Annotated in this window: 50 protein-coding genes and 1 pseudogene (2 of these 51 running past the window's edge); 26 read left to right on the top strand and 25 right to left on the bottom strand. The window is 55.1% G+C overall.

The annotated features are described in order from the left end of the window. The 3 genes from HDF15_RS16005 to HDF15_RS15995 all read right to left on the bottom strand — a co-directional run. Nucleotides 1–40 carry the beginning of a J domain-containing protein gene (locus HDF15_RS16005; protein ID WP_184257289.1) on the bottom strand. It extends 542 nt beyond the left edge of the window, so only the first 40 of its 582 coding nucleotides appear in the window; its start codon is at nucleotides 38–40; the stop codon falls past the left edge of the window. A gap of 48 nt (nucleotides 41–88) precedes the next feature. After that, on the bottom strand, nucleotides 89–319 hold the full coding sequence (locus tag HDF15_RS16000) for a hypothetical protein (RefSeq protein WP_184257288.1): 231 nt from the start codon (nucleotides 317–319) through the stop codon (nucleotides 89–91). Nucleotides 320–1278: 959 nt separating this feature from the next. Next, entirely contained in the window at nucleotides 1279–3114 is a 1836-nt protein-coding gene (locus HDF15_RS15995; protein ID WP_184257286.1) for a restriction endonuclease, read from the bottom strand. Nucleotides 3115–3987: 873 nt separating this feature from the next. Here HDF15_RS15995 and HDF15_RS15990 point away from each other — a divergent pair. Continuing rightward, nucleotides 3988–4689, top strand: a complete 702-nt coding sequence (locus tag HDF15_RS15990; RefSeq protein WP_184257284.1) for a hypothetical protein — start codon at nucleotides 3988–3990, stop codon at nucleotides 4687–4689. 261 nt (nucleotides 4690–4950) lie between these two features. Here the strand turns inward: HDF15_RS15990 and HDF15_RS15985 are convergent, their stop codons facing one another. Further along, nucleotides 4951–5976, bottom strand: coding sequence for an aldo/keto reductase (locus HDF15_RS15985; RefSeq protein WP_184257282.1), 1026 nt, complete (start codon nucleotides 5974–5976; stop codon nucleotides 4951–4953). Nucleotides 5977–6046: 70 nt separating this feature from the next. Then, complete coding sequence (locus tag HDF15_RS15980) at nucleotides 6047–6802, bottom strand: SDR family NAD(P)-dependent oxidoreductase (protein WP_184257280.1); 756 nt, start codon at nucleotides 6800–6802, stop codon at nucleotides 6047–6049. A 97-nt stretch (nucleotides 6803–6899) separates the two neighbouring features. Between HDF15_RS15980 and HDF15_RS15975 the strand changes: the two genes are divergently transcribed. Continuing rightward, entirely contained in the window at nucleotides 6900–7508 is a 609-nt protein-coding gene (locus tag HDF15_RS15975; RefSeq protein WP_221314458.1) for a TetR/AcrR family transcriptional regulator, read from the top strand. A gap of 207 nt (nucleotides 7509–7715) precedes the next feature. Here HDF15_RS15975 and ltrA read toward each other — a convergent pair whose 3' ends face one another. Further along, nucleotides 7716–9149 (bottom strand): group II intron reverse transcriptase/maturase, encoded by a 1434-nt coding sequence (gene ltrA, locus HDF15_RS15970; RefSeq protein ID WP_260331119.1) that lies wholly within the window; start codon nucleotides 9147–9149, stop codon nucleotides 7716–7718. 665 nt (nucleotides 9150–9814) lie between these two features. Then, nucleotides 9815–10597: an AraC family transcriptional regulator gene (locus HDF15_RS15965; protein ID WP_221314457.1), complete on the bottom strand. Its 783-nt coding sequence runs from the start codon at nucleotides 10595–10597 to the stop codon at nucleotides 9815–9817. Nucleotides 10598–10699: 102 nt separating this feature from the next. Between HDF15_RS15965 and HDF15_RS15960 the strand changes: the two genes are divergently transcribed. Next, entirely contained in the window at nucleotides 10700–11470 is a 771-nt protein-coding gene (locus HDF15_RS15960; RefSeq protein WP_184257276.1) for an SDR family NAD(P)-dependent oxidoreductase, read from the top strand. 217 nt (nucleotides 11471–11687) lie between these two features. Here the strand turns inward: HDF15_RS15960 and HDF15_RS25555 are convergent. Beyond that, a pseudogene (locus HDF15_RS25555) lies at nucleotides 11688–11825 on the bottom strand (SDR family oxidoreductase); the annotation flags it as partial. A 185-nt stretch (nucleotides 11826–12010) separates the two neighbouring features. Between HDF15_RS25555 and HDF15_RS15950 the strand changes: the two are divergent. The 6 genes from HDF15_RS15950 to HDF15_RS15925 all read left to right on the top strand — a co-directional run bounded on the left by HDF15_RS15950 (nucleotide 12011) and on the right by HDF15_RS15925 (nucleotide 17810). Next, nucleotides 12011–12622 carry an HAD family phosphatase gene (locus tag HDF15_RS15950; protein WP_184257272.1) on the top strand — a complete coding sequence of 204 codons (612 nt, stop codon included), beginning with the start codon at nucleotides 12011–12013 and terminating at the stop codon, nucleotides 12620–12622. 328 nt (nucleotides 12623–12950) lie between these two features. Continuing rightward, on the top strand, nucleotides 12951–13460 hold the full coding sequence (locus tag HDF15_RS15945) for a hypothetical protein (protein WP_184257270.1): 510 nt from the start codon (nucleotides 12951–12953) through the stop codon (nucleotides 13458–13460). Nucleotides 13461–13594: 134 nt separating this feature from the next. Next, on the top strand, nucleotides 13595–14734 hold the full coding sequence (locus HDF15_RS15940; RefSeq protein ID WP_184257268.1) for a TDT family transporter: 1140 nt from the start codon (nucleotides 13595–13597) through the stop codon (nucleotides 14732–14734). Between the two features lie 68 nt (nucleotides 14735–14802). Beyond that, nucleotides 14803–15777 carry an MBL fold metallo-hydrolase gene (locus HDF15_RS15935; protein ID WP_184257266.1) on the top strand — a complete coding sequence of 325 codons (975 nt, stop codon included), beginning with the start codon at nucleotides 14803–14805 and terminating at the stop codon, nucleotides 15775–15777. Nucleotides 15778–16108: 331 nt separating this feature from the next. Beyond that, nucleotides 16109–17362: a hypothetical protein gene (locus HDF15_RS15930; protein ID WP_184257264.1), complete on the top strand. Its 1254-nt coding sequence runs from the start codon at nucleotides 16109–16111 to the stop codon at nucleotides 17360–17362. Continuing rightward, nucleotides 17349–17810 carry a RidA family protein gene (locus HDF15_RS15925; RefSeq protein WP_184257262.1) on the top strand — a complete coding sequence of 154 codons (462 nt, stop codon included), beginning with the start codon at nucleotides 17349–17351 and terminating at the stop codon, nucleotides 17808–17810. Before HDF15_RS15930 ends, HDF15_RS15925 begins: the two co-directional genes overlap by 14 nt. Before the next feature lie 309 nt (nucleotides 17811–18119). Here HDF15_RS15925 and HDF15_RS15920 read toward each other — a convergent pair whose 3' ends face one another. Then, the gene (locus tag HDF15_RS15920) at nucleotides 18120–18863 is read right to left on the bottom strand and encodes a DUF2490 domain-containing protein (protein WP_184257260.1); all 744 of its coding nucleotides are present in this window, start codon (nucleotides 18861–18863) and stop codon (nucleotides 18120–18122) included. Nucleotides 18864–18889: 26 nt separating this feature from the next. Continuing rightward, nucleotides 18890–20479, bottom strand: coding sequence for an MBL fold metallo-hydrolase (locus HDF15_RS25550; RefSeq protein ID WP_221314455.1), 1590 nt, complete (start codon nucleotides 20477–20479; stop codon nucleotides 18890–18892). 162 nt (nucleotides 20480–20641) lie between these two features. Here HDF15_RS25550 and HDF15_RS15910 point away from each other — a divergent pair, with 162 nt between their 5' ends. Continuing rightward, nucleotides 20642–21550, top strand: a complete 909-nt coding sequence (locus HDF15_RS15910) for a LysR family transcriptional regulator (protein ID WP_184257258.1) — start codon at nucleotides 20642–20644, stop codon at nucleotides 21548–21550. 17 nt (nucleotides 21551–21567) lie between these two features. On the opposite strand, the gene fabF is transcribed toward HDF15_RS15910, so the two are convergent. Then, entirely contained in the window at nucleotides 21568–22833 is a 1266-nt protein-coding gene (gene fabF, locus HDF15_RS15905; RefSeq protein ID WP_184257256.1) for a beta-ketoacyl-ACP synthase II, read from the bottom strand. A gap of 51 nt (nucleotides 22834–22884) precedes the next feature. Here fabF and HDF15_RS15900 point away from each other — a divergent pair, with 51 nt between their 5' ends. Continuing rightward, on the top strand, nucleotides 22885–23061 hold the full coding sequence (locus tag HDF15_RS15900) for a hypothetical protein (protein WP_184257254.1): 177 nt from the start codon (nucleotides 22885–22887) through the stop codon (nucleotides 23059–23061). Nucleotides 23062–23224: 163 nt separating this feature from the next. Here HDF15_RS15900 and HDF15_RS15895 read toward each other — a convergent pair whose 3' ends face one another. Next, nucleotides 23225–23935, bottom strand: a complete 711-nt coding sequence (locus tag HDF15_RS15895; RefSeq protein WP_221314454.1) for a hypothetical protein — start codon at nucleotides 23933–23935, stop codon at nucleotides 23225–23227. 664 nt (nucleotides 23936–24599) lie between these two features. Here HDF15_RS15895 and HDF15_RS15890 point away from each other — a divergent pair. Together HDF15_RS15890 and HDF15_RS15880 are read left to right on the top strand one after the other, a co-directional pair. Next, nucleotides 24600–25022, top strand: a complete 423-nt coding sequence (locus HDF15_RS15890) for an energy transducer TonB (RefSeq protein ID WP_184257249.1) — start codon at nucleotides 24600–24602, stop codon at nucleotides 25020–25022. Nucleotides 25023–26372: 1350 nt separating this feature from the next. Continuing rightward, the gene (locus tag HDF15_RS15880; RefSeq protein WP_184257245.1) at nucleotides 26373–26963 is read left to right on the top strand and encodes an NADPH-dependent F420 reductase; all 591 of its coding nucleotides are present in this window, start codon (nucleotides 26373–26375) and stop codon (nucleotides 26961–26963) included. A 27-nt stretch (nucleotides 26964–26990) separates the two neighbouring features. On the opposite strand, the gene HDF15_RS15875 is transcribed toward HDF15_RS15880, so the two are convergent. The 6 genes from HDF15_RS15875 to HDF15_RS15850 all read right to left on the bottom strand — a co-directional run bounded on the left by HDF15_RS15875 (nucleotide 26991) and on the right by HDF15_RS15850 (nucleotide 31762). Further along, the gene (locus HDF15_RS15875; protein WP_184257243.1) at nucleotides 26991–27641 is read right to left on the bottom strand and encodes an RNA polymerase sigma factor; all 651 of its coding nucleotides are present in this window, start codon (nucleotides 27639–27641) and stop codon (nucleotides 26991–26993) included. A gap of 514 nt (nucleotides 27642–28155) precedes the next feature. Beyond that, nucleotides 28156–28833, bottom strand: coding sequence for a hypothetical protein (locus HDF15_RS15870; RefSeq protein ID WP_184257241.1), 678 nt, complete (start codon nucleotides 28831–28833; stop codon nucleotides 28156–28158). 11 nt (nucleotides 28834–28844) lie between these two features. Beyond that, entirely contained in the window at nucleotides 28845–29711 is an 867-nt protein-coding gene (locus HDF15_RS15865) for an alpha/beta hydrolase (RefSeq protein ID WP_184257239.1), read from the bottom strand. Nucleotides 29712–29766: 55 nt separating this feature from the next. Beyond that, nucleotides 29767–30498 (bottom strand): hypothetical protein, encoded by a 732-nt coding sequence (locus tag HDF15_RS15860; protein WP_184257237.1) that lies wholly within the window; start codon nucleotides 30496–30498, stop codon nucleotides 29767–29769. A 40-nt stretch (nucleotides 30499–30538) separates the two neighbouring features. Further along, nucleotides 30539–30826, bottom strand: coding sequence for a hypothetical protein (locus HDF15_RS15855; protein WP_221314453.1), 288 nt, complete (start codon nucleotides 30824–30826; stop codon nucleotides 30539–30541). 39 nt (nucleotides 30827–30865) lie between these two features. Beyond that, a complete protein-coding gene (locus HDF15_RS15850; protein ID WP_184257234.1) occupies nucleotides 30866–31762 on the bottom strand; it encodes an NmrA family NAD(P)-binding protein in 897 nt (298 codons plus the stop codon). A gap of 169 nt (nucleotides 31763–31931) precedes the next feature. Here HDF15_RS15850 and HDF15_RS15845 point away from each other — a divergent pair, with 169 nt between their 5' ends. Then, nucleotides 31932–32873, top strand: a complete 942-nt coding sequence (locus HDF15_RS15845; protein WP_184257232.1) for a GlxA family transcriptional regulator — start codon at nucleotides 31932–31934, stop codon at nucleotides 32871–32873. Nucleotides 32874–33013: 140 nt separating this feature from the next. Here HDF15_RS15845 and HDF15_RS15840 read toward each other — a convergent pair whose 3' ends face one another. From HDF15_RS15840 to HDF15_RS15830, 3 genes are all read right to left on the bottom strand, one after another. Continuing rightward, on the bottom strand, nucleotides 33014–34597 hold the full coding sequence (locus HDF15_RS15840; RefSeq protein ID WP_184257230.1) for a ParB/RepB/Spo0J family partition protein: 1584 nt from the start codon (nucleotides 34595–34597) through the stop codon (nucleotides 33014–33016). Between the two features lie 82 nt (nucleotides 34598–34679). Then, nucleotides 34680–35093, bottom strand: a complete 414-nt coding sequence (locus tag HDF15_RS15835) for a DUF6908 domain-containing protein (RefSeq protein WP_184257228.1) — start codon at nucleotides 35091–35093, stop codon at nucleotides 34680–34682. Next, the gene (locus HDF15_RS15830) at nucleotides 35090–36001 is read right to left on the bottom strand and encodes an ArdC family protein (RefSeq protein WP_184257226.1); all 912 of its coding nucleotides are present in this window, start codon (nucleotides 35999–36001) and stop codon (nucleotides 35090–35092) included. The genes HDF15_RS15835 and HDF15_RS15830 overlap by 4 nt, the downstream gene beginning before the upstream one ends. A 408-nt stretch (nucleotides 36002–36409) precedes the next feature. On the opposite strand from HDF15_RS15830, the gene HDF15_RS15825 reads away from it, so the two are divergent. Genes HDF15_RS15825 through HDF15_RS15815 form a run of 3 tightly spaced genes read left to right on the top strand, consistent with a single transcriptional unit; the run spans nucleotide 36410 to nucleotide 40280 of the window. After that, complete coding sequence (locus HDF15_RS15825; protein ID WP_184257224.1) at nucleotides 36410–37933, top strand: toll/interleukin-1 receptor domain-containing protein; 1524 nt, start codon at nucleotides 36410–36412, stop codon at nucleotides 37931–37933. 31 nt (nucleotides 37934–37964) lie between these two features. Continuing rightward, the gene (locus HDF15_RS15820; RefSeq protein ID WP_184257222.1) at nucleotides 37965–39437 is read left to right on the top strand and encodes a hypothetical protein; all 1473 of its coding nucleotides are present in this window, start codon (nucleotides 37965–37967) and stop codon (nucleotides 39435–39437) included. 36 nt (nucleotides 39438–39473) lie between these two features. Further along, complete coding sequence (locus HDF15_RS15815) at nucleotides 39474–40280, top strand: RES family NAD+ phosphorylase (protein ID WP_184257221.1); 807 nt, start codon at nucleotides 39474–39476, stop codon at nucleotides 40278–40280. A gap of 88 nt (nucleotides 40281–40368) precedes the next feature. Here HDF15_RS15815 and HDF15_RS15810 read toward each other — a convergent pair whose 3' ends face one another. The 3 genes from HDF15_RS15810 to ligD are packed head-to-tail and all read right to left on the bottom strand — an operon-like array spanning nucleotide 40369 to nucleotide 43487. After that, nucleotides 40369–41466: a restriction endonuclease gene (locus HDF15_RS15810; protein WP_184257219.1), complete on the bottom strand. Its 1098-nt coding sequence runs from the start codon at nucleotides 41464–41466 to the stop codon at nucleotides 40369–40371. Between the two features lie 35 nt (nucleotides 41467–41501). Continuing rightward, nucleotides 41502–42461 (bottom strand): SOS response-associated peptidase family protein, encoded by a 960-nt coding sequence (locus HDF15_RS15805; protein ID WP_184257217.1) that lies wholly within the window; start codon nucleotides 42459–42461, stop codon nucleotides 41502–41504. Nucleotides 42462–42515: 54 nt separating this feature from the next. Further along, nucleotides 42516–43487 carry a non-homologous end-joining DNA ligase gene (gene ligD / locus HDF15_RS15800; RefSeq protein WP_184257215.1) on the bottom strand — a complete coding sequence of 324 codons (972 nt, stop codon included), beginning with the start codon at nucleotides 43485–43487 and terminating at the stop codon, nucleotides 42516–42518. Between the two features lie 269 nt (nucleotides 43488–43756). On the opposite strand from ligD, the gene HDF15_RS15795 reads away from it, so the two are divergent. The 4 genes from HDF15_RS15795 to HDF15_RS15780 are packed head-to-tail and all read left to right on the top strand — an operon-like array spanning nucleotide 43757 to nucleotide 49796. Next, nucleotides 43757–44788 carry a recombinase RecA gene (locus tag HDF15_RS15795; protein ID WP_184257213.1) on the top strand — a complete coding sequence of 344 codons (1032 nt, stop codon included), beginning with the start codon at nucleotides 43757–43759 and terminating at the stop codon, nucleotides 44786–44788. Continuing rightward, on the top strand, nucleotides 44785–46296 hold the full coding sequence (locus HDF15_RS15790; protein WP_184257211.1) for a DNA polymerase Y family protein: 1512 nt from the start codon (nucleotides 44785–44787) through the stop codon (nucleotides 46294–46296). The genes HDF15_RS15795 and HDF15_RS15790 overlap by 4 nt, the downstream gene beginning before the upstream one ends. After that, nucleotides 46289–49516 (top strand): DNA polymerase III subunit alpha, encoded by a 3228-nt coding sequence (locus tag HDF15_RS15785; RefSeq protein ID WP_184257209.1) that lies wholly within the window; start codon nucleotides 46289–46291, stop codon nucleotides 49514–49516. The genes HDF15_RS15790 and HDF15_RS15785 overlap by 8 nt, the downstream gene beginning before the upstream one ends. Further along, on the top strand, nucleotides 49503–49796 hold the full coding sequence (locus HDF15_RS15780; protein WP_184257208.1) for a hypothetical protein: 294 nt from the start codon (nucleotides 49503–49505) through the stop codon (nucleotides 49794–49796). Before HDF15_RS15785 ends, HDF15_RS15780 begins: the two co-directional genes overlap by 14 nt. 98 nt (nucleotides 49797–49894) lie before the next feature. On the opposite strand, the gene HDF15_RS15775 is transcribed toward HDF15_RS15780, so the two are convergent. Then, nucleotides 49895–50947: a TOPRIM nucleotidyl transferase/hydrolase domain-containing protein gene (locus HDF15_RS15775; protein ID WP_184257206.1), complete on the bottom strand. Its 1053-nt coding sequence runs from the start codon at nucleotides 50945–50947 to the stop codon at nucleotides 49895–49897. Nucleotides 50948–51129: 182 nt separating this feature from the next. Between HDF15_RS15775 and HDF15_RS15770 the strand changes: the two genes are divergently transcribed. From HDF15_RS15770 to HDF15_RS15750, 5 genes are all read left to right on the top strand, one after another. Then, nucleotides 51130–52929: an AAA family ATPase gene (locus HDF15_RS15770; protein ID WP_184257204.1), complete on the top strand. Its 1800-nt coding sequence runs from the start codon at nucleotides 51130–51132 to the stop codon at nucleotides 52927–52929. Continuing rightward, on the top strand, nucleotides 52926–54683 hold the full coding sequence (locus tag HDF15_RS15765; protein ID WP_184257202.1) for a UvrD-helicase domain-containing protein: 1758 nt from the start codon (nucleotides 52926–52928) through the stop codon (nucleotides 54681–54683). Before HDF15_RS15770 ends, HDF15_RS15765 begins: the two co-directional genes overlap by 4 nt. 85 nt (nucleotides 54684–54768) lie before the next feature. Continuing rightward, nucleotides 54769–55368, top strand: a complete 600-nt coding sequence (locus HDF15_RS15760) for a DUF6988 family protein (RefSeq protein ID WP_221314452.1) — start codon at nucleotides 54769–54771, stop codon at nucleotides 55366–55368. A 207-nt stretch (nucleotides 55369–55575) separates the two neighbouring features. Further along, entirely contained in the window at nucleotides 55576–56478 is a 903-nt protein-coding gene (locus HDF15_RS15755; RefSeq protein WP_184257198.1) for a YiiX/YebB-like N1pC/P60 family cysteine hydrolase, read from the top strand. A 583-nt stretch (nucleotides 56479–57061) separates the two neighbouring features. Beyond that, on the top strand, nucleotides 57062–57671 hold the 5' portion of the coding sequence (locus HDF15_RS15750) for an ABC-three component system protein (RefSeq protein WP_184257196.1). The gene runs 590 nt beyond the window's last position; only the first 610 of its 1200 coding nucleotides appear in the window; the start codon lies at nucleotides 57062–57064; its stop codon lies beyond the right edge, outside the window.

The raw sequence follows: 57671 nt of genomic DNA, 5'->3' as shown, positions 1-57671 counted from the left end.
CGGGCATAATGCCCGTCAGTTCCGCAGTCAATTCTGCCATAGGGCCGAACGCGCTGGCATCAACTAGCCTGTAATCCCAGCCACCTTCCTATGCTACGGCGATGGCTGAGTCGGCAGCGATCTGAGTCGTCCCCTTCACGAGCAGATTTCCGATCAAACTAATATCAATTTGACGGATGGCAGCACCTGAGTCGTCATTTAACTCATCCCCAGCTCCTCCATTATTCAAATCCGGCCACTCTAGATCATTCCAATCATCGAGATTCTCCCCACGAAGACCCGCTCTCCACGCCCTGATAACCTGGCCAAGCCAAGACATGATCAAACTCCAATCCGTATCCGTAATTAAGGTTGGTGACCCGATGTGGTTGGAGAGTTCTGCCCATCGAGACACTGTCCCGTGGAGTCAAGCATCAGCAGTCAAAAGGTGAATTCGTCGAGTTCACCTGCCAGCATACTAGGGAGGCTATAAGGTGTTGCTTCCCTACATTATGACTCATCTTGCCGCCGCCTTCTTCCCAGCGACATAAGCCAATTGATAAAAATAAGCGACTTGATTTAGGGTTGCTGCTGGGTAGGTGCCTGGTCGCGATGGCACCGACGGAGACGTTCCTCGGACCGATTTATAGCCGTCAATATATCCTTTTTTCCAAGCATCGTTACAGTCTTTTGACGTCGTTGACATAAAGAGTTCCTCATCCTATTCGGCACAATGATAATGGATCAGCTTCAAGCTAAACGGTTCCACGACCTTCGACGTGAAAAAACCTCTGTATTCGGTGTAGCCTTTGGCGTTGCCGCCGTGGTTGCGACCGCTCTGGCCGACACGCCCAAAAGCTGGCCAGCGCATTCGGTCATCGGAGACTCATTACGCGCTATTTGCGTAACCAAGATGGGCCGCCACCCCACCCGCGGCATTGAAGGATCGTCTGGCGACGACGAATAGCATGGTCTAAAGGTCGCGGAATTTTCTGGGGGTTTGGGCTTACATCCCTTCTCGACTGGCAACAGGTTTGCGTAACGGAGCCTAAGCGTACGATTTTTGACGTTTAGTGTTGTGACCCAAGATGGTCCTAATTGACTTTCGGGGTTTTAGTCAAAAGCACCCAACTTCTAACTTGAAACGGTCGGCGGCAAGTCCTCCGGGCTCTCCAAGCATGGCCTTCTCGCAGGCGATACGGTTGGTGTAGTGATCTTTCTAACGCTGGTGATGCTGTATCACCCGGGGTATAGGGAAAGCAGCAAAGGCAGCTGACGCAGCATCCCCAGGGCGAAAGATCATAGATCAGTCTGTTCAGCTTTCATGCGTCGCGCTTCGGCGAGATCGACGCGAAACTGATAGCCGTGCTTTTGCAAGAGCCCGAGGAGTTGAGCCCCATCCAAGAGGGTGATCGGTTCATTGTTCGCGAAGGTATATGCATCTGCTCCGTAGGTGCTAGTTGTGACGAGAATGCCACGTGACGCACCCTCCTTGCGGACGACGGCGCAAAGGTCGCGAACTGCGCTCACGTCCACTGTGTTGGTATAGCGCTTTGCTTGGATGATGTACTTCCCGCCGTGGATTGGGTCAGGATTGAAAACTATAGCGTCCACCCCTCGGTCTCTGCTCGTTTGGGTAATCTTCACTTCAGTGCCACGCCCGGAAAATTCCTTCTCGAATAACTCGCGAATCAGGTGTTCGAAGTCTTGCCAGTCCATCGCAGCAAGGTTGGTGTTCGTTCCGAGGGATTCCAACACGTCTCTGGCGGCCACGAAGCGAGAATCAGTTCGTTTCATATTGAGGGCCGGTTCGATGGGAATAATCTCGATCAGCTTTCCTGCTGATTTACCTTTCAGCGCCTGAAAGGCAGCCAAGGGATCGATTCTGTTTAGGTTCAGGGAAGCGATCTGCTCCCGCTCGACAAGGAGAGTTGCCGTGTATGCTCTCGTGTCGAGACCGGTATGTGGGTGGTGGAAACTGACCCAGCCATTCAAAGCCAAGAGCTGGACGACGCTGCTATCAGCATTTCGGAATATCTCGAAAGCTGCTCTGAGCATGATCGCTGGATGAAACTGTGGGATGAATTCACCACATTCTTTCTGATTAAGAGGCTTTGCAACAAGGCCAATCCTCTGTTCAACGAACTTTGCTGGTGGCCTATGAACTATGTTCGGCAGCTCAATTTCGACAATGAGAATGTGTTGCACTTCGTCATAATCGGCTTGCCACACCCGCGGCATTGATACCGGCCATTCGATGGAGCCAACAATGTAATCTAGTCGATCTATTACTTGCTGTTTCTGTCCTGCACGAAAGCCGTTGAGGACCTCGCGCAGGCGAGTGTTCTCTGCGATGCACTCATCCTTGTATGCCCGAGCCGCGTCTTGGAACTTTGCCATCTCTTCTTTTTCGAAAGCGATAGATGAATCACGATATTGTGTCCACTGTTGTCTTTCTTTAGCGTTCCACGCCGCCACAGAGTTGGCAAGCTTCTCGTATCTAAAGAGCAATAATCGACGTTTCTCGTTGTAGCGCTCGACTTCTCCGCGCTCATTGCCAAAGAAGCGATCCAGATCTTTCTCGCGGATGTTTTTCGAGCTTGCCTCAAATATGGCGAATTCCATTCGTATTTCGGAAATGGTGAACGTTTCCAACTCGAGACAGTGCGAGGAGGACGGAGGCTGCCACGGATACGAACAGTCGCTTCCCAACATCCTATTTTCTTTCTCGTGCCACGGTTCAGCGTTCGGGCGAAGGATCAAAGCAAGCTCCCGAACGTTCATCTCGGTCGATTGTGCATTCTGCGTCGGGGCAGCGAAGGCTTTGAAGGGCACCTTTTGCCACGTTGGCCGATGCGCCACCCATTTCGAGGTGTTCCGTCGTGCTGCGAACGCGGCCTCGAGCTGGGTGATCGTCTGGTCAGTGCGTTCCAGTTCTGCGGGGAGATTTATCCGAACGAAAGCTCTAAGACGTTCTTTCTTCTTGAGGAAGCGAGTCGCATTGGCTCTGGTTAGAGATTCGGTGATCTCTTTGTGAGTAGCTTGAGTTGCCTCCACTATGGCTTTTGCGACCGCGTAGATGATCCATCCAGCGACGCCAAGCACAACCAGTATTAGGACTAGTTCCTCGGGCATGACGTGATCTTACCCTTCAAACTACTAGGGGAGGGCGGGCTGTTGTGGCTGGTGCTCTAACCCGAGCTGCGGAAGATGGTCCTGGAGTTGGTGGTCTCTCCCCACACCCGCCGAAACTACACGAAGGCCTTCGACGACCTGTTTGCCCTTTCGGCCGGTCGCGGCCACTGACCGGATCACTCCTGACGGAGTACCGGGCGACCATGGCCGGCTTTCCGCCTCAACGATGAACGTCCGCCTCTCCAGTATCCGAAAGATGGTCTGGGAGGCTCGGGGCCGAGGAGGCAGAGAACCTAACCGGGGCTCCCAACATCGCGCAGAAGGGGACCCCTCTTTCGTCCTGAAGGATACGGTCGGGGAGATGTACTTCTGCAATTTGCGATGCTTCTGTGTCTGGGCGGTGGGGCTTGCTACAAGGCCGAACATATCTGAAGAAGTTAAAACGAATGCGTATTCTCTGACCACTCCATCGGGTGAACAACATCAGTTCACCGGGGTTGTAGAGGTGGCGAGGTGGGCGACAGACGCTTTTGAACAAAGAGATATCGTGAGCGAAAAGACATAGCGGGAAAAGCGGTCAAGGGGAAAAACCAAAGAGGTTTGTCCTCTTGCGCCCATACTGCAGGGGCCACTCTACGGCGGTCTCCCCTGGAGTCGGCGGATCTCTATATTACCGGTGTAGTCATGCTGGGCAATCTACGTTCTGGCACAGTGGTCTCTAAGTGCCAATAGGAGAGCGCGGCAACCTGTTCGCGCACGGCGGATACTCAGATGCACACTGGATCATCCAGCCAAGGTCTGAGTCGTCCACCAAACTTATACGGAATGCAGTAGCGAGTCTCACGGGACAAAGCATATGATTCACTATTCCTAATGCACACTCTGGACAACCATTGGATACGCCTGTTCGCGTGGTTTATCAAAGACGGGGCTTCCCGTGCCACATTCTGCCTCGTCGTCATCACAGCCTGGTACGCATACCTGACGGCACGTATGGCAAAGGCGATGGCCAATCAGACCCGCGCCATTGTGCAGCCCATATTGACTATCGAAATAGCGGTTGATTCATTCTTTCCGACGGGACGGTTTGAGATAAAAAACGTCGGGACTCAACCGTTCATCATTCTCGACATACGGTTGGAATGCCATATCGAATCAGTAGTGACTGACGATGACTTCCTAATGTACGAAAGGCACATACTTCCGCCTGACGAGTCGATTGCATTTCGTTTCGATTTACGAGAGCGATACGAAGCAAAAGGCTTTCGTGTGTATGCGGAAGGGGGAGTCGTGGCCAATGTCACCGTCGTGGTGGCGGACCTGAGTGAACAGACCATCCAGACGTACCGGAACTTCACCCATTGGAAAACCTTACGAATGGACAAGGGACTTCCGTGGAGGGTCCGGAGAAAGAATTGGATTGCTCCCTGGAAGCAGTGGTATTGGCGCATTCGGTACAAGGTCAAACCGCCAGTGCTTACGATTCCTGAAACTCCAAAACCCAATACTCAATCATCGGCATCGGTAAAAGAAAAATCCGGTCCGCCAGATAACGATTCTACCGACGCGCAATGAAATTGGCGGAAGCATCCGTCGCGGGTGTAGCGAAGATAAAAGCAAGCTAAGGGCCGTTTCCAGTCTCGCGGCCGTCTTGCTCATTGGCTATCGAAGAGCCTTACTTGCTGGCTAGTGATTGGCGTGGCATTGACGAGCCGTGCTTTCATCTTGTTTGCCGCCATGATGCGCAAGAGGTGAACGTGTGGTCTTTTGGATGGTGCGAGATACTCTTCGTAGTCGCGAGGTTCTAAGAAAGTTGTCATACGATCGTGAATCGGGTCAAACTGCAACCCGATCTGGACGACGCCGTAAACTCGCCTGAGTTACTGCGGGCGGAGTGTAGAGTGCGCCCATCGGCCCCGCGTCGGTCCCCGGCGCAACGACCTCGTCGATCCTATCCAGGATTTCGTCGCTAAGCGCAACTTCGGCACCGGCGAGCAGATCGTCCAGCTGTTGCATCGTGCGTGGACCGAGAATCGCCGATGTTACACCGGGGTGAGCCATCACAAACGCCATCGCCATATGCGTCAACGAAATCCCGGCTCCCTCGGCGATGGGGATGAGGCGTTCGACCGCCTCCAGATTGCGCTCGTCGGACATCTGTTTGGGAAAGACTTTGACGCGCAGGCTCTCCGGCAGAGAGTGCCCCTTGCGGTAGCGCCCGGTGAGCATACCCTTCGCCAGCGGGCTCCAGACCAGCGCGCCCATCCCATACTTCTCGCAGATGGGCAGAACCTCCTGTTCGATACTGCGGTTGAGGATCGAATAAGGTGGCTGCTCGGTTCGGAAGCGAGCCAGGCCACGGTGCTCCGCCACCCATTGCGCCTCCACGATCTCGGAAGCAGGAAACGTCGATGACCCGATGGCGAGCACCTTGCCCGCGCGCATCAGGTCCGTGAGCACCGACAACGTCTCCTCGATGTCGGTATCGGGAGAGGGCCGGTGGATCTGGTAAAGATCGATGTGGTCGGTCTGAAGACGGCGCAACGACGCCTCCACGGCCTGTGTGATCCAACGGCGCGAATTGCCCTGCTGATTTGGATCCTCTCCCATTGCGCCGTTCACCTTAGTGGCCAGCACGATATTTTGGCGACGACCCTTGAGCGCCTTGCCGACGATCTCCTCCGACTCTCCGTTGCTGTATCGATCGGCGGTGTCGACGAAGTTAATGCCGAAATCTAAGGCCTTGTGGATGATACGAATGCAGTCGTCGTGATCGGAGTTGGCGATGCCGCCGAACATCATCGCTCCTAAGCAATATGGGCTGACCTTGATGCCTGTTCGGCCTAGCGTGCGGTATTTCACGGCAGTTTCCTTTCTTCTCTCGCTGTGCGGCCGAAGCGGCCTTTGATGGTTCCATGGACGGAATTTCTATTTACCAGGGGATCGTTTCACCTTCCCAGCGCGTGAAGGTTCCGGTGGGACCATCCGGTCCGAGCAGCGCGACCCGCACTACCTCGCGCGAGCCGTCCTCAAGTGTCTCTAGCCCGGCATAGCCATTGAGATTCGTTTTCGTGAAGCCTGGGGATACAAGGTTGACCTTGATCCCGCTGCCTTCCAGTTCGATCATTATGGCTAGCGTGATGGCGTTCAAAGCTGTCTTCGAGGCCGCATAGCCCGGGCTGTACATCTTGCGATATTGGAAATCCGACTTCGCATTCGTAGTCAGTGAACCTACGCCGCTGGAGACATTGACGATATGTGCGTGCGCGGATTCCCGCAGGAGTGGCAACATGGCTTGATACACGGCAAGCGCACCGAAGACGTTCGTCTCCCAGATGGCGCGGACCTCGTCCAGAGAAATCTTGCTTGCACGGGTGAGTTTGGAAAACTCCTCGAGCGAGCGGTCGCCCCTGCTTGTGTTCGAGATAGCTGCGTTGTTGACAAGCAGATCAAGGCGGCCAAACTCCGTGCGGACACGCTCGGCCGCAGCACGGATCGAAGCCTGATCGGTGACATCGATCTGCAGCGCGATCGCACCGTTGCCGATCTCTTTCGCGGCAGCTTCGCCGCGCTCCAGATTGCGCGACCCGACATAAACCATCACACCATTGGCGGCGAGTTCCTTCGCAACCTGGAATCCGACTCCCTGATTGGCCCCAGTCACGAGAGCTATACGTTGATTCGACACTTTGTATCCTCCTTGGGACTGTCCTGTTATCCTTAAAGAGCAACGGAACAATGTTCCGATATTACCGGAACATTGTTCCGCAAGCAAGGGAAGCATCTTGAAAACAGCGTCTACCCGCGCGCCGAAGAAGAGCACAACAACGAAGCTGCCGCCGGTGCGTGCGCATGCCAAGCAAAACCTCGCAGCTCTTCTCAGTGCTGCAGCCGAGGTGTTCGCGACGTCCGGCGTGGATGCTCCTGTGCGCGAGATTGCGGAGCGAGCGGGCGTTGGTTTAGGAACCGTGTATCGCCATTTTCCGCAACGCTCCGACCTTATCGTGGCGGTCATGCAGTCGCATGTGGAAGCATGCGCGGACGCAGCCGCGGTGTTCGCAGGCGAATATGAGCCGGAGGAAGCGCTGGCCCGCTGGCTCCACCGCTTGATGGATTTTGTTGGGGCAAAGCGTGGCCTGGCGGCTGCACTGCACTCGGGCGATCCCGCCTACGCAGCCCTGCCTGGGTACGTGATGGAACGTCTGGGCGGTGCACTTCGTGAGTTGCTCGACGGTGCCATCGCCGTTAAGGCTGTCCGCAGCGATATTGACGCAGAGGAACTCTTATGGACGGTGGCTACGATGTGCCGCGGACCCTATGGAGAAAAACCCACTTATGCGGGCAAGATGGTCGATGTCCTGATCGACGGACTGCGTTACGGTGCGAATCCCTAGGAACAGCTCACTTCCAAGGCGGCAGAGTTTTAGTTCCACCACTTGCCGCCTTGTTGGGAGTACCGCGCTCGATAACCACTCAAATGAGAGAACAGGCCGAGTCGTCTTTCCGGAGGTATTTGTCCTCGAAAAGGTCGCGGTAGGGACGATCATTACTGATCGCCCCCCGCACAGATCCGCACGAGCGCTTATTAGCGCATGCGGCTCCTATCTCGGATTGGCGGCGAAGCGGTCAAGGGGCCAAGGATGCATCACGCGAGGTGTAGGAAGCCATTGTGCGGCCAGCTTGAGGCGACGGACCCAGGCGTACCGGTGTCGTTGACTACGTCGCTTCAGCGCTTGCCCCCAGTAGCGGAGCACGCGTTCCCGGAACAGCCCGAGGCTATCGAGATTTCCGGGCACAGCGTAGTAGTTGAAGTACCCCTGTACAACTGACCTGAGCCACGCGCCGGTCTGAGGCACGGGATCATGCATGCGCATCCTGAGTTGCTGCTTGATCTCCTGCAGCTTCTTTCGCATGCGCTTGCGGATCGTCATGCGCCGCACGGCATAAGACCCGTTCCCGTTCTTCCCGCTGATATGCGTGAAACCAAGGAAGTCGAAGGTCTCCGGCTTGCCTTCTCCTCTTCGTTTCCGGTTCTGTTCGGCATACCGCCCGAACTCTATCCGGCGCGTCTTTTCCGGATGCAGCTCCAGTCTGAACTTCCCCAGCCGTTCTTCCAAGTCCTTGCGAAAACGGTCTGCGTCCGTATCCCACTGGAAGCCAAGGACGATGTCGTCCGCATAGCGGAGAACGATCACCTCGCCTCGCGCACACTTCTTGCGCCAGACGTCCACCCAGAGATCGAACACATAGTGGAGATAGATGTTGGCAAGGAGTGGTGAGATCACCGACCCCTGCGGAGTACCTGTCTCCGTATCCGACCATTTCCCGTCCTCCATCGCCCCGGCCTTGAGCCATTTCTGGATCAGGCGCAGGAGGCGTCGGTCGGCGACGCGATGCTCGACGAACTTGATCATCCACGCTTTATCGAGGTTATCGAAGAAGCCCTGGATGTCGGCATCAAGTACGTAGTTCACCTTCCTTTTCACGAGTGCGTAAGACAGCGCATCCAGCGCTTTATGCTGACTGCGCCCCGGACGAAAACCATACGAGAAGCCAAGGAAGTCCTCCTCATAGATGTTATTGAGGATGGTGACTATCGCGTGCTGGACGATCTTGTCTTCCAGTGCGGCGATCCCGAGCGGACGCTTCCGTCCGTCGCCTTTCTCGATGTAAACCCTTCTCGATGGAAGTGCCCGATACGCACCGCGATGCACCCGGCTGTGCAGATCGGCGAGCCGACCCTCCAGCCCGGTTTCATACTCCTGCCACGTCATTCCATCTACGCCGGGTGCAGCCTTGCGCTTCAGAGAACCGAAGCTGCTCCTTAGCAGATCGATTGTGACGTGGTGGAGCAGAGCGGTGAACTTCCTCTTCTTGTGTTCCCTTGCTGCTTTCCGCACACCCGCCAGCCCCTGTGACACGCAAGCCCCGCTCTGTGTCGGGCGCGTGCTGGACTGATGGGTGTTCTCCTTGATCAGCGGCCTTCCCTCCTCACTCTCCGCCATCGACTGCTCGATTTTGTTCGAATGATTCATAGGTACTATGCCGCTGTCCGACTCCTCGGGGACGTTCATGCGGATATTGCGGCCTAAGCCTTCACCCGCCGTCCTGCTGGTTGGCAGCAGGCGTCTCCGAGGTCTCCCGGTTCTCGTGCATGAAGCTTCCAGGCGTGTCTGGGGTCTACGACTACGCAGGACCGGACAGGAACTCGCGATATCGCTCCCGCCCGTGTTGCCTTCCGCCAATGCAAAAGCGTCAGCGTCCTGATTGCATCTTTTCGGAGCTCAATACCCAGCCCACCTGTACCCCTGTTTACGCTTCGCCGCACACCTCGCGGTGTGCAACGCAAAACTCGAGGCCGAGCGGTTCGCTACTCCTTTCTCGTGGGACTCTTTCATTCCCTGCTTCATGCCGGTTTATCCCGGCGCACCGCATCGTCGATTTGGCGTTTGTCGAGAAGGCGAGTCGACGTGCCGTTTGGTCTGGCATCACCCGAAGACAGATGACAAGAGCAGCGTCCATCGGGAACTGCCCTTCGCTGTTAGAAGGATTCGCTCACAAATTCAGCCAACGCACGTACGTCACGGCGTGGCGGGCGGCCATACATCCGCGCATACTCGCGGCTGAACTGTGGAGCACTTTCGTAGCCTATTTCTGTTGCGACTGTCTCAACGTTTGAACTGTTTTCGAGCATGAGCCGTCAAGCCGCCAGCAGGCGTAGCTCCTTTTGATATTGCAGAGGACTCATCCCTGTTGTCGCTTTGAAGTGACGATGGAAGGTTGCAGAACTGATACAAGCGATGGAAGCCAGTTCATCGACCCGCACCGCTTCCGCAAAGCGTGTCTTCAGTTCGTGAATCGCGGCGATCAATCTGTTCTCGCGGCTGGATGCTACGACTGTGTGTAGGAGCTGTCCTCCGCCAGAGCCCGTTAGCAGCCAATAGAGCGGCTCGCGGTACAGCCTAGGATAGAGCAGCGGGATGGCTGTCGGCGTCTCAAGCATACGCATCGCTCTGCTTAGGCAATCCAACGCCTCTGCGCTGAGATCGACGACGCAGACACCCGCAGGCGAGGCCGACGAAGCATGTGTCTGGCTCTTCGGCTGCGATGACATCTGCTCTACAAGTTCATGCAAAACAGCCAGATCGAGAACAAGGACGAAACCTAAAAAGGGGTCGCCGGGGTTTGCCTGAGAGACAGCGCCGCGTGACGGCATTTCAACGGTGACAACCATTGCCTGTCCGGCGTTGTACACATAGCGAACGTCGCCAAAAGTGGCCCACATGCTCCCTTGTATCGCGACGCAAAGAGCAGGCTGGAAGAGCCGGTAGCTGGGAAGCTTCGGCTGATCGGAACGAAGGACCACGAAGCCCTCGATGGCGGTCGGGTAGGGGTTCGTCGTTGCGCACGATTCCGTGTAGCGGCCCAGCGCCTGCGCCAGGTTGTCGAGACTTTGCGCTCTCCTGTTCTTCGTGGCACCCATGGAAGATCAGTGTACGTGAGAGGAATAGGCAAGAAATTGCGAAACCAGGCCATTCCGCATCGCTCTTCGGCGGCTTAGTTTGGAAGAGGATCAGGAGGAACCATGTCACTGGATCAACAAGGAAAGATTGCTATCGTCACTGGAGGAAGCCGAGGCATCGGTCGCAGCACCGTGGAAAGTCTCGCACGGGGCGGAGTGAACGTGATCTTTACGTATCACAGTCATCGCGAGGACGCGGATGCGGTCATTGCTGCAGCTAAGTCTTTTGGCGTGCAGGCATTTGCGCTGCATCTCGATACCAGCAAAGTCAGCGAGTTCGAGGCTTTCGCTGAAAGCGTGCGCGGCGTGCTCGCCGAAATAGGGGCGGAGCGCTTCGACTACCTGGTCAACAACGCGGGCAACAATCATCGCAACATGCCCTTGGAGAGTGTCACCGAAGAAGAGATGGATAGCATCTACACCGTCCATTTCAAGGGCGTGTTGTTTCTGACGCAGACGCTGCTGCCTCTAATGAAAGATGGTGGCCGGATTGTCAATATTTCGACCACCCGCACTCGCCTTTCGAGTCGTGGAGGAGCTGCGTACGCCTCGATGAAGGGAGCCATCGACGTTCTTTCGCGACACATGGCGACCGAACTAGGCCCGCGCCGCATCACGGTCAATGTCGTCGCACCCGGTGCAGTTGCAACGGACTTTAGCGGCGGCATCGTGCGCGACAACCCCGAGGTAAACAAGCTAGTCGCCAATCATACGGCTCTAGGTCGTGTGGCTGGCCCGGACGACATTGGACCAGCAATCGCTGCGTTACTGTCTGACGATAACGGCTGGGTCAATGGGCAGCGCATAGAGGTGAACGGTGGCGTGAAGATGTAGCGTCTCCGCAGCGCTACGGTCCGGTAGAACCTTCATGAAGGCCGGATCGAAATGATCGGTAACGGGAACTCAGCCTGGATTACAGATCCAGATCTCGACTGGTAAGAGCAGGCCAATGCACACACGGATGTCGACGATCTACGGATAAGCGCATTATTGCTGACGTCTGTGGTAAGAGAATGGGTGCGTCCAAAGCCGCGACGCACCCACCAACACATTAGATCTGGGCGGCTCCGCCATCTACAGATATTCCCGCTCCAGCGATGTAGCTTGCATCTTTCGAGGCTAGGAAAGCTAAAGCCTTGGCAATCTCCTCGGGCTGGGCGAGACGACCCAAAGGGACTTGGGCCACTAGAGCGCCGTGCACTCCCGCTTTGAGATCCTCGGGCACGAGATCATTCCCACACACCTTTCACAGACGAGAGCAAGGCATCCAAACTACAAGCCCATTCCAAACCGTTATCAAGGCATGTTTAATATTTCATAACTTCCATTGCGTAATATTTTCTTCAACTGGTGTATTCCATATATATGGAAAGGTTGAAGCAAGACAGCGTACTGACCATGCTGGCGAGCCTCAGCTTCTCTGCCATGATTTTTGATTGCGATGGGACGTTGGTTGATACTGAAGCGATTCATCTAATGGCCTTTCACGAGGCATTCGCACAGCGGAACCTGGTTATAGAAAAGACGTGGTACCTAGATCGAGTTGGCATCTCAGCAACGGCCTTGCTTGAGGCGTACGAGTCCGAAGTAGCTAAAGTTCCAATCGATAAACTTGGGGTGATCGCAGATCATGATCGCATTTATGTGCAAAATGTGTCACTGATTCACCCAGTTCCTTGGGTAGCCTCCATCGCAAAGACATGGAAAGGAAGAGTTCCTCTTAGCGTAGCGTCTGGTGGCAGCCGACGAAATGTTCGTGCGACTTTGAAGAGCGCCGGACTATGGGATCTTTTCGACTACGTGATAACCGCTGATGAAGTAGAGCACGGGAAACCTGCCCCAGACCTATTTTTGTTTGCGGCAAAACGGATGAATGTTCTGCCGATGAAATGCGTCGTCTTCGAAAACACGGAGGAAGGCTTGGAAGCGGCTCGGAGAGCGGGCATGCGAGGTATCGATGTTCGGGAAACGATATCTCTGCCTTGACCATCGATCCTTCGGATCACGGATGAGGCAATTTCCGGATGCAGATGGGGGAGCTCTTTCTATCAATGGATGAAGAACTCAACAACGCGCATGCAAATGATCGATGGGTTTAGGGACGGCTGGATCGAAGTTCGATGGCGGCGAAAAAGACTCGCTCGAAAGCGAGACAACATTAGAAGTCGTGTTTGCGCTCGCCGGTTGAGGCGCAAAGTACAGAAGGAGATAAGAAATGACAAAAAGAAACTACTGGACAATCCTTGCCTTACTTGCTTTGTTTTCGACAGCGTTAGTGTCGGCAGCCCACGCACAATACAAGGAGAAGACACCAATGAACGAAGCACTTACTTTCAATGCAGATGGCGCAAAACGTAACCCAGATATTCATTGGCCTCATGGCTTTCATCCGGAACAGGCCGAACTCTTCGCGCATAACGAGATCGTAATCCACGCTACGTGCGAGACGGTCTTTACTAACCTTATCGATGCCGAGAAGTGGCCTTCGTGGTATTCGAACTCGAAGGACATCAAGTTGCTGAACAGCCCGGATGGCAAGCTTGGCCAAGACACGCACTTTACCTGGGAGACGTTCGGTGTCCCCATCTCCAGCCGTGTTCATGAGTTCGTTCCGGATAGTCGTCTGGGATGGTTTGGCGACGGACCTGGCATGAGCGCCTACCACACGTTTCTTCTCCTGAAGACTGAACACGGTTGTCATGTGGTCACTGAAGAAGTGGTAAAGGGTCCAGGTGCAATCGATTTCCGTAAAAATCAGCCGAGCGAGATGCACGACAAGCACCAACTCTGGCTTACAAGCTTGAAAGAACGCGCTGAGAAGTAGCCTCTTCGAGGCCGACAGCCGCTGCGCAGTTTGCCTCAGACAAGATGGATTTCAGCGTCGCACTATCCTTCGCTCGGAAAAAACACTGTTACTTCCGATTCGCCATCATCGCAGTTGGTACGGGAGCGTGCGCTATGAATGACCTAAATCGTAAACACGAGATGGTACGACAGTTCACGCCCAATTGGTTTACGGCAACTATGGGCACAGGCATCCTGGCGCTCGCACTAAACCAATTGCCGATACACATCATCGGGCTGCATGTTGTTGCCCAATGTCTGTGGTTCCTAAATATTGCACTCTTTCTGCTTTTCAGCATCCTCTACTTCGCCCGGTGGGTGGCATATTACGAGGGGGCGCGCAGAATCTTTGGGCATTCTGTGGCGTCGATGTTCTTCGGCGCAATTCCGATGGGTCTCGCGACCATCATTAACGGATTCGTGGTCTTTGGTATTCCTTTGTGGGGCAATTCGGCTTTGCAAGCAGCTCGCTTCCTCTGGTGGGCTGATGTTGTCATGGCCGTCGCTTGCGGGGTGCTGATTCCTTTCATGATGTTTACACGCCAGGAGCACAGTCTGGAAACAATGACAGCGCTGTGGCTCTTGCCGATTGTCGCTGCTGAAGTCTCAGCTGCGAGCGGCGCGTTGCTGGTACTGCACATGCCAGATCCCCATGTTGCTTTGAGAATAGTGATAATCTCCTACGCGCTATGGGCCTTCTCCGTGCCCTTGGCGATGAGCGTCCTGGTCATTCTGCTCATGAGGCTCGTGCTGCACAAGCTACCCCCGAGTGATATGGCAGCAACGGGCTGGTTGGCGATGGGTCCTATCGGTACCGGCGCGCTCGGCCTGATCCTTCTCGGCTCCGATGCGAATCAAATTTTTCCTGCGGCCGGTCTACCAGGCATTGGAGAGGTAGCCTTTGGCCTGGGCGTAATCGGAGGCTCCATGTTGTGGGGATATGGTCTCTGGTGGTTATTGATCGCACTTCTCACGACCAGACATTACCTGCATCATGGAATGCCATTCAATCTCGGATGGTGGGGGTTCACGTTTCCGATCGGAGTTTATGCGATAGCTACGCTCGCGCTGGCGAAGCAGACCCATATCGGGTTCCTGTTCGTCGTGGGAGGAGTCCTTGTGGCGGGTCTCTCGTGTCTATGGCTGACCATCGCAACCCGAACGCTGCACGGGGCGTGGCGAGGACACCTCTTCATTTCACCCTGTCTGGTTCCAGGCTCGATCCCGGAAGATCGCATTATTGAGCCCATATAAGGACTGCTCGGACCAAAGGACAGAGAGACTTCTCCCTCTCTTCTGTTTGATAGGAAAGTTGGCACACAATGACCGTTCCCGAGTTTCGCATAGGTGATATGAGGATTGTTAAAGTTCACGAACTCGACTTGAACGATTTTGCGGCGACACAGCTTCTGCCCGGGCTCGATCCGAGCGTCTTAATGAAGCATCCAGAGCGAATCGATACAAGTACCTATAACTCTGAGACCGGCCGCGTCTTCATGAGCGTTCACACCTGGGTCGTGTGGCTTGGAGGTAAAGTTATCCTGATTGATACAGGAGTTGGCAACGATAAAAATCGTCCAACCTTGAAGGTCATGGATCATCTGCATACTCCATACCTTGAGCGGCTGGCGGACGTCGGCATACAGCCGGGGGATGTTGATTATGTCTTGCTAACCCACATCCACTCCGATCATGTGGGTTGGAACACGCGGTGGGATGGTGATCGTTGGATCCCAACCTTTCCCAACGCCACAGTGATCTGCTCGGATCTCGAGTGGCGATATGGAGCAGCTTTGACCGCGGGCGATGAGAAGGCTATAGCGGCAATCAGAGCGGAAGCCGGCTTTGGACCGCCGGTACGCATTCCGCTCCCCGGTGTTTTCAGCGATAGCATGGCCCCGATTGAGGCGGCCAGCCGGCTACAAGGCATCATCGTCGATGGCGACGAGGTACTCGAAGGAATTCGATTTCTATCGACTCCAGGTCATAGCATTGATCATGCTGCCATATCGATTACGTCTCGGGGTGCCGAGGCTATTTTCGGCGGCGATGTGGTGCACCACCCCTTCGAGTGGTGCGAACCGGATCTTGTTTCTATCTTCTGCGAGTTCCCTGAAGCTTCCAGACGATCTCGTCGATGGCTTGCGCGCCATCTCATAGAGAGAGACGCCACTTATTTCAGCAGTCATTTCCCATTTACATCATTTGGGAAAATCTCCAGAGCCGGCGAGAACTTCGGGTGGCAGTTCCTCGATTTCACTGATTGTGTGGAGGGAAAAGGAGTGTTGGAGCCATGACTAACTTTGCTCATCGCACCTATTCAGATGACTAAGCAGCCGTTCGTATTTCGAGAGGTAATACCGATTGAGGGCGAATACCCACGTAGGTGGACGGCGCCTTCTTCATACCTCTGCGGGGACTCTCTTTTGTGGCAATTATGTTCATCCTTCCGCCACCGTTCAGAGCGGTGGTTAATCCAACTTCATTGATCGGAGTTTGTACGTCATGTCTCGATTCGTTTCCTTCCTAAGTCGGTTTGCCCTTCTGGTCCCGCTATATGCGCTGGCTCAACAGCAGCCATCTCTAAGTGGCTTCGTTACAGATCCGGGCTCTCCTGAGACATTCACAATGAATGGCATTCGCGTCATATGCACATCGACTACGGGGTATGTGAAGGTGAACGCAGCTGGAAGCGTAGACCGCAGTGGGGAAGGCAAGACTTTTGACACCAGCGAAAACACCGGGGGGAAGAGTTGTCCTCAGCACTTTCTCGGGGAGAGCGTTACAGTTTTTGGTCTACTTGATAAAAAGACAAATACGCTAACGGCGACTCGCGTCGAACAGAAAAGTTTTGTAGGCAGCAGCGTCGTCGGCTTTGCTGTCATCGACCGGATGTTGACGGAAGAACGTGCTTCTGACGGCGCGGCAATGCTAATTGTACGAGCCGATGGATACCGGATTGCCATTGCAAAGGCTACAAAGAGTACCTTCAATCCTCCAATGGTTGGTCTTGGAGAGGTGCAGACAAATGTATGGATACGTTACTCCGGTCGGCTTCGAGCGGACGGGACGATCCTTGCCGACGAGGCTGCCTTTTCAAAGAACGACATCGCAAAGCAGGAAGAGAGGCTACGCGACAAGAATGAGTTCGACCCGTCGGCAGTCGATGAGGAAGATCGTCAACGCCATATCAGCAAGTCTATTCACGGACTCGATGCACACAGAATTCCCGCCTACCACGACGACGCCATGCAGCAGCGGGTCGATGGGATTGGTACCCGTCTAATCCCCACCTTTCAGCGCATGCTGTCGGAGGGAGATCCCAGCAAGCTCAACTTCAGGTTTCAATTGGTCGATGAGAAAAAACTACGCGATGGCATTGCGCTGCCCAGCGGGATCATTCTTGTGCCCTATCAAGTCGTTTTGCGACTGCAGAACGATACACAACTCGCCACCGTACTAGCCGACGGCATTGCCACAGCGATAGAAAAGGAAGGCCTCCGAGAATTACCCGCTAAGGAAAGAATGAAGGCACTTCAAATCGCAGGAACAGCGGGCGGAGTCTTCGTTCCCGGCCTGGGGTTCGTCACTGGCTTCGCCAATCACGCCATGAAGAACAATATGGACCGCCACGCTGAAGCACAGAGTGGAAGAGTCAGCCTGGGTTTCCTTCACGATGCGGGTTTCGATATCACACAGGCGCCCGTAACCTGGTGGTTGCTTGCCTCTACGAAGCCGAAGGATCTAAAAGACATCAAGATGCCTTTTCGCGCCAGCGCGCTTTACGGCATATTGGGTACTACGTGGCGACAGCAACCAATACTGACGGCTAAGTCTTCTACACGTTTGCACGCGGCAGAAGGAACACATGAAAGTCACTGAGCATTTGGCACAACTAGGGCTGGAACTGCCCGTACCGATCACGCCACTCGGCTCCTATAAAACAGTCGCAGTCTCGGGAAACCAGCTATACGTCTCTGGACTCGGTCCGTTTGAAAACAACAGGCCGATTGTAGGCGTCGTCGGGAAGGACGTTTCGCTGGAAGGGGCGCAACGGGCCGCACAGCTCACAATGCTGATGATTCTAGCCTGTATCCACCAGACACATGGCCTGGACAATATTGATCGGTGCCTTCGATTGACGGTGTATGTGCGAGCAGAGCAGTCCTTCACTCAACATCCTCAGGTCGCTAACGGCGCCAGCGATCTCTTGCTCGCATTATTCGGAGAAGATACTCTTCCGGCTCGCAGCGCGGTTGGTGTACACACGTTGCCGATGGGTATTCCGGTTGAGATTGACAGCATCTTCGAACTGAAGCGATCATCCTGATCGACGGCAGAGGTATCAATATCAGTTAAGCGCACATAAGAAATACAGAGTTGTACTCGCCACAGTTTACTGAGCAAACCAGCTTTGGGTATCCATTACGCGCTCTAGTTTCCCAGAAGTCGAACGATAGCGGCGTGCAACTGAACCTGCCGCGTTGATGCAGCTTGCGCTCGAAGAGCGCGGCGAGGTGTTTCCAGCTATTCGCTTTCTATCCACTCCAGTCGTAGCATCGATCACGTCTTTATGTTTTGTAACAAATTGAGCGTTAATCCCCGTTCGCCGACGGAACATGCTATCGAGAGGCTGAAATCATCGTAGCCTCACATTGAGGATTATTCCGAGCGTGTTGAGATCGCCTGGCCGGCTGTGGCCGTCGGTTTGGTGGAGGAAGTATGGCTCAACTGCGAGCCTCTCGTTGAAGGATTTGTGAAAGCCCACAGCGACACGATTCCGCTGCCAAGCGGCAGTGCTGGAAAAATAAAACAGTTCATCCCAGGCGAATACAAAGTCTCGCTTGCCTGCAACTCGTCGTTCAACCCGTAAACGGTTTCCGTAAACCCAAAAGTTATCGCTACCACTGAGGACGGCTACAAAACGATTGCGATCGTCAATACGGAATTCGCGCTTCGTCACATCGACCGTTGCTGCTAAAACCGGATTTTGACCATAACCCAGTGTCTTTGCCGGTTGATCGAACCGGTAAAAGTAGTAAGAAGGAGTTATAAGAAGATACTTGTTCACCATAATGTTCGCGTCTATCCCGAACACATAAATCTCAGGATTGGGGAGATCGAAGCTGAATCTCCCCTGCGAGACCAGGGTTAAATCAAGGTGCGATCCTACCTTATTGTAAATATCGAGTTCGGGCCAAACCTGATTATTCTGATGTGGCAGTTCAGCGGGAGTGGATTGGGCAGGCGCCATCGCAGCAGCAGAGCAAAGATAATAGGTCGCAAGTATGATCTGGCGTACCCAATCTCTACCGACGTTGTGCTTTTGAGCAGGCTCTCTCCTGTCTCGGTTGCAGGACAGGCCAACCGAGACATCGGCCATTCTCGTCTCGAGGAATTTCACTTGCCCTACTTGGGGTCGAGTTCTGTAACTGTCGCGCTGTAGGGTATCGGCACCCATTGGTATCCGGAACCGGCCTTACGAACGTGTCCTAGGCCGGGAAAGGAAATGTGCTCGGAACCTACGAGCAACCCCTTGTCGGAGACCAATTGCAGCTGTTGTGATCGCGTTTGAGCGGCCTGTCCGGCATCGACGTCATACTGCACCGTGACCTCGGGATGCTCGAACTGGACCTCCGAGGAATGAATGATATCGCCCCAAACCAGTAACCCATGACCTTCGCTTTGCACCAGAAATGCCGTGTGTCCCGGCGTGTGCCCCGGCTGACTGCGCGAGGTGATACCGGGAACAATCTCTCCGTTCTGTTTGATCGCCGAGATCTGTTTACTTTCCAGGTAAGGACCGACAGTTGCCCTGGATTGCTTGATGGATGTGATCCGCGCTTCAGATTCATTAGAATCGTCCTTCCTCGTCACAAAGAATTCGAGGTCGCGCTCGTCGACATAGACGGTAGCTTTGGGAAACTCTCGAAGTCCCCCAATGGAAAGACCGCCTGAGTGGTCTGCGTGAATGTGTGTCAGCAGTATCGTATCGATCTGCTCGGGGCGATATCCGGCAGCTTCTAGATTCGTAACGAGCAGGCCGCTTGTGGCTCCGAACAGTTCTCCGGCACCTGTATCGATGAGAACTAGATGAGCGCCTGTGTTGATGAGGTATGCGTTGATGGAAAGGTCAACTGGTTCCATTTCATGGTCCGCCGCATACTCTGATACGGCAATATCAGGTTTGCTGAGGATCTTATCGACGTGCCGTGGTGCAGTGCCATCCGAAAGAGCAGTGACCTCGAATGAACCCAGCATTGCACGATAAAATCCAGGCGCCTGTGATTTCGGGCTTAGGGGTTTTGTCGCATCCGACGTCGACCGGCTAAGCGCCTTTTGCAATGAGGACAGCCAAAGATCATGTCCTCTATGCATCGCGCCAGGATCTGTCTTGCGAAACTCTATTGCCCCCGATCCTGTTACGACCTCTTCTGTCACGACGCGGCAGCCTTCAGGTGTCGGGAGCAGGAGGAATGTATGGTAAGCGCTCATCCCTGTTCCATCGCCGAACCAACCAATTCGACTAGATGGGACGAACTCATGGACCCGGCTCTCGATGTGTACGCCGAAGGTGTCCCAGGAGAAGCGCGTGTCTTGGTGAAGCTTACCGTCCGAGCTGTTTAACAGTTTGACGTTATGTGAGTTCGGATACCAATCGGGCCAGGTCTGGGCATCAACGAGATATGGCCAGACGGATGAGCAGGCTGAGTGGATCAGCAGCTCATTATGCGCGAAAAGATCGGCGTCTGCCGGTGTGTGCCCCGTGGGCCAATGAATAGCGGGGGAACGTAAGGACCAATCGGGATTGTTGATTTGCGACATTTGTCCCAGAGCGGTTGGCGTGACCATCAGCATTCCCGCAGTCAGTACAGTTACGGCACATCCGAGAGTCACTGTGAATTGTTTATGGGTGGAACACATGATTTTCCTTTCTTTTGACGTGGTTGCGTTATTGCGCGGCCACGAACATCCGAAGAGACCGGACGCATCGATCAATGCTCGCTCGCAATCAAGTCGTCGCGGAAGGTGAGAGTCACCGGCATCGTTTCCGTGCGGTTTCCCTGCCAACCAGGGCATATCTATGGAATACACCCATTGAGGTAGCTATTGGGTGAAGTTGACGATGAAATGTCGACCGCGTCTTGATAACCTATTGGAATGAGTTTTGATCTGGATGCCTTACGCAGTTTTGTAGCGCTCTCAGTGGAGTTACACTTCGGACGCACGGCGGCGAAGATTCACCTCTCCCAACCCGCTCTCAGCAAACAGATAAAACGTCTTGAGGCGGAACTTGGAGGGCGTCTCTTCGACCGGACTACTGGACACGTTGCCCTAACCCCTGCCGGAGAGGCATTGAAGGAACGTGCTCGCTTGCTCATTGGCGACGTGGCAGCTTTGGAGTCATTTGGACGGCAGGCGATGAGAGGCGAGGTCGGAAATCTGCGGATCGGCTTCGGTATCGCAGCCGTTAATGACCTCTTGCCACGCGCAGTGATTGCATTTCGTAAAACGTACCCGAATGTGCTTCTTGAGATGTACGACATGCCTACCAGAAAGCAAATCGAGGCCCTTCAGGATGGAAGCATCGACCTGGGGTTCGTTAGGCTTCCGGTATCCAGCCCGCTGATAGAGACCAAACGATTGCTTAAGGAAGAGTTACTGATTGTGGTCGCGGCTGCGAAATTCAAGGAGAGAGAGGTGCCCTTGCTTAGCCTTCGAGATGAGCCTTTTGTTCTCCTTGCGCGTTCCACTTTCAGCACCCTTTATCAGCACGCGCTAAGCATATGTGCAACCGCAGGGTTCGCACCAAACGTCGTTCAGGAGGTTCAGGAACCGTTCACAGTACTAAATCTGGTTCGAGCAGGGCTCGGGGTCAGCCTGGTGCCGTCTGCGCTCCGTCGGATGAGGGTTCCGGGAATCAGATTCTTTCCTACGAACATGCCTTCAGCAGCCTGGAGGATCGGCATGGCGTGGAGGAAGGACCGACGATCTGTCGTGAATCGCTTTGCTGAGACCGTCCAGTCTGTAAATGTCGCCAGCCCTCGCTCTTCGATTACCGAAATCTAATTCATATGACGCAGACGTTATGTTTGAAGAAAACGACGGAACACCAACGATGCGTTAGTGCCACCGAAGCCGAATGAGTTCGACATTGCGTATTCCATAACTATTGCGACTCCCTTGTCGCGCACCAGATTTAGTCTGCAGCACTCGTCGAGGTGATCGATGTTGGTCGTCGGAGGAGCAGTCTGATCACGGAGCGCTAGCACTGTAATTCCAGCTTCAAGACTGCCAGCACCACCCAATAAGTGGCCGGTCATGGATTTTGTGGAGCTCACAAGCAGGGTTGAGGCGTGATCGCCGAAGGCATCAAGAATCGCCTGAGCTTCAGCGCGGTCTCCCAATGGGGTGGAAGTTGCATGAGCGTTGAGGTATTGAACTTGTGAGGGATCGATACCAGCACTTTTCATCGCCAACTCCATCACTCTCCGAACTCCACGGCCATCCTCAGGCGGAGCGTTGGTGTGGAAGGCGTCCGAGTTTGCCGCATAACCCACAAGCTCCGCCAGAATGGTAGCTCCGCGTCGTGTGGCGTGTGTCAATTCTTCTAGGAGCAGCACTCCAGCACCTTCGCCCACCACAAATCCATCACGTTGGCTGTCCCATGGGCGCGAAGCTCTCACCGCATTCTCATTGTTCGTTGAAAGAGCGCGCATGGCGGCAAAGCCAGCGACTGAGAGAGGGGTAACTGCCGCTTCGCTGCCTCCACAGATCATCACATCAGCATCGCCCCGACGGATAATATGCCACGCTTCGCCGACACCATGCGCCCCGGTGGTGCAGGCGGTGGAGCAAGTAAGATTTGGCCCCGTCGCTCCATATTTGATTGAGATTTGTCCCGAGGCCAGATTCGCGATTGTCGCGTTGATAAAGAATGGTGAGACGCGATCAGGGCCGCCCGTGAGGAGCTTGGCATGCTCCCGTTCGATCACCTCGAAGGCTCCGATGCCGCTTCCTACGTAAACGCCTGCTCGCTCTGCGTTCTCTGGTGTGATCTGAAGGCCCGCCTGGGTCATGGCGAACTCGGATGCGGCCATCGCGAATTGTATGAACCGCCCCATCTTCTTGATGTCTTTTCGATCAATATAGGTTTCGGGCGTGAAGCTCTTCACTTCTCCAGCGAACCGACACGCAAATCGAGATGCGTAGAAGAGCGTGATGGGAGCGATCCCGGAGTCTCCCCGCAATAACGCTTCCCACGTCTCCTCAGTTCCAATTCCAACCGGGCTCACAAGTCCGACTCCCGTTACGACTACCCGACGCACTGCCCTTAACTCAATTGGTTTCATGAGCGCTCCGTGCGAAGTCGCGATGCTGTCGTAGCCAGGAGTTGTGTAACCGTGAAATCGAGCGCGCTGTTGAGGAGCGCAACGTTCATCAGCCAGGTCTTCCCCTTCGAAGATCTCGGCTTCGAGGAGATGGATGAGGAGATTTTCAGGGTTTACTTTCGAGAGATCGAACCCGGCGAGCTGGACGTGACGGAGTTGAGATTCAGACCCGTGAGAGCGCTGCCTTAGCCTTAGGCTGAGATCGGAAACGACGGGTGGGAAAAAGCCAAAATTGGCTTTTCACCCTCCGTATAGACCGAAGTTGCCGAAAACCGGGACTTTGCAGGCGTTGGAGGCGTCGTAGACAGAAGCGCGTCTCTTAGGGCTCATCAAAGAGGCTCCGGCGTCGCTTTTAGCGGAGCTGCTGACTCGGACGCATAGGAGCCCGCTCGCCCTTTGGCAAGTGGATGTCATCGGGCGCGATGTCGCGGAAGACCCGCGCGACGCGCGGATCAAATTGCACCATGGCGACGAAAGAATCGACGGCAGCCCCATGAGCGCCGGCCTTCAAGGTCAGCGCGCTGCCACTGAAACCATTGGCCTGAGACGGGAGAAGCCCGAGATATTCGGTCACAAAATCGGGAAAGTCCGTACCGTCGTGCACCTTGGAAGGATAACTTTCCAGTTTGTGTTCGACGAAGTCTTCAATTTGCTGATCGGTGGTGCCAGGGCGATAGTAGATAACCAGTGACGCCTGCTGGTCGGGCCCGAAATGTTGCGCGGGCGGTTCATGCTGCCACGTGACCTTATCAAACTTCTTGAGAAATCCGATACATCCCAGGAAGATCAAATACATGGCTATGCCAGAGCCAAGGAGAGCAACTCCGGTGGAACGGGTGCGCCAGTAGATCATGAGCACGGTGCCGGTAACCGCAAAGAAACAGCCGAGCAAGAAGACCATTGCGAAGCTGTATGAAGCAGCGTAGCCGAAATCTATATGGGCACAGTCTATCGCCGCCCATATCGCGAATCCGATGCTTGCTCCGACGATAACGCTTGCTGCGATCCAACGCCGTCGCTTCTGAGCCTTACTCAAAGGTACAGCTGCTTCAAAAACAGGCATTCGCAAGGTTAGCAAAGAACGACTGCGAAACGAAGATTTCGGCAACTTCACAAGGCAGGCCATGGAAATGACAGAGTATGGAAAGCATGGAAAGCCATGAAGCCGGCTTTCCACCCTTCCCACACTCTTTGGAAATCCCTTCAGGATTCCCACATTACCACGGCCTCGACGGCGGGTTAGGTCTTTAGGAGCAATGGCAAAGACCAGCCACAACCTCAATTTAAGCCCTCAACTCCGCAAGGGACTTGTAACGGATGTCCTCGGTCCAAAGTGTAACGGATGTTCCGGTACACTCATCCCTCAGCAGGCTTGGTCACCTTGCTTCAGCGCGAAGCGCAGAAAGTGCTTTTGTAGTTGTTCTTGGGGTGGGCGTTCCGGGCGGGAAAGGCCCGCAGAGGAGGGTGCCGGAAGACGGCAGCTCCATCGCCGGCTGGAGCAGAGAGGAAACGTCCTCCCCCTTTGAGTAAACGTGACCGTCGATCTGTCACGCTAAACTAGCGTTTGGAAGGTGTCTTGTGACTCAACAGTTTATCTCTCCGCAGGAATACGAAACGCTTCCCCGAAAGTCGGACCTGTTTTTTGCGAAGTTGCTCAAAAGCTGACTTTCGAGGAGTAGCCTCAGGGAAATCGATTTATACTCCGTTCATTCTGTGCGAGGTGAGCGATGAAGCTGCGATTGTTCTTACCACTTTCAGGAATGCTGGTTCTCATCCTTAGCATCACATCGCTATTTGCAACGGCTCAGGAGAAGGTATGCAGTTCAATGACCTTCACAGAGGCAGCGGAACCACTGTATCCGCCAATTGCTCTTGCGGCTCACGTTGAAGGTCCAGTCTTCCTGAAGGTGAGCTTCTTAAGTGATGGAAGGCCGAGTGAGATCGCCGTTGTGAAAGGGCGGGACTTCCTGCGTTCTAGCGCCCTCACCTATGTCCGAGGCTGGCATGCGAATGTTGATGCACCCACAAGAGTGTGTATCGTGGAGTTGGACTACAGGAGGCAAAATGAAAAGAAGAGCCTGCCCCGGGCACTTCGAATAAGTTCGACGCACGTGTTGATCAACGCACCCCAGATGTTGATTGAGCCGTAATCCCTACAGTCGTTGAAACGCTCCCTGGAAACGGCCGTTGCGGCAACTCCGGACCGATCTGGACATCAGAAACCCCGAAGTTGCAGAAATGGTGACTTTCGGGGAACCGATGCTTCGTCAGTCCCCTGGCGATGGACCACTTGGATAGGCTGTTAGCCTTGGATACCAGTGCCTTCAATTTATATAAGCAAGCTTTTTCATGAATTACGCGACGAACTACTCTCGGCAATGCACGTTGCGGTCGAGCGTGAAGTTCGGGCTGGAAAGCCGGTGGACGTGAACCGGCTGTGGCGAACCTTTTCTCGTGCGGCCGCAGGTAAGATGGCCAACCCGGTGGAAGTCTCCGACCGCTGCGTGGAAGCAGAGCGGCCAGTCGTGAAACGGGGCAGGCCGGACAATTCTCGCGAGAGTTGACCTGCACGCGTCAAGGCGAAGAACCTTGAAGACAGCATTATCGGCAACTGACGTTCACGGGCTCTGACATTTGCCGAAAAGACGACTTTTCGGCAATCATCGCGGATCAACAAAAGCCTCGGGTACTGGAAATGATTTCGCTTCGGTACCGGGATACTCGGAATTTGGTAGCCAGTGTTGCGTTGCGCTTGATCCCTTTGATCTGAGGGTTAAGTCCTCGCGCCATTGAAAAGAGCCTGATGACACCTTCGAACGTTGTCAATTTGATTGACAGAAAGCGTGGGGAACGGCGTGCGATCTACCTTAGGAAGCGCCTTCGTCATCTGGGTTTCGGTGCTGGCTCAACATTCAGGAATGGAATCTGAGACGTCCGCCTAAGGCCTCGAACTTGCCGAAAAGATGACTTTCGAGGAACCTCAAGCTTCATTGAAGACCTCGGGCGGAAACAAGAACAGGCCCCAAATGAATGGGACCTGCCAAAGTATGATTGCCTAACGCCGACGAATTATATGAACTGCTTCGATGAAGTCCGCCACGATTGCACTTAGCATTTGGGCAGTCGCGGGTATCGTGCTCGGGCATTTCCTCAGCTGATTTATCGGGACGGTCCAATGATCGTCGGCAGCATCTCGGGTCAACTTTCTGTGACCGCCGCGACCACATCGCACCATGTTCGCGAACTCGCGAGGGCCGACCTCATCTCTGTGACGAAAGATTGCCAGTATCGCTTGCTGACGGGCCGCCCTTCGACATGGCGGGCCTATCCTTCCAAACTTTCGAATCTCGCTGGCGATGCACCGCCATCCCAAGACTCACTCCAAATCGCAGTTGCCGAACATACTTGTATCTCCGGGCTTCCGTGTTGAACCTTGGGTCAAATCCAGGCTGCGTTTCCGATCAACACTTGTACAGACCTCATCAGAAGGAGAACTACCAATGACAATTGGAATGATTGGTGCAGGATCGGTAGCGATGGCATTTGCCCGTTACCTGTTGGCTTCGGGGCACGAGGTTGAGCTCAGCAATAGCCGCGGCCCGGACACCCTTGCGAGGCAGTTGAGTGAACTCGGTTCGCGTGCGCGGGCTGTCACCGCTGCCGAGGCTGCCTCCAACAACGTTGTCCTCTTGGCGGTGCCGTGGGCTCGAATTAGAGAGGCGCTGTCAGGTCTTCCGCCATGGGACAACCGCATCCTGATTGATGCGACCAATCCCTACATTGTCGGAGGGTTGGAGAATCTGCATGGCCGCGCCTCAAGCGACATTGTCTCGGAGCTGGCACCCGGAGCAAAGTTAGTGAAAGCGCTCAATACCTTGGTGGTGGAGAACTTCGAGTCAGGAGCGACTGTGCCTGGTGGCCGGCGAGTCGTATTTATGTCGGGAAATGACCATCTCGCGAAGAAGCAGTTTCGCAGTTTGCTGTCCCCGGCGGGTTTCGCCATCGTCGATCTGGGAACTCTCCAGGTCGGAGGTCTTGTGCAGCAAGCCGGCGGCCCGCTGGTTGGACCAGACTTCGCTGTGATGACGTAGGAAATTCTTTTGCTGCCCGCTGCCCGGCTACACGGCAACCTTCAGCCGCGAGTCGGACCGCTTTTCATGGTTGATAGGCCGCATTTTCTCGGAGAGTTTGACCCGCGCTCGCAAAAGCCGGGATTTGGTCGCTGCAATGGAGAGTCCCGTAATCCCTGCGATCTCGGCCACCGAATGATCCTCCGCATGGCGAATTTCGGTAACTTTGCGCAGGTTGGCCGGCAGACGACGGATGGCGAGCCGTAAGAGTTCTGAGGTCTCACTTCTTTGAAGCGCCACCTCTGGGCTCAATGGAAGGCTCCAGAGAGGGTGATAGCGGTGGACTTCTCCCTCGGTCAGCTCATCCGTTGAGTAAGCAGGCATTCGATTGCGCTTCCGAATCGCCATCAGTGCGGTATTAATCGCGATCCTCGTTAGCCAGGTCGAAAACTTCGACCTACCGTCGAAGCTGGCGATATGGAGATAGACGCGAACGAACGACTCCTGCAGCGCGTCCTCGGCGTCTTCATCATTCTTGAGAATCCGCCGCACGACTCGATACGTCATCGTCTGGTGTCTGCGGCACAGTTCCGAGAACGCGGAATCGACGCCTTGTTTAGCCAACGCAATCAGTTCCTCGTCTGGATCGTCCAACCTAATCGACTTCGAATCCTCGCTGCGATGCGCCAATGTGTCCATAGCAGTTCTCCCTCCGATGACGGAGCGGAAATTCAGAGTCCGTCCCGTTCTTCGTGAGTCGACTTTGCGGTGGTCTGTCAGAAGCGAAGATCCATCGCGGGTCTGTCGTTTAAGGCGACTCTACCGAGCTAGATGTCGGAGGTATTGCCGCTTCCACTCAGATTTGCTTAAATCCGGCACTGCTTCTTGAGACCTACCTCCTTTTGCCATCTAGCCTGAGTGGGTCCCGATGGGCGGTGTTTATTGTCTTTGAGAGGGGGAAGGTCCAAGAGGAGGTCCCTCTTTCTGCACCTTCCCTTTTACTGCCTGCGGCGCGCCCAACTCAACACAAGAGCGTTTTGTCGGTAGTGATCCCGTCCACACCGCTTAACGAGTGCTCAATGAGTGCATTGGCCTATTGTCGTCATTTGACCGGTCCGTTTCCGATCCAGCGTGGCCCGTTGGCAAACATGAATTCAGTCAAGTCGATATGTGGAGACTTATGGGTTCTGCGCTCGTTTGCTCGCTTCGTCATCTATGGCCGAGTGTAGCGCATGGTCCATACAGCTTCGTCCCCTTCGCGGTATTCTTTGCCATCCCAAGGGGTTCCGCAAACATGCAGGTAAGCAAAGGGAGTGCCTGCAAACATTACCCAGGCGCCGTTATCGCGAACCGTAGTTGGAAGCCCGTACTCCTTTGCATCAAAGGGCCACGTAATCATCCAGTGGGGTCCGATTGGTATAGCGGGACTCGTCTTATCGGACGGGTCGGTGTTACTCCTCTGCGTCGCTCCGCAAAGCATGTAAATCATGCCTGGAGATTTATTCGTCGGCGTAGGTTTGCCCTGCATGGCATCCATCATCCATAGCATGCCCATTGGGTTCATGCACATTGGCGGTTCGCCGATTTTATTCTCGTTGCCAGGCACACAAACCCATTCGTTGGTACCTTTGGCCAAGACCGTTAGTGTCCCATCGGCTCCCAGTTCGGCGACCGTCGCATTTCTGGTCACTTGTTCAGGGCCGGAAAGTCGCGCTCTTGTGATTCTTGGGTCTTCCGCTTGGTCACGCATTTGTTGGCCTTTCGTTTTTGCGGTCAGAAGATCGGAATAGGTCTCCTTCGACAGAACCAAACTTCGACCGGGACCGCTGCTCAATGACGCCGCAGTCCCGATCGCAGCAATGACGAAATCTCTCCGGGTTCTCATGTTCACGCCCTGACTGTTTAATCTTGGCCGCCAGCGACCGCAGGAAGGTGCCCATCGATCCAGCTCTTGATATCTAGGATGACCGACTCCTTGTCGATGTCGTTGAGAAGATCGTGAAAGCCACCTTCGTAAAGTTTTAGAGTTTTGTCGGTGGAACCGGCCATGTCGTAAAAATGCTGGCTGCCGCTTGGCTTCGTGTTCTTATCAAGAGTGCCATGTAGGATCAGAACCGGTAGCGTGATCTGAGAAAACTCCCTCTTGAGTCGCTCGTCGGCCCGAACCATCGCGGCCATCGTTTGGGTTGGCTGAGTCTCATGTGCAATAAGTGGATCATTATCCATTGCCTCAACGGCTTTCAGATCACGAGAGAATCTCTCATTTGGAAGATGCAGGATATGCGCGTGTGGCGCGACATGGCTCAGTCCCTTGAAAACCGCGAGAGCAAAATCGGGAGCAGGTAACTCGTGGGCAAAGCTTTCGCAGATTAGCCCGGTCAGCTCGGCCTGGTGATCGAGAGTATAGAGGCATGCAACAACGCCGCCAGCACTATGACCGAGCAAGAACGTGGGGAGACCCGGTTCGCGCGACTTTACAACCGCCATAACCGCTTCCACGTCACGCACGTAGTCTTCAAAGGCCTCGACATAAAAGCGTTCGCCGTCCGAATTCCCGCGGCCTCGTAGATCCACGGCGTATACAGCCAGACCATCGGCAATGAACTGTTCGGCGACCCATTCGTAGTAACCGCTGTGGGAGTTGAAACCAGGGACGATGACGACTATCGCATGAGCCGCGCCGTCCGGATGCCACAAGCGAAACGATATTTTTAGGCCGCCTTCACCGTCGACCGTTTCTTGATTTGTTGTAGCCAGACTTTGCTTCATAGCACGCTCCTTAAGCGAGATTTGTAAAGCTGATTCTCGACCTTCAAACGGATGCCTACCGCGATCCCACTCGGGCTCGTGGCGCATCGTCCGGACTTGTTCCATTCGTCGTGCGAAATCGACTGCCGATAGCACGTATTGCAAGCAAATGCAGAACGACGGCAAGCGGTACGAAGAATCCTGGAATCAATAGAAACGGAAATGTACTTATCATTCGATCGGGAACTTCTGAGTGGATCAGATGGAGTGGTCCGGGAGCTGTCAGTATGGCGCGAGTCACAACATTCAGTAGTGCGAGAAGCCCGAGGATGTTCCAAGCACTTGCGAATCTGAGCCCCCATCGCCCACGTGTGGACAACCATGCGCTTACGGGTGCCGACAGTCCTATATAGATGTCGATGTTTGCTCCAGCGAAGGTCATCATCCTGGGTACCAGGCCCTCGATCCAGAGTTGATGCAGGAACAACTCCACGCCGATGCGAAAGCATTGCGTGCCCAGGATTAGCCAGAGTGGAAAGGCTAGTACGGCCTGTGCACTGGCAGACGGTCGCACAGTGAAAAAGATGAGGAACAGAAGAACAGGACCGACGACGAAAGCGATTCCCGGCGGACGCATCTCTGAATTCTTGAGGATGCCGAAGTGTGCCATCAGGCCGGCGTAGAGAAACCATATGAGGAGACCAGCCAGCAAACGGACTGCGGCCCGACGATTGATGTAACGGTCAATCATCGCGACGACGAACATTGTGATCAGCGCCACGAATCCGAGAAAGAGTGCCGAAGTCATCTGCAATGCCTCATTCCTGATCTAGCGACTTCTTTGTGCATCATTGCAATTGTGGAGTCATCAACATACCGAGAGGCAGCAGAGGTCCTATCGGCATCAGCTCAAAGGTCAGCAGATTGGCTTGTCCGAGCGGCAGGCTTTTGAGAAGCTTGTCCGCCTCGTCGACCGATTCCACACTCATCAGGAAGATAACGCCGACCTCTTTCTCTCTCAGCCAGAACTGCTCCATCTTCCCGTCGAGATAGAGTTGCAATGTCGCCGGAACCTCTTTCGGTAAATATTGCTGCCGTTGTTCCTGCGAGAGAGGCTTCAGTGTGCCGACTGCCATTACCTTCATAATTTCCTCCGGTAGATCAAGGCTTGAAGATTATTGGTGTTCGGCCACGGGTGCGCGAAACAGCGCTTCGTTCTTGACGATGTAATCCATCATCTCCAGTGGCTCTCGGCCGGTGAGTATCTTCACCATGTCGTTGGTTCCGGAGAAGACTCCGTCCAGGCAATCCTGGCAGACGTATCCCATGTGCTGTTGGAAGTAGGGCGTAAATCCCAACTCTTTCAGCAGAATCTTGAACGCTTCGATCTCCATGGGAATGTAGGTGATTTTGTTTCCCAAGACCTGCGTGAGCATGTCTGCAATTTGGTACTGGCTCAGTTCCTTCGGACCATAGAGCGGATGGGTCTTTCCGGCGTGCTGGGCTGGATTCTTGAGGATGGCGGCGATGACTCTGCCGAGGTCTTCCCCTGCGACAGGGGCGTACCGGGCATCGCCAAATGCGAGAGGGAGTATCTTCTTATCCCGGATGGCACCTGCCATATACATGATCCATTCAGAAAATAAGGTCGGACGCAGATGGGTGACCGGAACTCCTGAGCGGTCGAGCAAGCGCTCAGCGATCCAATGATTCTGAGCCGCGTGACTCTTAGCAGATCTTCGCGCTGAGGCCTGCGACATATTCACGATGGCACCAACCCCTTGTTCGAGCGCGGCCTGCGCAAAGAAGGCGGTAGCCTCCAAGAGGCCGGGTACCTGAATGGGATAGACAAAATAGGCCCCGGTTACTCCTGTCAGCGCCTCGCTGACCGCTTCGAAATCCGAGAGATCGCCTTGTACAACCTCGACGCCCTGGGCACTGAGTTGCTCTGATCGGGCGTCTCTCTTATGAACGAATGCTCGAACGGGTATCTTTAGCTCCAGAAGCATTTCGATGGCACTACTACCCGTTGCTCCCGTTGCTCCGGTAATCAGAATCTTTTGGTTTGACATGGGTTTCTCCGTTCAAGGAAGGCAAAGAGCAAGCGACGTTTTCTTATCGCCCAGACCACCAATGCCTAAACGAACAGTAGCTGAAGTGTCGACGGCCGCTGGGTCAGATAGGCAACGTTTTAGGACATTCGAGTGTGCAGAGGCATAGACTGAGCCTGGAGCAAATCGAATGCACAAAGTCGGTTTTATTGTGTTTCCGGGATTTTCGCCCATCAACTTTGCCGCCACGAGCGTGTTCGAAACCGCAAACTGGCAAATTGGGAAGCCGGAGTACCAACTCACTCTTCTCTCAGAAGATGGCGGTCCGATCGCCACGTCCCTCGGGTCGCAGATTCAGACGGTCTCGTTCAAACGCCGTGCGTTCGACACGATCATCGTTGCCGGCGGCATCGAACCCCCAATCGCTACGCAAGGCTTGGCGAAGTATCTTCAATCGGCTATCCATCGGAGTCAGAGAATAGCTTCCATCTGTACGGGGGCGCTGGTGCTGGCCGAAGCGGGATTACTCGACGGTCGGCGAGCTACGACTCATTGGAACGCTGCAAGAGAAATGAAGCGCCGCTATCCAAGGATTGCCATGGAAGAAGATCGCATCTTTATCGCCGATGGACCGCTATGGACATCCGCTGGCATGAGCGCGGGCCTCGATCTCGCCCTGGCGATGGTGGAGAAAGATCTTGGTGTGGAGATAGCTCGCGCAGTTGCGAGAACATTGGTTGTCTATCATCGGCGTGCAGGCGGGCAGTCTCAGTTTTCGACGCTGCTCGATCTCGATGCAAAATCCGATCGCATACAAACTGCTCTGACGTATGCCAAAAAGAATCTTAGCTCGCCTTTATCAGTAGTTACCTTGGCGAAGGCGGCGTTTTTGAGCCCTCGGCAATTCAGCCGAGTATTCCGAGAAGAAACAGGTCGGTCCCCCGCTCAGGCAATCGAACGGCTGCGCGTAGAATCTGCTCGTTTGATGATGGAAGGCGGACGCTTCTCCGCTGAGGAAATCGCCAGGAAGAACGGCTTCGGCAATCGAGAGCGCATGCGACGGTCATTCCGGCGGGCGTTTGGATATTCTCCGCAGGCAATCCAGCGCAACATAGCCGTCTCGATGCAATAGCGATACCGGCGATGCATCGCTGGCCCGGAGGCAGCGGGAACGTGGGTGCAGGGAGAAACCGAAGCGGTGTCTTCCTGCGCGATTTTAGGAAGCATAAGAAACGAGAGGCGGCTATCCGCCGCCCCCCCGAAGATGGAGCGCTAGGCCGCTTTCTTGGCTTTGGCGACGTGCTTAGGTTCTTTCTTAGCTTTTTCCTTGGCCGCGAACTCCTGCTTCACTTTCTGACCGATTGCATCGGTGTCCACCTTGTAAAGCGTGGCCGCATCCTTGAGCACACTGGTTCCGTTATGACGGGAAGCTGCGTGCAGTATCGTAGGCTCCACCATGAGCCGAGACAGCGTGCCTACATCGGCGCGGCGCATAAACGCTAGCAGCGTCTTTGCGATACCTCCCTCGTCCCGCTTCTGACGGATGCCGTGCTGACGCGCCAACGTTTCGATACGTGACTCATCCAAGACGCTGACCAGTTTCTCCAGAACGAAGATGAGATCACGCTTGAGCAAGCGCACTGGAACGGCGGCGGCAATGGCTGAGAGGACACGAAGCCCGGTTGCGTTTGCGATGGCTTGGTCATGCCGCTGCTTTTCCTGTTCGGCCTTCCAATGCGCATCATCGCGGTTGCTGGTTTGCTTGGGATGATGCACCGGGCAAGTCGAGTTCGCGCATACCTTATGGATGGTGCCGACATCGCTTCCCTCCATGATGATGGCTTCGGTGGGGAACTTGCATTCTTTGAACTCGGGCCGCTTGGCGTCGTCCTTCGACTTCGGGCGGTCATCCCGAATGGCGGTGTACTTGTTGCGCGGGAGGACAGGGCTGCCTTCCTGCTGCACCCCATAGGCGGTGCTGATCTGTACCAGCTCCGGTTTCGCGGCGATGGTTTTCGCTACGTGCGCGTCTACCTTGGCCTGATAGCAGGTCGGGTTGGTGCATTGGTCGCCCTGCTTGCCAAGGTCATCCCCAAACAGCAGCTTGTTGTGGCCTGTCCGTTTGGGGCAATCGGCACAACTGCCAGCCGTCGGCACAAGCTGCGCGTCCCGCTTATTGAAGGGCGCATCCTTGAGGATGAGCAGGACGTTGGTCGCAATCCAGAATTGGAGATTGCGGACGGGCAGGAGAATCTTCGCTGGCTTGTCTCCGTTGGCGTAGACCTCTTTGAAGCAAGCCTTGAGCGCTTGTTCCTGCTGATCACCTGGCAGCTTCGCCAGCAGCAGCGCATGACCTACCCCGATGCTATCGGCATAGAACGCCTCGACCGCTGCGGGTGCAAGGTCGCTTAGCTTGAGACGCTGCGCAACAAAGGCGGGAGTCTTTCCAACTTTGGCGGCGATCTGTTCGACGCTGTACTTGGGGTCTTCCAAGTCCAGCAATGCGCGGAAACCCTGCGCTTCTTCCATCGGGTGGATTTCAGAGCGAATCAGGTTTTCCACTAATTGTGCCTCCAGTGCGGCGGCATCGGACAGATTGACGATGCGGACGGGCACGGTGGATTGTTCCGCGATCTGCGCGGCGCGGTAACGCCGTGCTCCTGCGATGATCTCGAAGCCGTTCTCCGTGAGAGGGCGAACGAGCAAGGGCGAGAGAACGCCCTGGCTGCGGATAGACTCGGCGAGTTCCTTGAGGGCGGTTTCCTCAAAGGTGCGGCGCGGGTTGGTCTTCGACTCGCTCAGGACGGCAAGCGTAACGTTGCGATACTCGGTGGCATTGATGACTTGGGTTTGCATGATGAGAGGCTCCTTTCGAGCGGTTGGGGGCTGAGGTCGCAGAGCGGCACGGGTCGGGCTGTTCCGCTCCAAGATGAGCGGACTAGCCGACGATGCACTTGTCCGTAAAGACTTCGGCGAAGCCCTGCCGACGAAGGTTGTTGTCCCACGTCCTCGCAAAGCGTTCGTGTTGCGCGTGAAGCTGCGTGTGATAGCAGTAGTTGCCATCGCGGATGAAGCGGCTCCACTGCTCAATACCTGTGTAGTCGTTGCGCCAATAGAACGAGTTCAGGTGTGCGCCTCCAGCGAAACCAAGCTCGAAGCACATCTCCGGGTCACGCATCAGGTCGCCGTTCTTTTCGCCATAGTGCGCGATGGAAAGCGAAGGAAGTCCACACGGGCCGGACTCGTCGGTCGCCTCAATGACAAGCTCCGTATAGGGCGGGTTTTCAATCTTGAGGTAGAGGTTGGGTCGCCAACCTCCGGCCTCCTTCAAGATGGCAAGTACGGTCTTCATGCCGCCACCTCTTCCGGCAGTGCGTCGGCAGCGGGCGCGCTGTCCTCGGCCTTCATCGGCGGCTCTAGGGCGGCAAGAATGACATTGGTGGTTTGCTGGATGACTTCCAAGCTCTCGGCCAAAAGCGAAGCATTGCCCTGATAAAGCTGGATGTAATCTGCGGAAGCGGTTCCGTTGATCAAGCCGATGGCTTTTCCAACAACGAAAGCCACGGCCTCGGCCTCCAACTCACGAATGGTCTTAGTGGTCGCCGTGCGGCGTTCGGCCTTGTGCATCATCTCGTGCGCGGTTTCATGCACGAGAGTTGAAAACTCTTCGGCCTTCGATTGACCGCTGAGGATGGCAATGCGTCCGCCGTAGCTCTTGCCGAGCGCACCCTGCAAGTCGTCGCGGTAGATAAGCTGGATGCCCTGCTCTTTGAGGAACGCGGCCAAACGCTCAATGTTCTCGCCGGGCTCTCCCCGAACCTCGTGCATGGTGGGCAAGTCCACGCCGTTGGTCTGTGAGACATCGAAGACATACGCGTTACGGAATCCAAGCAAAACCCGCTCGTTCTGTTTCGTGATGTCCTTTTCGGCGTCCTTGTCCTTCTTCCGGCGAACGCCGACCATGGGAGCAAGAATGCGAATGCCCTTGGCGCCTGCGTTGACGCTCCGCCCCATGTTCTTCCATGTCCAGAACCCTGCAACGCGGGTAGCGGTGGGCATCTGCCGTGCGATCTCCAGCACATTCCCAAAGCTGTAATTGTGGAAGCGGCTCATGGCCGTGAGGTAGTTGGTGAGGGCGTCGGACTTTCCCGCTTCCAACTGCTCAATTAAGAGCTTGATGTTGGCGGTGATGAGTTCCTGTTTGGTGAGGGGCTTTTTGCTGTCGATGGCGGTGACGTTGGCGGTGGTGTTGCTGCTCATGGTGTCTTCTCCTTGGTGTTTGGCTGTTGCACGTCCGCGTTGAAACGCGGCATGTACATGCCGAACGCCACCTGGCGAAGGCGGGGGTAGCAAGGCGCAAGGGGAGGGGTATCTCCCACCCTTGGAGCGGAGGCGAAGCTGGAGCGGAAAGGGCGAAGCGCAGCGGAGGTCTGCACAAGCGAAGCGCGGAAGACTGCGGGAAACCCCTTGCGCCGCGCGATCGGGGCAGAGCCCCTTAGCGAGGCTTGGCTTCCTTATCGCGTGCGGAACGCACGCCAACTTTCGGGGGCGGCGTTGCGGGCAGGAACGGGCCCGCTGTGGTGGGTGGCGGAAGACGCGGAGCGGCTGGAGACAGGCGAGGAGTGAAACTCCTCCCTCAGAAAAAACCGGTCTTTTAGGAAAGGGTTCTTGCGAAACCCACGTAACCAGAAGGAGACGCTATTTCACGAAGCACCTTTCTGTAGCCAGATATCAACAGGGGATGCTTTAGCCTTTATTCATGAGGGATTTCTGATGGCGAATGGCGCATCGACGGACACGCGACGGAGGATGTTGTTCTTGAGCCATGCGACTCCGGAAGACAACGGTTTCGCTCGTTGGCTTGCGCTACAGTTGGCGAACGAAGGCTATCCGGTTTGGTGCGATCTCACAAAATTGCTTGGTGGAGAGGACTTCTGGAAGGACATCCAAGAAGCAATCCGTGAAGACTCCATTCGTTTCCTGTTCGTTCTCTCCCGAAGTTCCAACACAAAAGATGGAACATTGCAGGAGCTCGCCTGTGCCAAAGGCGTGGCTTCCAAGCTCAAGAATCAGATCCGAGACTTCATCATCGCCCTCAAGATTGATGATCTACCCTACTCGGATGTCGATATCGAGATACAGCGTCTCAACCATGTCTCTTTCAATTCGTCGTGGGCCACCGGCTTACACCAGCTACTGAAAAAGCTGGAGGAGGACGGCGTTCCGAAGAATCCGAACTTCAGTCCCCAAGCCGTCTCGACGTGGTGGCGCTCACAGGCGGAATTCAGCGCTGAGCACGGTGTCACAGAAGAGCCGGAGATGGAGATTTCAAACTGGTATCGAATAGCCTCTCTCCCAAAAACACTCTGGTGCCACAACATTTCCCGCAGAACATCGGGAAAATTGGACTTCGATGTCTCTGGCCTCCCTTGGCCAGCGGTCAAGGCGACAGACCTGAGCTTCGTCACCTTCGCACCAGCCGATGAAGTGGCCGATTTTTTGGATGGCAGTATTTATATCCAGTCTTCGATCGAGCTTCCAGCCGCTGACATCGCAAAAAAAGGACATCCTCTGTCTCGCGCATTGGTAAGCCTATTGCGCCAGGGCTGGGATAAGGCGGCTGAGGGCAGGTTTTCTGTGCAAAGGATGTCCCCCCAACCAAACCGGTATTACTTGCAAAAGGGCGCCAATGAACGAATTTTCTATGAAGGCGTGAATGGCAAGCGCATGTACCGGGATGTTGTCGGTTACGCAACGAAGCGTGGCATACTTCGTTACTGGCACTACGCCATTAGCGGCAAGCCAGAGATGTTGCCATACCCCCATGTCGTCATACGCGGCCATGTCTTATTCTCCGATTCTGGAGCGGCTCTATGGACCGACGCTGAGAAGTCGGCGAAAGCGCGTCGGAACCAGTGCAAGGGATGGTGGAATGACGAATGGCGAGATCGCATGCTGGCGGCCATGTCGCTGCTCAAATCAGAAGGCGGTTCGATAGCCCTCCCAATGTCAGTCAACGAGAGTGTTTTGCTGGAAGCGCAGCCAGACACTTTTGAGTCTCCGGTCTCCTACGATGGGGAGAAAGCCGTCGATGGAGAGCTGGATGATTATTTCGAGGGTGACGACGACGAGGAAGAAGACGAGGAAACGGAGGGCACGGATCTTGAAGAACCGACTGTTACGAATTCCTGAGCCGTTACTCCTATTTCGACATGACCAAGGGATGGAAGATCCGCGGGATGGACTCACCTTGTTTGGTCCGCTCGATTCGGCCGCACCGCTTGGATTGCGCGCAGGCGTGGTTGGAACCGCGGCTGGAATTGCGTTGTTTGAAGGATGGGTAAATGCCATTCGACATCCGATCAAGACGAAGAAGCCCATGCCGTCCCGACCACCGTTCGCTGGGTTCGAGAGCGTCTTCCGTATTCCTTGGGAATCGAAGGCTTTGCAAACAGCAGTGATCGAGCCCGAGCATTTGCGTCAGGTGCTCTATCAGGATGACCGACATCAACGGGTCTATCAGACGGTTGAGCTGTTCGTTCAGGCAATCCTCAGCGTTCATCGAGAAGAAGAGGCAAAGCCCGATATCTGGTTCGTGGTCATCCCGGACGAAGTGAAGAAGTATTGCCGACCTCTCGCTGTTGTCGAAGCTAATCTGCGTCATGAAGCCCGTCGAGAGTTTGCATCGAGCCTTAAAGACAATACGCGGATCGCACGAAGGCTGCAGACCAGTCCATCGCTGTTTGCGGAGCAGAACCAGGCAGCAGAGCCGTATTCGTACAAGGAGCATTTTCGAAACCAGTTGAAGGCAAGGTTGCTAACGGACAAGATTGCGACACAGGTGATTCGCGAGAGCACTATTGCCAGCGTTGGACCGCAGGGACCCACGGCTCGGGAACAAGGCAGCGAGCTTATGCAGTCGCAGATTGCGTGGAACGTGAGCACCACAGCGTTTTACAAGCTCGGCGGTCGGCCTTGGAAGGTTCAGGGTATCCGCGAAGGCGTCGCGTATCTGGGTCTTGTCTTCAAGCGGAATGTGAGCTCTGGAACTGCGAATGCGGCAGCGTGCGGCGCACAGATGTTTTTGGATTCTGGAGATGGACTAGTTTTCAAGGGTGCGGATGGACATTGGTTTAACAATGAGACATCTGAGTTCCATCTGAGCCGAACCGCAGCGAAGGATTTGGTCGCAAAGGCGGTCAAGAGTTACGCGGCAAAACATAACGACCAGCCTCCCAAAGAACTCTTTATCCACGGTCAGACGCGATTCAACTGGGATGAATGGATGGGATTCCAAGACGCGGTATCGCCGACGACGAACGTAGTCGGAGTCAGAATCCAGGACGAAGGCTCATTCAAGCTCTACACCCCGAAAGACAGTCCAGTCCTCCGGGGGATGGCCTACATTGTCGATGAGACTCACGCTTATCTATGGACAAAGGGTTGGACGCCGCGCCTCCGGACTTACCCCGGCATGGAGGTTCCGAAGCCGGTAAACATAGAGATTTGCAGAGGAAGCGCTGATATCGAAGTAGTGCTGTCTGACGTACTGGCGTTGACTAAATTGAACTACAACACCTGCCGATTTGGCGACGGAAGGCCAATCACTCTCAAATTTGCGGACGCGGTTGGCGAGGTGCTGGTGACTCGGCCTGTAGCAGATCTCCCTCCACTGCCTTTCATGTATTACATCTAGCCAGTTTTGACTTTACCGAAGACGAGAGAATGAAAGATGCCATTCGAGTCCGCAGAAGCGTTTCGACATTTTGTGGCGAGCGTCAAGCATGATCGTCGTTACATCTACAGCACTGAAGTGACCGCGTTTCTTGACGCCGTTGAAGAAACGGCCCAGTCACGAATCAAGACGATCCCTAAGGGAATACATCTCTGGCGAGCACAACTTGGTGTTAACACGCGACTACAGGATCAGGGGCAACCCGAAGAGATGGAGGTCGATATCCCTCTTATGGACGCAAGGATGAAGCCACTTCCAGCGCTGGTTGGAGATGGCAGAGCGAATCCTAGAGGAGTCGCGTACCTCTACCTCGCCGATACGACCACGACTGCCGCTTCAGAACTGCGCCCGTGGCTAGGAGCACTCATTTCCATGTCTCAATTCCACGTCAACCGCGAACTCCGGATTGTTGATTGCACCTCGGACAAGAAAAAGTGGATGAAAGGATTTGACCCAATGCTAGAGCGCATCATTCCCTGGTCGCCTGAGGATTATGAGGCGGTTGTATGGGGCGATATTGGAGAGGCCATGTCTCGGCCATACAGTCCAGAAGAGAGCAGTTTGAACTACGTACCAACGCAAATCATCGCAGAACGTTTGCGTCATGGGGGCGTCGATGGAATGGCATATAACAGCCTGTTAGCAAAGGGGGGGCACAATTTTGTTCTTTTCGAGATCAAGGATGCCGATCCCGTGAACTTTACGCTCTATGAGGCGGACCAAGTCGCGTACACCATTACTCAACGGGATAACACCTACTTTAACCGTCGTAAGCCAGCCAGATCTGACGCCGACGATGTTTAACCGCATCGATGAAAGGTGCTCCGCTTGTCTGTGAGAGGCTGGGTCAAGCTTTCACAAAGAAAGATTTGCGTTGTTAGTCGGGTTCTTTTTATGTCGTTTCGAAGAGAACTTCAGGGGAAACCGGCTCGGTGAGAATTGAGCCATATTGCCGTTCCCAGAGCTTTATCCAACGGAAAAGTTGACTGGTTCCACGTAAGTAAAGCTTGTCGGCGGCAAGCGTGACTTCTTGTTCGAGCAGCCTTGGACCGAATCCGCTCGATGAAAGCAAGATCGCTCCATCTGCATCTTCGCTCCGCCGAATGGCTAAAAGACGAAGCGCCCAGCGCATCGTGACCTTTTCACCAGCGACCCAGTGCTTGCATTCGATTAGGAATCGAGAGCGGTTGCCATAGCTATCTACGTGCGTCGCCACAATGTCCTTTCCCCCGTCCTTCCTCATTGGAGTCAGTTCCACGTCTTTGAGTCCCAAGTCGGATAGCAGCGTAGCTACAAGTCTCTCGAAATCATGATCATCGATTACGTTGAGAAGATGTGGATGCTTGACCAGCCTACCGAGCAAGCGTCTTGCAAAGCTCATCACCTCGACCAGAACAACCGTCGCGGTGTCCGATACCTCCTCTTTGCCGCCTGCTTGCATACGCAACGCAACAGTGTCCCAAGACCATAGATGGACAGGAATCCCGATGTCGTCCTGAATGTTTTGCGCCATGGTGCTAGCATTGCGAGTGATCGGCCCTCGACCCGCGATGACGTAGGCAACTTTGACTGGCAACGGAATAGAGTTTGAAGTCGGCTGTAAATTACGCTGAAGCTGCTCAACAGCCGAGATCATGGATGGCTCGACTGGAGACGAGGGATGTTTAATTTCCACGGCTCCAAGTCCCAAGTGGTCCTTGAGAACGAACACAACGTCAAGGCCATCCTTGGTCTTTGCTTGGGGCCGGACGATCTGGGGATTGGGCGCGCATTCCGGAAAAATCGCCTGACAAACGTCTTCGAGAAACTTGATAAGAGCAGTCTCGGTGGCTCTTGAGCTTAGAAGAGTAGTGAGGCGTTCGCCCTCGGCGGCGAGATGTGACGATCTAGCACTATCGCCGAGCTGGCCAGTCTCGATGCGTACCTTTTGCCCATTCGGCAATGTAGCTCGGAAATAGCGGACCGTATCAGTTGTCAGTTGATTTATCAAAGGAATCTCAAACGAATGTGGAGGGCCGGGCTGAACTAAGCGGCGATCTGGTGAACATAGTATGGCAGTTCTTTATCAGAAAGAATGTGCTGAAGTCGCTCCTCGCTTAACTCGCGCGGTGAAAGCCATTCGGAGAGGTACTGTTCCTGGATTGTGATGATGGTGCGCTGATGTCCTGTCGCAGCGACCTCGGGTGTCGGGTCATCGGTGATTGCAGCAAACGAATCGAGACTGGGCTTACCCGGCTGCGTCCAGTGATCCCATAAGCACGCGACCAGCATGTCTCGCTCGGGCCTTGGATCGAACTCAAGAACAAGATTCTTTTCCTTTTCGTCGGGTGCGAGCTCACGGTGCTGGTACAGGTGCTCGGGGACGTTCTCGTAGAAGCCGCTGATGACCAGGACAGCATGGCTACGTCCGTAGACGGCACGCCAGTATTCATCCAGGCTGTCTCTGCGTGCGTTGTAGATGCCGGGAAACCGCTTCTCTATGTCGGCGGGCTTTCCCGAAAGGCGACACGTATAACGCATCGGCTTGATAATGATGCGGTTCTCTTCCGCGATCAGGACGGGAGCGAAGCTCAGCGGGAAGATACGGGCATCCTCGCTGTTGGATTCCGTCCGACGAAGGTCGGCAAGGCGATCGAGATACTCTTGCGCCTTCTTTGTGCCGATCCGGATATCTTCGCGAGCCTTCTTGGTCTCCCGCTTCGCGAGCGCTTCTTCAGCCTCGGCGACACGGCGACGCTGTGCGAAGATTTCCTTCTCCCACTCGTCGCGTTTCGCTTTGAGGTATCGACCGATGTATGCGGCGGTGCGACGCTCGGTATCTGTTTCCGGGTGCTGGAAGTTGCGCTGGAGGTCACGCGACGCGCGAATATCCTCTCCTTCCGCTCGCCGCCGATACAGCTCCTCGAACGCTGCCCAATCGACCTCGGCCTCATAGCGACGGGAGAGGTGTTTGAGATTCTGCCGGACTCGGGCTGAGAAGCACATGGACCTCTATTCTAGGCTTTTGCGGGTATTTTCTGCGATTCTGAGGCCGCTCCGTTAGGTCTCCCGGACGACCTTGCGAGGATCTTTGTCGTCGCGTAGAGCGACGAACTTTGTGTGCCGCAGATGGTCGGCGCCTGTCCATTCGAGGAAGTCGATCCGGGCGACAGCTTCCGGGCGAAGCCAGATGCATTCTTTCATCTTGTCGGCAGTCAGACCCTGCCCCCAGCGGCCAGCCTGCTTTTCAGGCAGGTTTGCGAAAGGACATTTCGTTGTCGTGAGGTCTTTGATCTTTGCGAAGACTTCTCTGCGTGTGGCGGGGACGAAGCCGGCGCGAACACGCGCCGCGTAGCGAAGCTCTTTATCTACGTAAAGGCCGACGATAAGCGCATCGAGACCATGCGTTCCTGGTGTGTAACCACCGACGACGAACTCCTGACCGAGATTGATCCGGTGCTTCGACCAGACTCCCGTTCTCATGCCGGGCTGGTACACACCATCGCTGCGCTTGGCTACGATTCCTTCCAAACCGTGGGAACGGACGAAGCTGAGCATCTGGGACGCTGTTTGGTCGGAAACCTCCGACAACGCGAGATGTTCAGAGGGCTTGATGACGGATTGTAGGATTCTGCGGCGTTCGGACAGCGGGAGCAAGGTAAGGTCTTTGCCTTTGTAGACGAGGACGTCAAAGGCGTAGTAAGTGATGTGGGATTCGGCAGAGCGAAAGTTCTGAAGCAGATTGAAGTTCGGGCGGCCGTCTGGCCCCATTGCAACCAACTCCCCGTCGATCACGGTATCTTCCGGCAAAGAGTTGAGAGCGGAAACGATGTAGGGAAACTTCTGATTCAGGACATTCCTGCGACGTGAATACAGCGTCGTTTCACCACCGGCCCGGACAGCTTCCAGCCGGTAGCCATCGAGCTTGAGTTCGTAGGTCCACTCTGGGCCCTCCGGCAGCTTGGTCACGGGGAGGCAATCCATCGTGTCAATGAACTCTGCCTTCCGACGAGATATGGCTTTCTTCACCATCTGCTTGTCCGGCTCAAAAAACTCGTCATTACGGAAACCTCTTCAGGCCGTCTGATGCTGTCGGACGGATGGTAAAAGGCACCTTTCGGCATAACATCGCTGGCGCTAACTTCAGTCTTGGAGTTTAGCGGCTGGCATACGGAAGGCTCACGAAAAGAATTCGAGTTTTAGTTTCAACAAGATAGCTCACATCTGCACCGTAAAGAGTGCGCCACCGTTTGACACGACCAGAGCAGGATAGGCGAAGATAAGGCGAATAGACCTTCACTATGGCATCCTCCTCCACAATTCGTTTCCAAGTCGAGTCGGCCCTTGCGCACCGGTTCCCCTCTGCGCTGACGCCCCCCGCACGCATGGTGCGCCCGGTAGTCCCGACGGGAATCGGCCCTTTGGACGAACTTGTTCAAGGGGGGTTCCCGGTTGGAGCGATGACCGAACTGGTCGGAGACGTGTGCTCAGGGCGAATGTCTCTCGCTCTCTCGTTCCTGTCACAAGTGACGGCAGCGGAAAAGGTGTGTGCGTGGATCGATGCCTCAAACACCTTCAACCCGGCAGCGGCATCCGCAGCGGGAGTTGATCTCCGGCGTCTTCTATGGGTGCGCTGCGGTGTGAGCGAGACGGTATCTGAACAGGAGACGCGGAAGTTTACCCTTCCCCCGGAATGCTTCACTCCGAAACCCGTGCTGAAAGGGCTTCACGGCGGAGGCCACGGAACGCATCCGCGTAATGAGGTCAAAGGTCTTTCCGCAGCCGTAGGCAAGTTCCTCAGTGACGAGACGGTAAGGGCTCGGTGCGCGGAGCCTTTTTCGAAGCCCCGACCGACGCCACAGACGTTCGAGCCAAACCTAAGACCCTCGTCGACCAGTGTCCGCACACCCAGGCGCGGACGAACTTATGACGCAGTCGAGCAAGCGCTGCGCTGCGCAGACCTTCTCATCCAAACTGGTGGCTTCAGCGCGATCATTCTCGACTTTGGAGAGATTGCAAGCGAGGTCGTTTCTCGCATCGACCTGTCTACCTGGCACCGATATCGCGTGGCTGCGGAACAGACGCAAGCGAGCATCGTTCTGCTTTCGCAATATGCCTGCGCGAAAAGCAGCTCGGAACTGCAACTACGCCTATCGCCTTTGGAAGACACCAACGAGGAGCGAACGGTCTTTACCGGACTGAGTGCTCACGTTGAAGTTATGCGCCAGCGTTTCACGCAAACGCCCAGTAACGTCGTGCCGATGCGAAAGCCTCCGCAAAGGGCACAAGACGCCCGTTGGACGCATCGTGCCAGTTGGGTAGGCCCGCGATGACTCGTCCACCGGAGCTCTACGCCTGCGTCTACGTCCGGGAACTCCCCGCACAAGCCCTACTCCGCCTTCGACCCGAACTGCACGACAAGCCGTGTGTCGTGTTGGAAGGCGAGCCACCGTCGGAGTCAGTGTGCGCGATGAACACGCGAGCCCGACTTCACGGTCTCCGTCATGGAATGACAAAAGTGGAGGTCGAAACCTTTGAGAACGTGATGGTGCTGCAGCGTTCCCCAAAGATAGAAGCGGCTGTTCGCACGATTCTCTTGGAATGCGCGGGCGCTTTCTCCCCTCGCATCGAAGATCGAAGCATAAACGGGCTTTTTGTGTGTGTCCTGGATGCAGCTGGGACAGAAGGCCTGTTTGGACCGCCGTTGATGCTGGCGAAGCACATCCGGCAACGTCTCCGTTCCGTGGGCATCGTAGGCTCGGTCACAATTAGCGCCAACTTGCATACCGCAGTATGTCTAGCCAGGGGGCTGAGTGGTGGTGTACCGGTGCGTGTCGTGCCGCGCGGTGAAGAGGCGAAGACTCTCGCGCCGTTGCCGGTGACGGTCTTGGGTATCACCGAAGCTCAGGATGAGACCTTCCGTACCTGGGGCATTCGATCGGTGGCGGCGGTAGCGGCACTGCCGGAACGATCACTCATCTCTCGCCTCGGGCAAGATGCGAAGCGGCTTCTACAGCTGGCGCACGGCAAGCATCCGCATCTGCTGCAGCCGATCGACGTGCCCTTTGTCCTCGAAGAGCAAGCGGAGCTTGATTCGCCGCTTGATGATCTGGAGTCTTTACTGTTCGGACTCTCGACGATGCTGGAACAACTCATCGTTCGGGCGCGCTCGCGCGTTCTCGCCTTGGCATCGGTCACGATCACGCTTCGACTCGATGGCGGAAGCTCGCACGAACGCACTGTGAATCCCCGTGTGCCGACGAACGAGAAAAAGCTGTGGCTTAAGCTATTGCAACTCGATCTCGAAGGCCATCCGCCGAATGCTTCGATTCTAGGAGTTCATCTTCATGCGGAGCCTGGCGCAACGAGCAAAGTACAACTCGGCCTTTTCTCTCCCCAGCTCCCTGAAGCGGGAAGGCTGGACGTGACGCTGGCAAAGATCACAGCGATTGTCGGTGAAGGCAACGTCGGTATGGCGGTGCTCGACGACACACGACGTTTCGGTGATTTTCATATCGAGCCTTTCTCGATCACCACGGCAGAGCCTCCTTCCGCCGCTACAGCATCCCCCATGTGCCTCCGTCTTCTTCGACCCGCGGAGCGAACGAGAGTTGAGATTCATCGAGGCCAACCCTGCGAGGTCCACTTTCGCTCACGCCGTTACACCGTCGAACGGGTCTATGGCCCATGGCTCAAGGGAGGAGATTGGTGGAACGAGTCGATCTGGGGCAACGAGCAGTGGGACGTTATCGGTAAAGCGGTGGATAGTTCGTTGCTGGTCTGTCGTCTATCGCATGACTTCATCTTGAAAGACTGGAGGGTGGCGGGACTCTATGACTGAGAGCTATATCGAACTCCACGCCAACAGCGCTTTCTCGTTTCTGGAGGGCGGTTCGCAGCCGGAAGGCCTTGCGGAACGTGCCTTCGCGCTTGGAATGCCAGCAATCGCGATGATGGATCGTAACGGGTTTTACGGCTCGGCACGGTTTCATAAGATTGCATCTGAAAACGGGATTAAGGCGCACGTCGGAGCAGAGGTTTCTGTTACCGGCCTGGGCAATCGCATCACGCCTCCCGTGTGGTTGCCACATCAGCACCTTGCCGAACCAACACGTCTCCCTCTGCTTTGCGAAACTCGCGAAGGCTACCAAAATCTCTGCCAACTGATTACGCGTTTCAAGATGCGTGAGACGACAAAGCAGGAAGGGGCCGCAAAGCTCGGCGACCTCGAAGAGTACAGTCGTGGCCTGGTCTGCCTGACCGGTGGCGAGGAAGGGCCTCTTGCTGCCGCGCTCATGAGCGGCGGTGAAATCGCTGGCCGTACGTCGGTGGAAAGACTCGTGCGGATTTTTGGACAGAACAATGTCTACGTGGAAGTCCAGCGTCACCGTGAGAGAACGCAGGAGTGGAGAAATCAAGCGGCATTGCGGATCGCGGAATCGCTGCACTTGCCGGTCCTCGCGACCAATGGTGTTCGCTACGCGACGCGATACGACCGCGAGATTGCCGACCTCTTCACGGTCATACGCAATCACACGCGACTTGATCGTGCGGGACGCCTGCTCGCCCTCAATAACCAAAGGCATCTGCGCTCCGCCGACAAGATGGTGCCGCTGTTCCGCGATATTCTGGGGGCCGTCGAAAACACGGTCGAGCTCTCATCGCGTCTGGGGTTCCAGCTCTCGGACCTCGGCTATGAGTTCCCACGCTACCCGGTGCCTGACGGCGAGACGATGGATTCGTTTCTCGCGAAGCGTGTGGCCGAAGGCGTCACCCGGCGGTATGGGCCGAAAAGGGACGCTGGCCTTCTCGAACGCGCGAAGAAACAAGTCGCTCATGAACTCAAGCTGATTGAGAAGCTCGGGTTCGCCGGATATTTCCTCATCGTCTGGGACATCGTCGAATACTGCAAGAAGTACGGCATATTGATTCAGGGTCGCGGGAGCGCGGCAAATTCCGCCGTCTGTTATGCGCTCGAAATCACCGCGATTGATCCGGTCGGCATGGAACTTCTGTTCGAGCGCTTTCTCTCCGAAAGCCGAGGCGAATGGCCGGACATTGATCTTGACCTGCCTTCTGAAGAGAAGCGCGAGCAAGCCATCCAGTACGTCTATGAGCGTTACGGGCAACTTGGGGCGGCGATGACGGCGAACGTCATCACGTATCGTGGCAAGTCCGCAGCACGTGATGTTGGCAAAGCCCTGGGCTTCGATCCTGAGTCGCTGCAGCGGCTATCAGGCCTGGTTGCGAACTACGAGTGGAAAGGGCCGAACGATACGATGGCGCGTTCGTTTCAGAATGCCGGCTTCGACGTACAGCATCCGCGCATTGCAAAGTATCTCGAACTCTGTATGCGAATACAGGACTTTCCAAGGCACCTCGGACAGCACTCGGGCGGTATGGTGATCTGCCAAGGGCAGCTCGACAAAGTCGTCCCTCTGGAGCGGGCGTCGATGCCGGGTCGAACCGTTGTGCAGTGGGATAAAGAGGACTGCGCAAACCTGGGCATCATCAAGGTAGATCTTCTGGGGCTTGGCATGATGGCTGTGCTCAAGGACTGCCTCACGCTCGTCCCTGAACACTACGGTGAAACTCTCGATCTCGCGCAATTGCCGGAAGATGAAGGGGTCTATCGAACGCTGCAACTTGCCGACACCATCGGCATGTTTCAAGTGGAAAGCCAGGCGCAAAAATCATCCTTACCCAAGAATCGCCCAGAAAAGTTTTATGATCTCGTCGTGCAGGTCGCCATCATTCGGCCAGGGCCGATCGTTGGCAAGATGATGCACCCCTACATGCGTCGTCGCCAGAAGAAGGAAGAGGTGACCTATCCTCACCCTTCCCTGGAATCAACACTCAAACGGACATTAGGTGTCCCGCTGTTTCAAGAACAACTGCTGCGGATGGCGATGGTGGTCGCTAACTTCTCAGGATCGGAAGCAGAAGAGCTTCGCCGTGCGGTGGGTATGCGGCGGTCCTGGGAACGCATGAAAAACCTCGAAGGACGGTTGCGTGCTGGCATGACGTCAAACGGTCTGGATGCTGCGACGCAAGAGACGATCATTCAGAACATCAGCTCGTTTGCGCTTTACGGATTCCCAGAAAGTCATGCTGCCAGCTTTGCTTTGATCGCGTATGCCTCGGCCTATATCAAGGTCAAATATCTCGCGGCGTTTACGTGCGCCATATTAAATAACCAGCCGATGGGCTTCTACAGTCCCTCGGTTCTCATTGAAGATGCGCGTCGGCATGGATTACGCGTGAAGCCTATCGACATACAAGTGTCCGATTGGCCTTGCACGGTTGAGCACGAAGACGACCAGTCGTTATCGCTTCGTCTCGGACTCGGCTACGTGAGAGGGCTACGTGGTCAGTGTGCCGAAGCGATTGTCAGAAGCCGTGTGCTCAACCGGTATGCATCGGTAGATGATCTCGTGCTGCGCGTGCCGCAACTCAACCGAAAGGAACTGGCGCTCCTCGCGAATATCGGCGCACTCAACACGCTCGATGGTGTGCAACACCGTCGCGATGCCCTGTGGCAGGTCGAACGTGCGGGAAAGCCGGAAGGACCGTTGCTCATGCAGCAGAGCCAATGGCTTAGTGAGGAACCAGGCGAATCTCCATTGGCGGCAATGACTCCAGAAGAGCGGCTGGTCGCGGACTACGCCGTCAGCAGTGTCACTACTGGCCCGCACCCCATGTGGTTCCGAAGGCAGGAGTTGCATCGCAAGGGTTACCTACGGGCGGCTGACCTCGCAAACTGTGCCGACGGTGCGTGGGTAAAAACAGCAGGGCTGGCCTTCGTGAAGCAACGTCCAGGTACAGCATCGGGCGTCGTCTTCATTGGTGTAGCGGACGAGACGGGCGAATTTAGAATCTTTGTCGCGCCCGATTTCTTTGAGCAGAATCGTCGAGTGATTCAGCAGGCTAAGTTCATTGGAGTGGAAGGACCGATTCAGAAAGAAGGGCCGATCATTCACGTGATGGCGCGTTCAATCTATGAACTATCGGTAGAAAGCCCCGCTGGCTGTCTGAAGGTGGAGTCACATGACTTTCACTAAACCGGGCGGTCAAGTCGGTGGTTATCGGAATGAAGTCGATCAGCAGAAGCTCGGGCCTGCGTTGGTGATCACGGCTGGACTCATTCTTGGAATGCGGACGATCCGGTGGGAAGCGACACACAGCGATGGACTAGCCGGTGAGGAATGGGAGAAGGAGGTCGAGCATAGTGCGCGTGTTGCGAAGAGAATGCTTACATTCCTCACCACTCGATATCCAGACCTATTTCAGTGCAAGAAAGTTCCTTGGTACGTGGCTACGGACGAGGATTCACCTAAATAGACACGTCTTATGCAAAGTCGCGGGCTCGATCGAGGCTGTTACGAAGCCCCTTGGCGGGCAGTTCAAGTATTGCATTCCGTGCCCGCTATCTAGCCCGTTCAGCGCCCGAGGATTGCGTCGTAAAAGCGAGCGAATTGCACGTCTCGTGTCCTCAGTTCTTCGATATCAAGCTGTTGGGCGACCTCGCGGGAATGCTCAAGTCGATACCGACTGCCCGCGCGGCGTAACGTCACCATGTCGAGCCCGAGCCACGTTTCTATCGTGGGATTTGGGATCGCTGACACCCAATCCGCGAATTCCAATCCATTGGCGAGCATGGTTGCGGTGCCGACTGGATCGTTGTCACCGTCCGTCACGATCAATAACTTCGATTCGGAATGGAAGGTATTCCAAAGCGCGTTCGCTACCCGTGGGATGGTCACCTTTCCCATTGCTGTCAGAATCTTGATCGAGCGGGGAGATTCAGCTCGTGCGAGAATGCGCTCTGCGAAGGTTGAGATGATGACGCGGTCAGAATCTCCTTCGCAGACGATGAGAAGGTCGGCGCTTGCGGGTGCTGCGGGCTGACTTTCGACCACGCTGCCCGTGACACGGTCAAAGTGCAGAGCGTCAATTTCGACGACCCGCGTTTGTGTGGCTGTGACGAGTTCGCCTTCGAGCGGGAAATAGATCGCGCCTTCTTCCGCAGCTTTGCGGAGCTTGAGCTTTAGCACTTTCTTAATGCCGAAGCCACGCGAGATTGCAGCATCCACATCTTTGCTATCAAGCAAGATCACATTGAGCCCCTTGCCTAGAGTCAGCGCGTCAATAGCGTCCTCAGCGTACCCCGACATGGAGATGAAAATGCCGAGCGTACCGGCGAGCTTGCCATCGACCTTGCCCTTGAACTGATAGAGGGTCGAGGCGGGTAAAGGTTCGGCGTGCCACTTGGCTTCCAAAAGATAGACTCGACCGTCGAGATAGATTGAGCCGTCGATCTGTTCTCCTTCAGGCCTGTAGCCTCCGCGTGGATCAAGATCGTCGAGAGTAAAAAGCTTCTTCAATAGTCGTTCGAACGCAAAGCCACGTTTCCGCTTCGCTGCGGCGCTCGCATCGGCCGGCAGATTCACAAGAGTTTCGTATTCTGTTTTCAGTTCGAAGAGGCTGGGCATTAATTCCTGACTAGAAACGTCTCTATCTGGAATTATCGGCCTGAATGGACGCCAATGGAAGTCAGAGTCGTGCGGCGCACGAGCCGCAAGGCTTCCGCTTCGTCACCGCGGTGCTATCGGTCTCATCGCAAGCACGGGGGCGGTCTGTATCATCCTTAATCAAGGATTAAGAGGCACAAAACGTGAAGGTTGTCCAACTGAGAATCAAGAATTTCCGGGGCATCGAGTCGGCTGAACTGAAGTTCGATGGTCATGCTTTGCTGCTTGGTGGCAATAACGTCGGAAAGAGTACGATCTGCGAGGCACTCGATCTGGTACTCGGCCCTGACCGACTTTCTCGTTTTCCGCCAATCGAAGAATGGGACTTCTACAACGGCAAATATTTGGAACCGCCTGCGGCCGAGGGCGAGGACCCAAAGCCGGTTGAAATGCGCATTGAGGTTCTTTTGATCGAACTCAGTCCGGAGGTCGAGAAACGGTGTGCGAAGAACCTTGAATTCTGGCATGTAGCGGAGAAGCGCGTTTTGGATGAAGGTGAAGTCAAGGCTGCGATTCCAGGGATTGCTATCCCATGTCTGCGGCTGGAGACATTAGGCCAATACGACCCTGAAGAGGACGAGTTCAGCGCCCGTACCTACTACACACATAGTCCAGACGCCATCGACGGAGAGAAGCAAGAGGTTCAACGCCATATCAAGCGGCTGTTTGGCTTTCTTTATCTGCGTGCTCTGCGGACCGGGAGTCGTGCGCTCAGTCTTGAGCGCGGCTCTCTTTTGGATATTCTTCTACGACTTCAAAAAGTGAGGACCGGTCTCTGGGAGCAAGCGATAGCGCGGCTCAAACAGCTCGATATCGAGAAAGATGCTATCGAGTTGGAGCCCGTTTTGACGGCAATCGAGGACAAGCTATCGAACTATGTGTCGACGACAAAACCGGGACGCAAGACGAAGCTGTTTATCACGCAGCTCACACGCGAACATCTTCGGAAGACAATGTCTTTCTTTCTGGCCTTGCGCGACGACCAGGAGGCCGTGCCATTTCAACAGGCCGGGACGGGAACTTTGAATACTCTGGTGCTCGCGTTGCTCTCATTCATCGCAGAATTGAAGCCTGATTGCGTGATCTTCGCAATGGAGGAGCCCGAGATTGCGGTACAGCCGCATACACAGCGACGCATAGCCGAGTACCTGCTCAACCACACCACGCAAACCTTTGTGACATCACACTCGCCGTATGTCATCGAACGCTTTACCGCGAACAATACATATTTGCTTACAAGGGTCGCGGGCATGCCGCTTCAAGCGACGTGCGTCGTCGATGCGACGGGATTGAAGGAGAACGATTACAAGCGTTACGTCCGGCGAGGTCTCGCGGAGTGCATGCTAGGGCAAGGCGTGATCCTCGTCGAAGGCGTGACAGAATCCCACGCCCTAACAGCCTTAGCCCGTCGTATGGAAGAACAGGACGCTACTCTTAACCCGCTGGATTTGGCCGGCGTGACTGTCTTCGACGCAGAGAGCGATGGTCAGATTCCAAAGTTCGCTACCTTCTTTCAAGCGCTCGGTATCAAGACGTTCGGGTTTTATGATTTTAAGAAGCGGACTACGGTGGAGAAGGCAAAGTTCACGTCGTCGCTCGATGTGGACGAAGAACACCCGTACAAGGGCTTTGAGTCGTTGATCGCCAACGAGGTTCCGGCGTCACGAATTCGCGCCTTCTTGCAAGAACTCCTCGATAACGGACTCGACACGACGCAATATAAAGTGCCGGCGACAATACCTACTGACGACGCTGCTATTCAAAAGCTCTGTATTGCGCTTCTTTCGTCAGCAAAGGGGGCTGGCTGGGCGATGAGACTTCTGGAAGGCAGCAAGGCGAACGATCTACCTGCCACAGCGGTTGGCTTTCTGAATAAGGTCTACGGCTACTTTCACCCGCCTAACCCGAAGCCGTCAGCACCAACACAAAACAACACGCCATGAAAATCTGCGCCGAAAGACAAAAGCTGCTGGATTGCAATGGGCATGCTCTGGTGACGGGCGGGCCGGGTAGCGGGAAGACGACTATCGCGCTGAAAAAGGCCCTGCTGTGTATTCAGCAAGGTTTGCTTCCGGGGCAGTCCATCTTGTTCCTGAGCTTTTCGCGCGCTGCCGTTGCGCGCGTAGTTGAGGCTTCTCGTCTTCAACTCGACAAAGATGGTCGAAAGCTGCTTAACGTGCAGACATTCCACTCCTTCTTTTGGGAACTGCTAAAGACGCATTCGTACCTGCTCGGAACGCCCAGGCCGATTCGCATTCTCATGCCACAGGATGAGCGTGTACGAAACGAAGGCGCGCGTGGCGATAAGGATGAGAAGAAGTGGGCTGCTTGGCTCAAGGAACGCGAACGCCTCTTCGCCGAAGAAGGTCTGGTTGCGTTCGATCTTTTCGCGCCGAAGGCGGCAGCACTTCTGGAGGAAAGCGTGCTGATTCGCAGGCTTCTCGCCGAACGGTTTCCTGTCATCATCGTGGATGAAGCGCAAGACACGGGGCCCGACGCATGGCGGTGCATCGAACTACTCGCACCGTTAGTGCGCGTGATTTGTTTGGCCGATCTCGAACAACAAATCTTCGACCATCTGCCGGGCATTGGCCCCGAGCGGATCGACGCGATTAAGGCCGCGCTTCATCCGATCGAAGTTGAGCTGGGATCGGAAAATATGCGGAGCCCCGGCTCGGAAATCGCTGACTTTGGCCGCGATATCCTTTCGGGAAAAGCGAAGGCTGGTGGATACAAGGGAGTGTCGTCCTTGGCGTTCAATAGGGCAACACCGTTAGGTCCTACGCTGCGACGTGCGCTCGGCTTGCTCAAACGTGCTGTGAGAAAGGATGCCGAACGCTGGCCGAAGACGATAGCGATACTCGTTCCCTCAGGTATTGAAGCGGCGAAGGTGTCAGTGGGACTGAATAGCGGGGAGAAACCCGTGGCACACAAGCTGATGTTCGATGAGGATGAGGCACGTCTCGCGGCACGCTTTGCTGCGTTTTTGCTGGAGCCTCGGGACGGGATTATTGAGGTCAAACAGGTCGTTGAAGCCTTGATGCTCCTCGCTGATGTAAAGAGGGCGTCGGGCTCGAACACTACCGTGAAACAACTCGTCGCATGGGCGACGAAATGTCTGGCCGGGACCATAAGCGCTGCCGGCCAAGTGAGGGCCCTGCGCATTGTCCTGTCAGCTCTGACCACGAATGCGTTCTCGGGGAATCCCGCCAACGATTGGATATTGGTGAAGCAAACGTTGCGGGCTTCGGGTGATTCGCTGCTCATCCAAGTCGCGCAGCATCTCGATTACCTTGTCGCATTCAATAGGGGAAAACGCATCAGCGCGAACCTCTCGACCGCGTGGAGTGCGACGGGAACGTATCTTCGGGCTCGCGATGCGCTTGACTCTGCTCTGACACAGGATCTAATTCTCGATGGGTTGGATGACCCGGACGGAATCCAAGTCATGACAGTTCATAAAGCCAAGGGAAAGCAGTTCGACGGCGTATTGGTGTTGCGGCGCGAGACGCACAACGGTCAGACGATGGTCTCAAACCTTGTATGGCGCGGAGACAAAACGCCTTATCGTCGGAGCCGCAAGATTCTCATGGTGGCTGTCACGAGGGCGAAAGTACATACACTTATGGTCCAGCAGGTGTGGCCTGGCTGCCCGATTATGGACGCATACAACCTGCAGTCCGCCTACGACGTTTAGCGAACGTGATAGCCTCGCCACGATGCCTACATATACGCCTGCCGTATCAAAAGAAGTTCTCTCGCGCGTTGAGACCGCAGAAGCAATGCACAATTTCGTTTTGGATACGGTACCGCAGGAACTCTTACTCGACACTGACCAAAAGACAATCATCGTTGCGCTCTTTTCGCTTGTCGTGGAACATCACGGAGCAATTCTTACTCTTCTTCGGACGGGCCGTTTCGACGGAAGCGCATTTGCGCTAGTTCGTCCCTTGATTGATGCGATCTATCGCGCCTTCTGGGTTCATTTCTGCGCCGCGCCGCATCACCTAGAAGCGATTCGGAAGGGCGAGAGTCCATATCCTCCCCTGCCCAACATGGCAGATGAGGTGGAAAAGCGAATGAGCTACACAGGGGGCTTGTTTACGATCGTCAAGCCTTTCATCAAATCGCTGCACGGATTTACGCACGGTGGACTTGAGCAGCTTGGACGGCGGTTCGATGCAGAAGGCAACATCAAAGCCACTTACGACGATGGCGCAAAGTTAGAGGTGGTGAACTCAACGACATCGTTCGTCGTTATGCTCGCAGTGGCTTGGTGCCAGATCGTCGACGGGAAACAGCCCGAGCAGGAGCCCCGGTCGGAGGCGCTAATGACCCGCTACAGCGAGCTTTTTGCAATTCCAGCAGCCATTGAGGGATAGACGATCATTCTCGTTTTTAGCTCTACCGCCATATTTACGAGAACGAAAACGTTTTGCGCCGCATGCGGACTTGGTCTTGGTGACACTGGCCCGCCTTGGTGTGACCATTGTCAGACGTGGTTTTTTGCTCTCGGGAGGCATGTGTTCAGGGACACGAAGAGCATCCGTGGCCGATCTAGCCATTACAGTTCGGAGCTATCGTAGGTCATGAATATGGCGAGAGACGAACCAACCCGCAGCTACAAGCGCCTAAATGAAGCCGCGCTTCTTCCCGGGGACATCATACTAACGACAGCGACGGCCGCCGTTAGCAAAACCATCAGAGTTGCGACCCGGAGCGACATCTCTCATGCACTGATCTATGCCGAGGACTATTCCGTCATCGACGCAACCGATGAGGGAGTCCACTCCCGCAATACTCAAAGACTGCATTTTGAAGAGGAATGCTCGGTCTACGCGCTCCGTCTTCGCGCCCGCATCACTACCACTGAGTTGACCGACGTCCTCACTTTCGTCCGCAGTCACATAGGCACTGAATATTCAGTGCGCGAAGCGGTAAGGACAGTAGTTGGAAGCCGGAAGGACTGGTCGACCAAGCAATTTTGCTCGCGTCTGATTGCTCAAGCCTTTTCGTCGGCGGGAATCCAGTTGGTTAACGATCCGAACTATTGTTCTCCCGCCGATCTTCAGCGAAGCAAACTTCTCGAAGCAATTCCCAATGTGACGATTTCGGTGGGGGATGCGGAAATTCAGTTCTTCAAGTCTCGGGCTGACATTCCCCAACTGATGCGCGATGCCACAAACGCATTGCTGGACGGCGCTCGAAAGAGCGACGCCGGCATACAAAACTTGAACGATCTTGACTTTTATCTAGCCCATCACCCCGAGAAGGACACAGAGTTCTCTCAGCTTCTGGTGGATTCAGGCTACCTCTCAATCTGGCAGATAGAGAAAGAAAAGAATCCTTGGCAATACGATTTGCGCATCATGCAGCGCGAGTCCGAGGGTGGTCTTGAAGGCTACTGCAGGGATCTTCTACGAAGCGAGGGGGCCGGTCCCAACCGTTATGTTGTGAATCGTGGTGGTTATAGGGTTCTATCCACCGATTAGAGACTCAAATACTTTCAAATGAAGCTGGAGCTCTATGAGCGACTAGCGACCCTGCACCGTCAGCGAGTCGAAGTGGCCACCGCTTGGCTTGAGGAAAAAGGCCTTCTCGAAAAGCAAGCGATAACTCACTTAACCCCGCACACGCCAGAGTGGTTTGAGGCGTTGCAAGTTTGGGACCCACCCCAGGCAGCGATGGTGCAGGCTGTGATCGTGAGGACGTGTAGCCTGGACGTCTGTTCGATTTGCGGCGACAGCCCAGCCAGTGATCATTATCTACCGCAGCCCTTTCGTCCCGCTGGTGGGGTCGATACGTTCCGCCTCTGTAAGGACTGCGTGCGTATCCGTCGGTCGTCTGGAGATCCCTTTCTCCTGCTTTCCATCTAACTGTGCATGAACGGGCTCATCCGAGTGCTATCGGCCTGGGCCGAATTGCTCTAGAGTCCGCGGCCAGGGACTGTTCAATCTGAGGATAGTTAAGGCCCGCTGGGTTATTTAATATGCATTAACTCCGGGGTTGCAGATGCCGACCGGTTATGATTGTCCCTTCAGGAAAAGCAGTTCGGTATCGCCTCGGAGAGCTCGTATGGCGGGAAGGAACAATGGGCACGAAGCCAGTGCATCGGCGGCTGGCTACCTCTATCAGTGCCGCATCGCCCTGTTATCTGCGCTCAAGGCCATTCCAACAAACCCCGATCTAAGCATTTCGGTGGAACGGTTCGACGATGTTGCTTTCGATCAAAGCGGAACCCCCGCCGAAATGATCCAGACAAAGCATCACATCGGTAAGACCGGCAATTTGACAGATGCGAGTAGTGATCTTTGGAAGACCCTACTGATTTGGGCCAAGATTGCGAAGGCAGATGTCGAAGCACCATTCCGAACAAAGTTTGTTCTCTTGACGACGGGCACGGCTCCGGCAGGTTCGGCTGCGTTCTATCTGCGCCCGTTCGAAGGAGAGCGCGATGAGGCCAAGGCCGATGAACTCCTACTTAGCGCTGCGGACACTTCGGTTGCAGTGGACAAACAGAATGCCTACGCCGTCTACAAGAGCCTGTCTGAAGAAGTACGGCTAAGCCTCCTGCGAGCGATCACGGTCTTGGATAACGCGCCAGACATCCTGGACGTAGTCGAGGACATCAGGCAGACGCTTTATCATGCTGCACCGAAAGAGCAAATCGGCAACTTTGTTGAAC

The sequence above is a fragment of the Granulicella mallensis genome, from assembly GCF_014203225.1.
Lineage (GTDB): Bacteria > Acidobacteriota > Terriglobia > Terriglobales > Acidobacteriaceae > Granulicella > Granulicella mallensis_A.
This window is presented reverse-complemented; position numbering and strand designations above follow the sequence as displayed.

Coding starts and splice junctions, on each gene's coding strand:
- HDF15_RS15845 (WP_184257232.1), top strand. CDS start 31,932: ATGCACAAAGTCGGTTTTATTGTGTTTCCGGGATTTTCGCCCATCAAC.
- HDF15_RS15820 (WP_184257222.1), top strand. CDS start 37,965: ATGGAAGATCCGCGGGATGGACTCACCTTGTTTGGTCCGCTCGATTCG.
- HDF15_RS15920 (WP_184257260.1), bottom strand. CDS start 18,863: ATGGCCGATGTCTCGGTTGGCCTGTCCTGCAACCGAGACAGGAGAGAG.
- HDF15_RS15840 (WP_184257230.1), bottom strand. CDS start 34,597: ATGCAAACCCAAGTCATCAATGCCACCGAGTATCGCAACGTTACGCTT.
- HDF15_RS15765 (WP_184257202.1), top strand. CDS start 52,926: ATGAAAATCTGCGCCGAAAGACAAAAGCTGCTGGATTGCAATGGGCAT.
- HDF15_RS15760 (WP_221314452.1), top strand. CDS start 54,769: ATGCACAATTTCGTTTTGGATACGGTACCGCAGGAACTCTTACTCGAC.
- HDF15_RS15965 (WP_221314457.1), bottom strand. CDS start 10,597: ATGGGTGCCACGAAGAACAGGAGAGCGCAAAGTCTCGACAACCTGGCG.
- HDF15_RS15850 (WP_184257234.1), bottom strand. CDS start 31,762: ATGTCAAACCAAAAGATTCTGATTACCGGAGCAACGGGAGCAACGGGT.
- HDF15_RS15785 (WP_184257209.1), top strand. CDS start 46,289: ATGACTGAGAGCTATATCGAACTCCACGCCAACAGCGCTTTCTCGTTT.
- HDF15_RS15860 (WP_184257237.1), bottom strand. CDS start 30,498: ATGACTTCGGCACTCTTTCTCGGATTCGTGGCGCTGATCACAATGTTC.
- HDF15_RS15790 (WP_184257211.1), top strand. CDS start 44,785: ATGACTCGTCCACCGGAGCTCTACGCCTGCGTCTACGTCCGGGAACTC.
- HDF15_RS15865 (WP_184257239.1), bottom strand. CDS start 29,711: ATGAAGCAAAGTCTGGCTACAACAAATCAAGAAACGGTCGACGGTGAA.
- HDF15_RS15795 (WP_184257213.1), top strand. CDS start 43,757: ATGGCATCCTCCTCCACAATTCGTTTCCAAGTCGAGTCGGCCCTTGCG.
- HDF15_RS15815 (WP_184257221.1), top strand. CDS start 39,474: ATGCCATTCGAGTCCGCAGAAGCGTTTCGACATTTTGTGGCGAGCGTC.
- HDF15_RS15935 (WP_184257266.1), top strand. CDS start 14,803: ATGACCGTTCCCGAGTTTCGCATAGGTGATATGAGGATTGTTAAAGTT.
- HDF15_RS15775 (WP_184257206.1), bottom strand. CDS start 50,947: ATGCCCAGCCTCTTCGAACTGAAAACAGAATACGAAACTCTTGTGAAT.
- ltrA (WP_260331119.1), bottom strand. CDS start 9,149: ATGAATCATTCGAACAAAATCGAGCAGTCGATGGCGGAGAGTGAGGAG.
- HDF15_RS15930 (WP_184257264.1), top strand. CDS start 16,109: ATGAATGGCATTCGCGTCATATGCACATCGACTACGGGGTATGTGAAG.
- HDF15_RS16000 (WP_184257288.1), bottom strand. CDS start 319: ATGTCTTGGCTTGGCCAGGTTATCAGGGCGTGGAGAGCGGGTCTTCGT.
- HDF15_RS15755 (WP_184257198.1), top strand. CDS start 55,576: ATGAATATGGCGAGAGACGAACCAACCCGCAGCTACAAGCGCCTAAAT.
- HDF15_RS15880 (WP_184257245.1), top strand. CDS start 26,373: ATGACAATTGGAATGATTGGTGCAGGATCGGTAGCGATGGCATTTGCC.
- HDF15_RS15945 (WP_184257270.1), top strand. CDS start 12,951: ATGAACGAAGCACTTACTTTCAATGCAGATGGCGCAAAACGTAACCCA.
- HDF15_RS15990 (WP_184257284.1), top strand. CDS start 3,988: ATGCACACTCTGGACAACCATTGGATACGCCTGTTCGCGTGGTTTATC.
- HDF15_RS15805 (WP_184257217.1), bottom strand. CDS start 42,461: ATGTGCTTCTCAGCCCGAGTCCGGCAGAATCTCAAACACCTCTCCCGT.
- HDF15_RS15925 (WP_184257262.1), top strand. CDS start 17,349: ATGAAAGTCACTGAGCATTTGGCACAACTAGGGCTGGAACTGCCCGTA.
- HDF15_RS15910 (WP_184257258.1), top strand. CDS start 20,642: ATGAGTTTTGATCTGGATGCCTTACGCAGTTTTGTAGCGCTCTCAGTG.
- ligD (WP_184257215.1), bottom strand. CDS start 43,487: ATGGTGAAGAAAGCCATATCTCGTCGGAAGGCAGAGTTCATTGACACG.
- HDF15_RS15895 (WP_221314454.1), bottom strand. CDS start 23,935: ATGCCTGTTTTTGAAGCAGCTGTACCTTTGAGTAAGGCTCAGAAGCGA.
- fabF (WP_184257256.1), bottom strand. CDS start 22,833: ATGAAACCAATTGAGTTAAGGGCAGTGCGTCGGGTAGTCGTAACGGGA.
- HDF15_RS15830 (WP_184257226.1), bottom strand. CDS start 36,001: ATGAGCAGCAACACCACCGCCAACGTCACCGCCATCGACAGCAAAAAG.
- HDF15_RS15835 (WP_184257228.1), bottom strand. CDS start 35,093: ATGAAGACCGTACTTGCCATCTTGAAGGAGGCCGGAGGTTGGCGACCC.
- HDF15_RS15890 (WP_184257249.1), top strand. CDS start 24,600: ATGAAGCTGCGATTGTTCTTACCACTTTCAGGAATGCTGGTTCTCATC.
- HDF15_RS15875 (WP_184257243.1), bottom strand. CDS start 27,641: ATGGACACATTGGCGCATCGCAGCGAGGATTCGAAGTCGATTAGGTTG.
- HDF15_RS15960 (WP_184257276.1), top strand. CDS start 10,700: ATGTCACTGGATCAACAAGGAAAGATTGCTATCGTCACTGGAGGAAGC.
- HDF15_RS15780 (WP_184257208.1), top strand. CDS start 49,503: ATGACTTTCACTAAACCGGGCGGTCAAGTCGGTGGTTATCGGAATGAA.
- HDF15_RS15995 (WP_184257286.1), bottom strand. CDS start 3,114: ATGCCCGAGGAACTAGTCCTAATACTGGTTGTGCTTGGCGTCGCTGGA.
- HDF15_RS15855 (WP_221314453.1), bottom strand. CDS start 30,826: ATGGCAGTCGGCACACTGAAGCCTCTCTCGCAGGAACAACGGCAGCAA.
- HDF15_RS15940 (WP_184257268.1), top strand. CDS start 13,595: ATGAATGACCTAAATCGTAAACACGAGATGGTACGACAGTTCACGCCC.